Raw genomic sequence first — 56,047 nt, 5'->3', positions numbered from 1 at the left:
GTGAACTTCCCGCCGAGCAGGCCCTGACGCTCCTCGACGGGGCGCTGGCGCTCTGGCGGGGTCCCGCCTACGCGGAGTTCGCCGGCCGGGACTGGGCGCGTGGCGAGATCACCCGGCTCGGCGAGCTGAGGCTCCTCGCCGTGGAACGGCGGGCGGAGGCGGCGCTGGCGCTCGGTTTGGCCGCCGATGTGGTCGCCGACCTGGAAGCCCAGGTCACCGCGCATCCGCACCGTGAGGATGCCTGGCGGCTGCTGGCTCTGGCGCTGTACCGCTCCGGCCGTCAAGGCGACGCCCTCGGCGTGCTCCGGCGGGCCAGGACGAGCCTGGTCGAGGAGCTGGGCGTGGATCCGGGTTCCGAGCTGCGCAGGCTGGAGGCCGACATCCTCGCCCAGGCTCCGCATCTCGCCCTGCCCGCACGGGAGCGGCACCTCCCGCGTCGCCCCTTCTTCGGCCGTGCGGAAGAACTCACCGCCCTCCAGCAGTCCGCCACCACCCTTGGGCTGATCTTGGGCGACGCGGGTGCCGGTAAGACCGCCCTCGCCGGGGAACTGGGGCGACGGCTCCGGGCGGAGGGCTGGACCAGTGCCTGGGGAGCCAGCCCCGAAGACGGCGGCGTGCCGACGGCCTGGCCGTGGAGCCGGATCCTCGCCGCCCTCGGCGCGTTCGCCGAGTTCCCCGGCGACAGGTTCGCGCTGCGCCGTCACATCGTGGCGGCCGTGGCGAGGGCGGCCGAGCGGGCGCCGCTGCTGCTGATCCTGGACGACCTGCAATGGGCCGGCGAGGAGACCTTGGATGTGCTGGTCTCCCTCGCCGTCGAACCCCCACCGGGACGCATCCTGATCGTCGGGACTTATCGCTCCACCGAGGTCGGTCCTTCGCTGACCGCGGCGCTGGCCAGGATCGCCCGGGTCGAGCCCACCCGGGTCCGTCTCGGCGGCCTGCCGGAGGAGGCGGTGGCCGAGCTCGTCGCCGTCGTGTCCCGGCGGGAACCCGAACCGGCCCCTGTCAAGATCATCTATGACCGCAGTGGCGGAAACCCCTTCTACGTACGTGAGCTGGCCAGGCTCTACGACGCCGAGGGCGTGGCCGGCCTCTCCGTGGTGCCTGAGGGGATCCGCGATGTCGTTCGCCACCGGCTGGCCGGGCTTCCCGACCGTAGCCGCGAGGTTCTGCGCCAGGCCGCGGTGATCGGCCAGGAGGTGGATCTGGCCGTACTGACCGAGTTGACGGGCGACGAGGAGACCGTGCTGCGGGCGGTCGAGGACGCGACGCGGGCCGGGTTCGTGGTCGAACCGGAAGCCGGACGGGTGGACTTCGCGCACGCCCTGGTCCGCGACACGCTCTACGGCGACATGACCCGTAGCCGCCGGGCCCGTTACCACGCCCGGACAGCGGAGATCGTCGAGCGGCTCAGGCCGGACGACATCGAGACCGTCGCGCACCACTACGTGCGTGCGCGGAGCCGCGATACGGCGGCGCGCGCCGCCCATTACGCGCGGGCCGCGGCCGAGCGTGCCGAGCGGCGCTTCGCGCCGCACCTCGCGGCGCGGCTGTGGCGGGACGCGCTCAGCGCTCACGACCTCCGGGAGGATCCGCCCGTACGGGCGCGGCTGGAGCTGGTGATGGGCCTGGTACGGGCGCTGGCGCTCGCCGGGGACCTGGACGCCGCCAGAACCTCCCGTGGCCAGGTCCTCACCGCGATAGGCGAGCTGGCCGACCCGGATCTGTCCGCGCAGGTGCTCGGGGCCTTCGACGTCCCCGCCGTCTGGACGACCAGCGACGACGAACCCCTCGCCCGCCGGGTCGTCGCCGCCGCCGAGCGCGCCCTCGCCGCCCTTCCGGCGGAACGGGTCGCCGAGCGGACCAGGCTGCAGAGCACCATCGCCCTCGAATCCCGGGGCCACGGCAGTGCGCGAGCGCACGACGCGGCGGCGGACGCCGAGGCGCTCGCCCGCCGCGCGGGCGATCCGGTGCTGCTGGCCTTCGCGCTCAACGGCCGCTACATGCAGTCGTTCCACCGCACCGGGCTGGCTCCCGAGCGGATCGAGATCGGGACGGAACTGCTGACGCTTGCCGGCCAGCATGACCTGCCCGGGTTCGAGGTCACCGGCCACCTGATCCTGCTCCAGGCCCACTCCGCCCTGGCCGACTTCGACGCCGCCGACCGGCACGCCGCCGCGGCCGACGCCTTCGCCGAGTGGCACGAGATCTCCCTGGTCGGCGTCTTCACCCAGTGGTACGCGGCGCTGCGCCTCGCGGTCGAAGGCCGTACGGCGGAAGCCGAGGCCGCCTACCGCTCCGCGGCGATCCGCCTGAACGCCACGGGCATGGGAGGCATGGCACGTGGTCTGCTGCCGCTCGCGCTGCTCTCCCTCGACCGGGGGACGGTGGACTGGGACGCCGGCTGGGGGACCTGCCACGATTGGGCACACGCGCTGCGGCTCCTGATCTCGGGCAGATCCGAGGAGGCGGCCACGGCCCTGCGCACGCTCCCGGCCTCCCCGCGCGACCTGCTTTACGAGGTACGGCTGGCCCTCGAAGCCGAGGTCGCGATCGGCGTCCGGGACCACGCCGCGATGAGACGGATCCGGCAGGAGCTGCTACCCGCCGCGGACGAGCTGGCCGGCGGCGGAACGGGTCTGCTCAGTTTCGGCCCTGTCCGCCGCTATCTGGACGCTCTCACAGACCCCTCGGCTTGGGCATGACACCACGGCGCGCAGGTCCACGCTCAGCTCTTCATCGGTGTCATGTGATCATCTCTTGACGGTCATCCGGGTAGCACCACGAACGAAACTCACTTTCGCAGCCGAGGTCTCGTTCCAGGAGCGCGTGTTGACCCGTCCACCCCGCCTGCTGCCCGCCAGCGGGTTGCTGATCCCGCTCGCCGTCCTGGGCGGGCCGCCCACTCCCGGCCCCGTGGTGGACGGCAACGCCCGGTTCACCGTCCTGTCCCCCACCCTGATCCGCGTCGAGTACGCCGGCGACGGTGCCTTCGAGGACCGGCCCACCTTCAACGCGGTCACCCGCGCGACGGAGCCGCCCCCGTTCACCACCACGGTCGAGAACGGCACCCGGGTCATCCGCACCGACCGGCTGACCCTGCGCTACCGGCGGGATTCGGGGCCGTTCACGCCGGCCAACCTGTCCGTCAAACTGAAGGCGGGGGCACGGCGGGTCACCGCGCGCCCGTCGTTCGGCGCCTCCGCCGCCGTCAATCTAGGCGGCTGGCGGCGCTCGCTGGACAAGGTGAGCGCGCCGGTGGCGCTCAACGACGGCCTGCTCACCAGGGACGGCTGGTACCTGCTCGACGACACTTCGACGGCCGTCCTCAACCCCGACGGCACGATCACCCAGCGGCCGGGGCACGGCGGCCGGCCGTATCAGGACGGTTACCTCTTCGGCTACGGGCACGACTACCGGCGGGGGCTGAAGGACCTGCGCGATCTCACCGGACCGGCGGCGATGCTGCCCCGGTGGGCCTTCGGCATCTGGTTCTCCCGCTACTACCCTTACCGGGAGTCCGATTACCGCGACGACCTGCTGCCCGGGTTCCGGGCCAACCGGGTGCCGCTGGACATGCTGGTCGTGGACACCGACTGGAAGTCGCCCAACACCTGGAACGGCTGGAACTGGAACCCGGCGCTCTTTCCCGACCCGCCGGGCTTCCTCGACTGGGCCAGGGGACAGGGGTTGCGGGTGGCGCTGAACATCCACCCCAGCATCTCCCTCGCCGACCCGAAATACGCCCAGGTCAAGGCCATCGTCGGCGAAGATCTACCGGCGGGCGACTGCCCCAGGCTACCGGGGTCCAGGGTCTTCGACTGGAGCGACCCGAAGCAACTCAAGGCCTATTTCGACCTGCACAAACCCCTGGAGGACCTGGGGGTCCGGCTGTTGTGGCTCGACTGGTGCTGTGACCCGAGCAAGGTGACCGCGCCGGGCGTGACCCCGGACACCTGGATCAACTCCCGGTACGCCCTGCGGGACCGGGAACGCGGCCTGCGCGGGTTCGCGTTCTCCCGGGCCGGGGGCGGCTACGGCGGTTTCCGGGTCTACCCCGCCGGCCCGTGGGCCGAGCACCGCTACACCGTGCACTTCACCGGCGACACGTCCCCCAACTGGGACGTCCTTGCCTTCGAGGCGGCTTACACCCACCTGGAGGGCAACATCGGCATGCCGTACGTCTCGCATGACATCGGCGGCTTCTACGCCAGGCCCAAGCACCTGCCCGACGGCCTCTACGCCCGCTGGGTGCAGCTCGGTACGTTCCAGCCGATCCTGCGCCTGCACTCCAACCACGGCGACCGGCTGCCCTGGGAGTACTCAGGCGCGGCCCAGCGGTCCGCGCAGAGATTCCTGCGCCTGCGCGAGGCGCTGGTCCCCTACACCTACACGCTGGCCCGCCAGGCGGTCGACACGGGACTGCCGATCACCCGCGGCATGTACCTCAACTATCCCGAACACGAGGAGGCCTACCGCTACCGGACCCAGTACCTCTACGGCGACGATGTCCTGGTCGCCCCGGTGACGACCCCTGGCCTCGGCAAGGTGACCACGAAAGTGTGGTTCCCGCCGGGCACCTGGACCGACTACTTCACCGGCGCGACCCACACCGGACCGGCCACGGCCAAGGTGACCACGGATCTGTCGACCATGCCGGTCTTCCTCCGCGCGGGCGCCATCCTGCCGACCAGAACCGACTACGTCGACTCGGCCGAGCGGAAGCCGCTCGACCAGGTCACGCTCGCCGTGGCCACCGGCGGCGACGGAAAACTGTCGCTTTACGAGGACGCGGGCGAGGGCCCCGGCCACCTCTCGGGACAGTCGGCGACCACCGCGATGACCTTCGACACGGCGAAGCGCCTGCTGCGGATCGCCGCCCGGCGGGGCACCTTCCCGGGCGCGGTGACCACCCGCTCCTGGACCGCCCGCTTCCGCGACGCCGACCGGCCCGCCCAGGTCAAGGTCAACGGAACCGCGATCCCGGCGCGCACGAGGGCTCCCGGGTGGACCTATCACACCCCCACCAGGACCCTGACCGTCCGCACGACGGCGCTCCCGGTCACCGCCGGCACCACCCTCCAGTTCACCGATGAACGCCGGGGTTCTTGACGGCACCATGGTTCAACGCCAGTGCGCCGACCCGGTGAAGCGGCGCGCGGTCCCGTTCTGGACGACGGTCCGTCGTTCGGGCCCCGCCCACAGGACCGACGGGTCCTCGAACGGATCGCCGTCGAGGATCAGGAGGTCGGCGGTGGCGCCGACCTCGACGCGGCCGAGATCGGGACGGCCGATGATCTCCGCGTTGACGGAAGTCGCGGAGCGCAGCGCGGCCAGCGGCCCCTCGACTTCGACCTGCAGCCGAAGCCCGGTGAGCTGCTCGTCCTCGAGCTCGCCCATCAGGTCGCTGCCGAAGCCGATCCGGACGCCTGCCGCCCGGGCGAGCTCGATCGCCCGCCGGCCGGCGTCCAGCACCTCGCGGTTCTTCGCCTGCGAGACGGGAGCGAGTCCCAGCTCCGCGCCGCGCCTGTCCATGGCGTCGTACGCCGCCAGCGTCGGCACGAGGAACGCGTCGTGCCCGGCCATCAGCCTGGCCGCGGGCGCGTCCAGCAGGTTGCCGTGCTCGATGGTGCGGACCCCGTTCTCGACGGCGTGGGCGATCGCCTCGGGCGAGTACGCGTGCGCGGCGACGTAGCTGCCGCGGCGGGCCGCCTCGTCGGTGACCGCGCGGATCTCCTCCGGCGAGTACTGCGGGACGCGGATCGGATCGGTGAGCGAGACCACCCCGCCGGAGGCCATGATCTTTATGGCGTGCGCGCCGCGCCGGAAGCGGTCCCGTACGGCGCGGCGGAGCGCGTCCACGCCGTCCACGATCTCCGCCATGTGGCTTGAGCACGAGCACAGGTCCTGGTCGCCGGGGCGGGGATCGCCGTGCCCGCCGGTCTGCGACAGCGCGGGGCCCGTGTACAGGTAGCGCGGCGCGGCGATCAGGCCCCGGGTGATGGCCTTCGCCAGGCCGGGGTCTCCCCCGGCGACGTCGCGCACCGTGGTGAAGCCGCGGCCCAGGGCGGCCGCCAGCCGACCGGCCGCGGCCAGCGCGACGTAGCTGAGCGGGCTGGATTCGAGGGTGAGCAGATCCAGTTCGGTGCCGTAGGCGTGGAAGTGGGCGTCGATGAGGCCGGGGACGACCGTGCCGCCCCGGGCGTCGATCACCTCGCCGGCGGCTCGCGGGGCGCCGCCGATCTCCACGATGGTTCCGCCCGAGACGTGGATCGGGCCCTCCGTCAGCTCGGCCGAGACGCCGTCGAAGACGGCGGCGTTGACGATGGTCAGGCTGCCCGCGGTCATGCCGCCGGCTCCGCGCCGCGCAGTCGCCGGGTGGCGGCGGCATCGACGTCGTGGCTGTCCGGGTCGACCGCGACCCCGTAGTCGCGGGCGGCGGCGGCCGCCGACACGAATCCGTTGCGCACGTCGCGCGCGACCCGCTCCGGCTCGCGCTCGAACGGGTGGCCGAAGCCCCCGCCGCCGCCGGTGTTGTTGACGAGCACCTCGCCGGCCTCCAGGTGGTTGTAGCCGCCCCCCTGCACGACCTCGCGGTCCGTGCCGGGATTGAGCACGATGTGGTTGTTCTCGCCGGGGCGCCCCTCGCCGATGGCCCAGGGCTTGGTCCTGGTCTTGTAGACCAGGCAGATGCCGGTGGACGGCGCGGTGAACCGGTAGGTACGCCCCACCCCGACGCCGCCCCGGAACCGCCCGGGTCCGCCGGTGTCCGGGCGGTAGCCGTACGACTCGATGAACATCGGCGACTTGGTCTCGAGGACCTCGACGGGGTTGTTGCGGCAGCCGGGCTCGGACAGGTGCATGATCCCGTCCTCGCCGTCGCCCGTCGCGTGCGCGCCGAAACCGACGGCCTCGTTGGTGGCCTCCAGCCACGTCTCGCCGTTGCGCGGGTTGATCCCGAGGCCCATCATCGAGCTGACGTCGCCGCCGGAGCACGCGGGCACGCGGTCGGGCATGCCCTGCGCGAGCGCCTTCAGCACGACCTCGCCGCCGAGCAGCCCGGTCCACAGCGTGAAGGTGGGCATCGGCGGGACCGCGTGCATCACCGAGCCCGGCTCGGTGATCACTCGCATCGGCCGGAAGTTGCCGGCCACCACGGGCGTGTCGGGGGTGGTCAGCGCCTTGAAGATCAGGCTGCAGAACGCCTCGGTCTGGCCGACGGGCAGGTTGATCGGCCCCTTCACGTCGCGATCGCTGCCGGTCCAGTCGATGAGCATCTCTTCGTCGGTGATCGTGACCGTGACCTGCATCTTGATCAGGCGGTCCAGGTCGACGCCGTCGCTGTCGACGAAGTCGTGCGCCGTCCACGTGCCCTTGGGCAGCTTGGCCAGCGCGAGGCGGGCGAGCCGCTCACCGTGGTCGTTGATCGCGTCCATGGCGCGCAGCAGTGTCTCGGCGCCGTACTTGGCCGCGATCTCCTGGGTCCGGCGGACGCCGGTGACGCAGGCGGACACCTGGGCCTGGATGTCGCCGATCGTGCGCTGGGGCATCCGGCTGTTGAACCGGATGACGTTGAAGACGTCGTCGTTCTGGACCCCGGCCCGGTAGAGCTTGCTGGCCGGGAAGAACAGTCCTTCCTGGTACATGTCCGTGGAGTCCAGGACGTACCCCGGGTCCTTCTGCTTGAGGTCGAGCACATGGATCCGGCAGGAGGCGAACCCGATGAGCTCCTCGCCGTGGTGCACCGGGGCGAAGACCAGCGGGTCCAGCGTGTGCGCCGACGACCAGTACGGGTAGTTGAGGATGAGGACGTCGCCGGGCCGCATCGCGTCGCGGCCGAGGAACTCCACGGCCTTCTTGATCCCGTGGTCGTTCCCGCGGGTGAAGACCGCGATGCCGGGGGCGTCCGCGACCACGTCCCCTGCGGCGTCGTGAATGCCGATGCCGTAGTCGTGGATCTCGTACACGACCGTGTTGTACGCGGTCCTGCACAGGTTCCTGGCCATCTCCTCCGCGGCGGCGAGCAGGCCGTGCCGGATGATCTCGGTGGTAATCGCGTCACTCATCGGTTGATCTCCCCGGTCTCGTGGTGCACGGAAATGACCAGCTCGCCGTACGGCCCGACCCGCAGGGTGTCGCCGGCGTGCAGGACCGTCGTCGCCGTGTGCTCCGCGATCACCGCGGGACCTTCGATGACGTCGCCGGCCAGCAGGGACTCACGGGTGTGGAGGTCGTAGCGGACCTCCGGACGGTCGTCGGACAGGTACACCGCCCTGGTGCCCTCCGGGCCGAGGGCGCCGGCCGTTCGCTCGGCGATCAGCGGGAGCGCCGGCTTGTCCACCGAGCCCGCCGCGCGCAGCCGCAGCGTGGTGACCTCGATCGGGTCGTCCATGGTGTGGCCGTACTGCCGCTCGTGCAGCCGGGCGAAGCTCGCCTCGACGGCCTCGGCCATGTCGGCGGCCTCGACGGGGAAGGACACGGTGACGGAGTGCTCCTGGCCGGCGTAGCGGACGTCGAGGCTGCGGACCAGCGTGCGGCGCTCCGCGCCGAATCCCTCCGCGGCCAGGAGCTCCTCCGCCTCCCGCTCCATCTCGCGGTACGAGGCGTCCACCGCCCCGGGGTCGAGCCCGGCCAGCGGTGACACGGAGGTGCGGGCGAAGTCGTACTGCACGTCGGCCATGAGCATCCCGAAGGCCGAGAAGGCGCCCTGGCCCGGCGGCACGATGACGGTGGGGATGCCCAGCTCGCGGGCCACGTCGACGGCGACGAGGCCGCCGCCCCCGCCGAAGGACAGCAGGGCGAAGTCCTGGGGATCGCGGCCCAGCTCGACGGTGATGGCGCGGACGGCACCGGTGATCTTCGTGTTGGAGATGCGGACGATGCCGCGGGCGAGGGTCTTGACGGTCATGCCGAGCGCCGTGGCGACCGGCTGCAGCGCCTTCTCCGCCAGCTCGGCGTCCAGGGTCAGCCTGCCGCCCAAGGGGGTCTCACCGCCCAGGTAGCCGAGGGCCAGCGCCGCGTCGGTGAAGGTGGGCGCGGTGCCGCCCCTGCCGTAGGACGCGGGTCCCGGCGCGGCTCCGGCGCTCTGCGGCCCGACCTGCAGGCCGCCGGCCTCGTCCAGCCAGGCGATCGAGCCGCCGCCCGCCCCGATCGTGTGGATGTACAGGGACGGCGTGTTGATGGGCAGCTGCTCGAATTCTGCGCCCTGGTACAGGACCGGCTCGCCGTCGAGGATCAGGGACGCGTCGAGGCTGGTGCCGCCCATGTCGATGGTGATGAGGTTGGGCCGGCCCAGGATCCGCGACAGCGCGGCCGCGCCGATGACCCCGCCGGCGGGCCCGGACAGGATCAGGCTGACCGGCTGCTCCCGGGCCGCGGCGGCGGTCATCGCGCCCCCGCCGGAACGCGTCATGAGGAAGCGCCCGTCGAATCCGCCCGCGGCGAGCTCGCCCTCCAGCGTGTGCAGGTACTTGCGGACGATGGGCTTCACGTAGGCGTCCAGGACCGCCGTGCTCGTGCGCTCGTACTCGCGGTACTCCCGCGACAGCTCGTGCGACAGCGTGACCGCCACATGGGGCGCCACCTCGGCGAGCACCGCACGCATCCGCAGCTCGTGCTCGGGGTTGGCGTACGAGTGCAGGAAGGCCACCGCCACCGACCGGTACCCGCGCTCCGCGATGAGGGCCGCCACCCGGCGGGCGTCCTCCAGGTCGAGCGGGGTGTGCACCGTGCCGTCGAACCGGCTTCGCTCGACGACCTCGTAGGTGTCGTAGCGTTCGAGCAGCGCGGCCGGTTTGCGGTAGGTGATGTCGTAGTTGGTGCGCCGGTCGGTACGGCCGAGCAGGTAGACGTCGCGGAACCCCTTCGTGCCGATGACGGCCGTACGCGCTCCGGTGCGGGTGAGGAGCGCGTTCAGCCCGAGGGTCGTGCCGTGGGTGAACATCCCGATGTCCGCCATGGGCGCCCGTGCCACCGCGAAGGCGTTCATGACGCCCCGGGTCGGCGCGTCCGGCGTGGTGGGAACCTTGTCGAAACGCAGCTCGCCGGTGCCGGGGATCAGCTCGACCACGTCCGTGAACGTTCCTCCGACGTCGATCGCGAGCCTGCTCGTCTTGCTCATCGTGGTGTCAGCCTTCCTATCTGAGAAATGGTCACAGCCCGTGCGCGGCGAGCACCGACCCGAGCACGCCCGCCGGCAGCCCGCGCTCGTCATCGGCACGCGGCCAGTGCACGGTGACCTCGTCGAATCCCAGCGCCGACAGGCGGCCGAGGAAGTCCGCGTACCTGGCGGCGCTCTCGAACGGCCACCTCACGTCCAGCGCGAGCTGGACGATGCGGCGCACGGACGTCGCCGCTCTGCCGGTGGCCTCGAGTTCCCGGGTCAGCGCCGCGCTCTGGTCGCCGATGGCCCGGAACCAGGATTCCGGGTCGACCTGGCCCCCGTAGGGGCCGTAGGTGACCCACGCCTGGCCGAAGCGCGCGGCCGAGCGCAACGCCCGCGGACCGGCGGCGGCCACGGTCAGCGGCACGCGCGGCCGCTGGACGCAGCCGGGGATCTGGTGGGCGTCGACGGCGCTGAAACGCTCCCCCCTCAGAGTGGTCACCGGCTGGGTGAGCAGCTGGTCGAGCAGGCGGAGCCACTCGGCGAACCGCTCGGCTCGTTCGCGGCGGTCACGTGGCGGGTCGCCGAGGACGAGCGCGTCCGGACCCTCGCTGCCCGCGCCGACGCCGATGTCGAGCCGGCCGCCGCTGATCCGGTCGAGCGTCATGATCTCCTTGGCGAAGGTGACCGGATGCCGGAAGTTCGGAGTCGCCACCTGGGTGCCCAGCCGCACCCGGCTGGTGGCGACCGCGGTCGCGGCCAGCAGCGGCACGCTGGCGTACCAGGGCCGTTCCCGCAGCGCCGGCCAGGTCAGGTGGTCGTAGGTCCATACCGTACGCAGACCCGCGGCCTCGGCCTGCTGGACGTCGGCGATGAAGGCGGCGGGTGGATCACGGTCGGGAAGGACGAGAGCCGACAGGGCGAGCAACGGGCTTTCTCCATTCAATGGTGGCGAAGATTCGGGGGCGCGCCGACATGACGGCCCGTCGTCTCTGTTCGACCGGTCGCCGGAGAGGTGGCTAGGAGGAGCGCGGCTACGGGCGCCGGGGACGTTCTTCCCGGCCCGCCCAGCTGCCGCGCACGTGACCGATGTGGGCTTCGATCAACCGTTCGAGGCCATCGCGGTCGTCGGCCGCGATGAGGTCGAGCATCTGGATGTGTTCCAGCGCCGAGGCGTTCAGCTCGCCGGTCTCGGCGAGCCGGGTGAGCCCGAACAGCCGGGTCCTGGCCCGCAGCTCGCCGACCAGCGAGACCAGCTCCGCGTTGCCCGCCAGCGCGAGCAGTTCCAGGTGGAACCGCCGGTCGTCCTCGATGTAGGCGATCAGATCCTTTTTCTGCGCGACGTCGACGATCCGCTGCGCCATCGGCCGCAGCCGGGCCAGGTCGCCGGCGGTCGCGACGCCGATCGCCTTCACGGTCGTGGGCACTTCGAGCAGCTGCCGTATCTCGGTGATGTCGTCGAGCTCCTGGTCGGACAGCTCGGTGGCCCGGAAGCCCCGGTTGCGCACCGTCTCGACGAGGCCCTCCTTGACCAGGTCGAGCATCGCCTCCCGGACCGGCGTGGCCGACACACCTAACTGCGCGGCGAGGGCGGGCGCGGAGTAGACCTCGCCGGGCCGCATCTGACCGGCCACGAGTGCCGCGCGCAGGGCGTGCGCGACCTGGTCGCGCACGCTGCGCCGCACCGCCAGGGTCGGCAGCTCCAACGACTCCGCCATGACGCACCTTTCCCAAGCCGCACGGGATCTCCCCGGACCATGCTGACACGAGTTACCGGCACCCGGCGGCGACCGCCCGCTCCGTGGCTTCCCGCACGGCGTGCTCCTGCTCGCCGGTCAGCGGCACGCGCGGCGGCCGGCACGGCCCGCCATAACGCCCCACGATGTCCATCGACAGCTTGATCGCCTGCACGAACTCGACCTTCGAGTCCCAGCGCAGGAGCGGGTGCAGCAACCGGTACAGCGGAAGGGCCGTGGCCAGGTCGCCCGCGGCGGCCGCGTTGAACAGCTCCACGCAGGAGCGCGGCAGCGCGTTCGGGTATCCCGAGATCCAGCCCGGCGCCCCGGCGAGGACCAGTTCCAGGGTGACGTCGTCGGAACCGGCGAGAACGTCCAGGTCCGGGGCGAGCTCGGCGATCTGGTAGATCCGCCGGACGTCGCCGGAGAACTCCTTGACACCCACGATGAGGCCCTCGGCGTGCAGCCGGGCGAGCAGCGCCGGGGAGAGATCGACCTTGGTGTCGATGGGATTGTTGTAGGCGACCACCGGCACGCCGGTCTTCGCGACCTCCCGGTAGTGGTCGACGACGGCGCGCTCGTCGGCCCGGTAGGCGTTCGGCGGCAGGAGCATCACGGCCGGGCAGCCGGCCTCGGCCGCGTCCTCGGCCCACCGGCGCGCTTCCAGGGCGCCGTACGCGGCGATGCCGGGCATCACGGTGAAACCGTCAGAGGCGGCGTCGAGGGCCACCCGCACGACCGAGCGGCGCTCGTCGTCGGTGAGGGTCTGGTACTCCCCCAGTGACCCGTTCGGGGTCACGCCGTCGCAGCCCTCGGCGGCGAGCCACCGGATGTGCTCGGCGTAACGCTCGAGATCGACATCAAGCCGGTCGTCCATCGGCAGCGCCGCGGCCACCAGCACGCCGTGCCAGGGCTTCAGTCGCGCTTGCATGGTTGCTCCCATCATTGATTGCGGAATGCTCGACCCGGGCGCCGTACCCGTGGTCATCTGCCTCTCCTCGTCGCGCTCAGCGCGACGGCGGCGAGGATGACGACGCCGGTCGTCAGATCCTTGAAGAACGGGTTGGCGTTGAGGATGTCGAACCCGTTGTCGATGAGGGCCAGCAGGTACACGCCGCACACGGATCGCCAGATCGCGCCGATGCCGCCGTAGATGCTGGTGCCGCCGAGGATGACGGCGGCGATGGCCAGCAGTTGCAGGCCGTTTCCGGCCTGGGGCTGGCCGCTGCCGATGCGGGACACGCCGATGGCCGCGGCGATCCCGGCCGCCAGACCGCTGTAGAGAAAGGTGTACAGCTTGACCCGGTCCACCCGGATTCCGGAGAGTTCGGCCGCCTCGGGGTTGCCGCCGACCGACAGTACGTACCGGCCGAAGGCGGTGTAGTTAAGCAGAAACCCGGACACCAGCGCGAAGGCGCCCAGGATGAGCACGGCGTAGTAGACAGGACCGACGCCACCTCGGCCCAGCGCCGTGAACGAGCCGTCGCCGACACTGATCAGGAAGCCGCCGGTGATGAGCACGGCCAGGCCGCCGTAGACCAGGCTCGAGGCCAGCGTCGCCAGGAACGAGTGAATCCTGAGGCGGGTGATCGCGAGCCCGTTGATCAGGCCGAGGATCCCGCCGACGACGGGCGCCGAGAGCAGGCCCAGCACGGGGCTGCCCAGGCGGACCGCGACCCACGCCGCGACGACGCCGGCGACGCTGAAGATGGCGCCGGTCGACAGGTCGAAGCCGCCGCAGATGACGACCAGGGTGCCCGCGACGGCGATGATCGCCAGCGGCGCGTTCTGGTTGAGGATGTTGATCAGGTTGGTCAGGGTCAGAAACGACGAGGTCGACACGCTCAGCGTCACGAACAACGCGACGAGCAGGATCAGGACCGCGTACTGGCGGACGAAGGGCAGCACCTGGGCGGCCTCCGGCGTTGCGGGCGTGCTCTTCATTGGTCCTCCCCGTTGCCGGAAGGTGTGCTGGTCGTGGGGGTGTCGCCGACGCCGAACAGCCGCTGCAGCAGGACCTCCACCGAGGTCTCCGCGGCCGCCACCTCGCCGATGAGCGAGCCCTGCCGCACCAGGTAGACGCGGTGGCTCAGCCCGACCACCTCCTCGAGTTCGGAGGAGATGAGCAGGACTCCGGTGCCCGCCGTGGCGATGTCGACGATGAGCTGGTAGATGCGGGCCTTGGCGCCGACGTCGACGCCGCGCGTGGGCTCGTCGAGGATCAGGAACTCCGGCCGGCCCAGCAACCACTTGGCGAAGAGGACCTTCTGCTGGTTGCCGCCCGAGTAGACGGAGATGTCGCCGTCGACCTGGCGCGGGCGCACCCCGAGCCGCTCGATGAGCTCCCCGACCGCCGCCCGCTCGGCGCGGCGCGCGAGCACCCCCATCCGGGAGAATCCGCCGAGGTGGGGCAGTGTCACGTTCTCGAACAAGGGCCGCGTCAGGACCAGGCCCTGCGCTCGCCGGTCTTCGGGGATCATCGCCATGCCCCGCGCGATGGAGGCCCTCGCCGAGGCGGCGCGGACCTCCTCGCCGCGGAAGACGATCCGGCCCGAGTCGGCCGACTCGCAGCCGAACAGCACTCTGGCGATCTCGGTACGGCCGCTGCCGACCAGACCGGCCAGGCCGACGATCTCGCCCGGCCTGACCGTCAGCGACACACCGCGTACCCGCTTGCCGCTGTGGACGTCGCGCATCTCGACCAGCGGCGCGGTCCGCGCGGCCGGCACCGGCGGCCGTTCGGGGAGCAGCATGTCGGCGGGCTCGCCGAGCATGGCCTCGACGAGACTCGCTTTCGTCTCCCGCGCGGTGGCCGCGGTGCGGATGAGCCTGCCGTCGCGCATCACGGTCACCCGGTCGCAGTGCGCCAGCACGTCTTCCAGGAAGTGGGTGACATAGATGATCGTGGTGCCGCGCGACTTGAGCCAGCCGATGATGTCGTGCAGCCGGGCCGTCTCGTCGGCGGTGAGCGAGGACGTCGGCTCGTCCATCACGATGACGCGCGCGTCGCGGGCGAGCGCCCGCATGATCTCGACCTTCTGCTGGTCGGCGATCGACAGCCGGTCGACGGGCACGTCCGGCGGCAGTCCGAAGCGGCATATCCGCTCGAGCTCCCGGTAGCGCCGTTCCAGGCCGGAGTGCAGCACGCCGAACGTGCGCCTCTCGCGGCCGAGGAAGACGTTCTGCGCGACGGTGAGGGCGGGCACCAGGCACAGCTCCTGGGCGATGAGGACGACGCCCGCGTCCTGGGCGCGCTTGATGTCCCAGCGCCGGACCCGCTTGCCGAACACGTCCAGGTCACCCGTGTCCGGGTGGTACAGGCCGCCGATCATCTTGCCCAGGGTCGACTTGCCTGCGCCGTTCTCGCCGACCAGGCCGTGCACCTCGCCCCGGGCGAACGACAGCGTGACCGCGCTCAGCGCCTGAGTGGATCCGAATCGTTTGGATAGGTTCCGTACGGATACGGCTGGTTCCGCCTGCGCGGTCACGCCATCACCTCCTTTGGTCACGTCGTCGATCGGGTCAGTCGGACCATTCGCCGGCGAAATCGGGATACTGGCCGAGAATCTCCTTGGTGACGATGAGCGGCACGGGTCCCAGCTTGTCGGCGTCGACGACCGCGGTCACCGGCTTGCCCAGCACCGCGTTCACCGCCTGGTCCAGCGCGGCGCCGCCCATGCTGACCGGGAAGTTCACGAGGTCGGCGGCCCACTTGCCCGCCCGCACCTGCTTGATCGCCTCGGTGTTGCCGCCGCCGCCGGTGACGTACATCTTTGAGAGATCCAGCCCCGCGCTCTCCAGCGCGATCTGCGCGCCGGTGGTCTGCTGGTCGGCGTTCGAGAGCACGGCGTCGAGCTTCGGATTCGCCTGGATGATGTTCTGCATCGCCTTCAGCGACGTGTCGCGGTCGTAGTTGCCCTGACCGGTCGCGACGACCTTGATGTTGCTGTGCTGGTCGAGGACCGACTGGTAGGCCTTGTAACGCAGGTTGTCGAACGGGAACTGCAGCTGGCCGATCAGGATCGCGACATTGCAGGGGTCCTTCCCCTCGCAGTACGTCACCACGCCTTCGGCCTGCGCCTTGGCGTCCGTCTCGGCGTTCGAGGCGACGGTGGAGACGACGCCGGGCACCTGAGGGGTCATCTCGGTCAGGTTGGGCCCGATGGGGAACAGGACCGTCACGACCGGAACCTTCGCCTGGGCCGCGGCCGGAACCGCCGCCGCGATGCCGACGTTGTCGTTGGGCACGATGACGATGCCGTCGAACTTGCCCTGGCCGGCCACGTTCTGCAGCTGGTTGAACTGCGTCTGGCTGTCGAACTTGCCGTCGAAGATGGTCACCTCGACGTCGCCCAGCTTCTTCGCCTGCGCGAGCGCGCCGTCGTAGACGGCCTTGTTGAAGCCGTTCTGGCTGGACGCCGCCAGCAGCGCTATCCGTACCGGGCCGGTGTGCTTGGCCTGCTCCGCGGCGCCCGAGCTCGCCGTCTGGGAGCCGGTGACATCAGAGTTGCAGGCGGCCAGCGAGAAGCTGAGCGCGGCAGCCGCGAGTACCGCGAGACCACTGCGGCGAAGTGGACGTCCTGACACGGGCACCTCACAAGGTTGTGGCATGTCGACGACCTCGACGGATCTTTCCTCGGTGCCCTCGACGGGGAGGTCAGTACAATGTCACACTGCAACTGCCCCGTCAACGACTCCGGCACGTCGCCTCCCAGCAGGAGCGGTACATGACCGATTCACCCCCCACCACCCGCGGCACCGGCCACCTCGCCAGGTCCGATCCCCCGACGCCCTCCCGTCCGCCAGACAGCCCTTGGCTATTTGATCTCCTTCTCCCGACGGGAAGAACGATCAGCCAAGGGCTGTCCCATAGATGGTTAGAACAAGTCAGCGGACGATGCCCTGGCTGTCCTTGCCGTCGCCGTCCCAGTCGCCGATGACGGGCAGATCGCCGGCGTCGCCGTAGGCCACCGAGTGGGTGGTCTCGGTGCCGGTGGTCACCGGGCTGGTACGCAGGTAGAACCCGTTGCCCATACGAACGCCCACGTTGTCCTTGCCGTCGCCGTCCCAGTCGCCGACGAACGGCACAGCATTGGAATCGCCGTACAAGAAGGTGTACTGAGCCTGGCCGCTAGCCGGATTGCTGCTGATGAAGAAACGACCCGCGGTGGGATCGTAGGTACTGACGGTGTCCTTGCCGTCGCCGTCCCAGTCACCCGTGATGGGCACCATCGGGCTGTTGCCGTACGAGAAGACCGGCCGGGTGGCGGCGGAGGAGCTCTGGTTGTCGGACAGATAGAAGTCCAGCACCCCCAGATCGGCAGAGCCGTTCCATAGGGCGTTGACGAGTAACTGGGCGTCGTGGACCTCGCGGCCGTAGGCGTCCGGGACCGCTGAGACCTGGACCTTCTGGCAGATGGCGCCGATGTCCCCGCTCATCCACGAGTGGGACACATGTGAGTCACATCCGGACCGAGTGCGCCGCTTTAGCGGCACGAGCCGTCTTGCGTGCGCGGTCAGCACGAGCTGAGCGGCCTTTCGGGCGGGCGTGAACCTCGCCCTGGCGCCGACGCCGAGTTGCCGTTCGAGGATGGTGATCTGGTGACGCAGGGTGAGAATCTCGCGTTCTCCTCGCTGAGGTAGGTCCCACCGGCCGTGTTCACGACCTCCAGGGCCATCGTGGGCAGGTCAGCGTTCGGGTCCAGCGCCTGCGCCGCAACCGACTTGATCACCCACCGGCCGTAGGTGGTGTCATGACCCGGCCCGATCTGGGCGGGGGTCTGCGCGATGTTGTAGACGCGGACCTCGTCGATCAGGCCGCTGAAGTATTCGCCCCAGATGCTGTTGGCGCCGATGTGCAGGTCACCGCCGTCCACCAGGCCGCCACCGGCCGCCGTTTGGCTGACTTGGGTGCCGTCGATGAACAGGAGTGCCGTGCTGCCGTTGTAGGTGACGGCCACATGACGCCACTCACCGGTGGGTAGTGGCGCTGTGCCGTCGAGTGTCACCATTTCCGTGGTGTCGGTTGCGAACCATGCGGAGGGCACGGTGCCGTTGGAGGTGCCGTTGAAGGACAACGCCTTGCCGTACCGGCCGCCGGTAACCCAGCTGGTGTCCAGCGCCACGCCGGTGTTGTGCTGCCCGGACGCATCACCCACCGTGCTGCCCGCGCCCTCCTCCATGCCATAGGCCGCGACCAGTCCGAGATTGTTGGTCGTGAACGACCAGCTGTCCGGGGTCATGACGTTGCCCGCGCCGTCCTTGGCGCCGCTAATGGTCACCGTGTAGGTCGCACCGGCGGTGAGTGACTGCGCGGGGGTGAAGGTCAGCACCGTGTTCGCCACGTCCATCACGGCGTTGCCGGCGACGGCGGCATTCGCAGGGTCCCGCACGGAGATATGGGCCTCTTGCACGGCTTCGCTGAACATGGCCTGCACCACGGTGGAGATCGCGACCCCGGAGGCGTGCTCTCCGGCAACCGCGCCGCGCCGCCGAGCCGCCCGACCACGACTTCCCCGCTCGCGGCGGCATACAGCCGGACGGCGGGCCGTAACAGCCCGATCATGCTCGGCGCTCTGCACCGGCAGATTTCCGCGCGCGAACTCAGCGAAATCACTCCTCCAGTCCGGCACGCCCCCGTCCTGCCTCCCGGCCACGACACGACCGCCGTACCGCAGGCATCGCCAGCCCAGACGTGGCAGCGATCCACCGCGGAGCCAGAGGAACTCGAACGCACTGGTCTGCCGATGTGCGTTAGTTGCTGTTGGGTGACCAGTCTTGGAATGCTTCGCAGATGTCCTCCCTCGCGGCGATGTTCGCCGAAGACGTCATCGATAAGCCAGCCAAGGCCCAGTTCGAGGTGTTTCTCGATGAGCACCGCAGTGCCCTCAATCGCTGCTTGGACGGGCTGACCGAGGAGGAAGCGCGCCGGTCGTTGGTGCCCTCCCGAACCACGCTGCTGGGTCTGGTGAAGCACGCGACCTTCGTTGAGAAGGTCTGGTTCGACGAAGCCGTCACGCGCCGGTCGCGCGCCGAGATCGGCATCCCCGCGACACCAGACGAGTCGTTCATTCTCGATGACGGCGACACTATCGCCACCATCCAGCGGGCACACCGTGAAGCATGCGAAGCGTCACGCCGCGCGACGTCATCCCTCGGGCTGGACGACGTCGTCCACGGCAACCGGCGCGGCCCGCTCCCGCTCCGCTGGGTGTACCTCCACATGCTGCGCGAGCTCGCTCAGCACTGCGGGCACGCGGACATCCTGCGCGAGCAGCTTCTAAGCGAATGACGCGCCGGCGTCCGCACATGCCGCGAGTTGCGCCACCAGACGAACCGCCGCTCCGACCGGCGGACACCGGAAGTGTCAGGCCACAGTGGTAAGACGATGCCATGTTTCTCGCTCATCTGTCGCATACCGGCCCACAGTGGGATGTTGCCCGGCCGATGGAAGGACAGACCGAATGGCCCGCGCATGCGTCGTATATGGACATGCTGGTCGACGAAGGGATCATCGTGTTGGGCGGTCCGCTCGACGACATGCGCGTCGTGCTCGCCATGGAGGTGGAGTCCGAGGAGGACGTCAGGGTGATTCTTAGCCGCGATCCGTGGAGTGGCACCCACCTGCGGATCGACACGATCGAACCGTGGACGATCCGCCTCGACGGACGCCATACAGAGGCCGATCGGTAGAACATCTGCTCATGCCGCGGATGGAGCGGCCTGGCCACGCGCCGCCGCCAGGGCGACTGGCGGGTAGCCCGGGCCGGGGCAGCCTGCCTAGAGTTGATCCGGTGACCTACTTGCGCGATACCGGGGAAGTAAGTGCCGAGTTCCGTGTCCACGATGACGTGGAGAGCCTCACCTTTCGTACGTCGGGCACGCATGTGCGGTTCGTGGCGCCGGGCGCGGCGACCAAGGGGCAGTTCGGTCTGTTCGAGTGGAACATGCAGCCACGCACGGCTGGTGCGGACGCACACTTCCACAAGACGTTCTCCGAGTCGTTCTTTGTCACGTCCGGCACGGTCGAGTTCTACGACGGCAACCGCTGGGTGCCGGCTCAAGCGGGTGACTTCCTGTACGTACCGATGGGTGGCGTCCACGGATTCCGCGCCCTCAGCGACGAACCCTCCTCGATGCTGATCTTGTTTGCTCCGGGTGCGCCACGAGAGGAGTACTTTCGTGAGCTGGCGGCAATCCGGGACAACGGCCGAACGCTGACCGAGGACCAGTGGACGGAGTTCTTCGCCCAACACGACCAGTACCGCGCCGAGTAATCGCCGATCCATCGCATTGCCCGCCACGCCGACCCGCGCACCACGATGCGCTACGACCGCGCCCGCAACAACCTCAACCGGCACCCGAACTTGATCCTCGCCGCCTAGATGGCCTCCGGCACCTGACTCGTGACCCCAGGAGGGACTCGAACGCACTGGTCTGCCGATGCGCGTGCGTGTCAGGTCGATATGGTCCCGGTATGCTCCGCCCATGGGGGCAGACGAGATCACGCCGCAGTTGTTTCCCAACCGTTTTGCGATGCGGTCGGACCCAGTGCGGGCGGGCCTGCCCGCGATCATTGCCGGTGCGTCGGCCACTCGGTCGCGACCCGGTCTGCGACCGTCTCCTTCCACAGGGACCGGCAGGATACCGAGGCGGCGGGCTGGCAACATCTGCTTGCGCTGATCGACGAGGCGGTTGCGGATGGACGGACGGTATTCAAGCCGTTCGTGGATCTGAGCGCTCCCGAGCGGCGACAGATTGTCACGCTACCGCCGGCGATCGCGAAGCTGACCGCCGTCAAACATCTGGTGCTCTACGGCACAAATCTGGTTCGCATCCCGCCCGAGATCGGGGCCATGACGAGCCTTGAGGTCTTCGAGCCCTACACCTCCCACAGACTGCATTGGTATCCGTATGAGCTGACCAGATGCGCCAAGTTGGCCGACAGCACGGTGAGCACGCGCGTCCTCTACGGCAATTTCAAGTTCCGGCCGCCGTTTCCGAAGCTGCGGCCGGTGACCGGCGTAGGAGAGGCAGACTTCGAAGCGCTCGACCCGGGCGTGTGGGGCGCCAACCGGTGCGGACCTGCAGCATCTGCGATGGGTCGGTCCAAGGTGAGCTTCACCAGGTCTGGATCTCTCGCCTGGTCGGCACCGACGTGCTGCCGTTCCTGGTGAATGCATGTTCCGCGGCGTGTGTGGCGGCGCTGCCGGAGCCGCACCCCGGGTACTTTCCAGCGCCGCACACCGGCGGTCCGGACATCGTACAGCCGGCCGCCAGACGATGAGGTAGCGACGACGATCCCGTCGCGAACTGTCACCACGGGCCACCGGCCGCTTTGGGCTTGGCACGCTTTGGCGGACAGCAGGCGATTGCGGCTCAACTACGCACCGTCGAGGCAGGCGATCCATCCCAGGCACTACGGCCACGATGAGGCGATCCGACACGCTGATCGGCCGTCCCGCTCCCAGAAGCATCCTCTCCTGCCGCTGGTCGAATCCTCGCTCGGGTCCGGCTCATTCACTGACGGCCAGCGCGGGTGGATCGACGGGCGAACCAGACCTCCTCGGCCGGCCAGCGCCGCACCCACTCGTCAGGGAATTCGCGAAAGTCGTTGTTGGTAGCACCTCGCGGCACTTGGACCTCGATCAGGTCCTCCACGATCAGGCCGCACCCGGCCATGAGCCGGATCCAGTCCCCATGCGGCAGCGTGAACAATTGGTACTCCACGCCGGACGTGCCACGCCGCGCCGATGGCGGGCCTGGTGCAGCACGTGGCGTGGGCGGCCGGTCAGGTGGTGATGGGATAGCCGGCTTGGAAGGCGAGTCGATGGTCGGCGTCTTCGGCAAGGCGGGTCAGGACCGTGTCGAGGTCCATGAACGCTTGCCAGGGCTGCTGCCCGGCCGCGAGGACGAGGTGGTCGACGACTAATTGTTCGAGATCGGGAACGCGTTTGGCCTTCCAGATCTTGTCGGCCAGGCTTACCAGCAGATCCTCGACTGCGATGTCGGGCCGGGTCCAGTCGGCGTGGGTGCGGGCGAAGCGGGCCATCGGCTCGGTGACCCCGTGGTCGAGCAGGAGCCGATAGCCCGCTTGCTCATGCGCGGATCCAGGACCGGATAGTTCGCCGGTGTGGATGGTCTTGCCAACGTCGTGGGTGGCCGCGCCGAACAGGACCGCCTCGCGGTCGATGGCAAGGCTCGGGTACTCGCGGGCGATCCAGTCGAGGAGCTGGTGGGCGACGTCGTGAACGGCCCTTAAATGCGCCGCGAGTCTGGGCGGCGCGACCAGGTCTCGGAGCAGACGAGCAACCTGATCGGGCAGCGGCCGCAATACCGGCCCCCCAAGGTCGCTCAACGCACGCTCCAGCGCGGCCGAAGTCACATCGAAACGGTATCCGACACCTGCCCACACTCTTCTGCCGCTGAGCGCTGTGGTTGGTGATCACGGTGAATCCCGCCCGGTCGCCCGCCGGTGCGGTACAAAACCGCTCATCCGCGCGCCGGGCTTGGCGGCGATCTCGGTCAGATTCCGCGTGATCTGCTCAAACCACCGGCGAAGGGCCGGCAGCCGACCGAGTCCACCCCGAATCCTTCAATACCCCAGCGTGGGATTCTCCTTCGCCACGCAGGGCGATCAGCCACCACAGTGCGAACAACCGGTCTTCACGAAGGAACGCCAGGAACTCCGCCAGTTCCACCCCGGGATCACTGGACACTGTGGACGAGCGTGTCCATGTCCAGGGTCATGTACGCCGTCGAGCTGGCGGTATCCACCACAGTCGTGATCGCGATGGCCAGGCCGGTCGCCGCGGTCCAGACGAACCGGTGGCGGTGGCCCACCTTCGGCCCGCGTTCTCCTGGCTACGTACCTCCTGACCGGTCCTGCTCTTGGACTCGCGCAGGTAGAGCGCCAGTCGTTCTGGGTTGTTTGTCATAGATTTAACGTTATTACGTACTCTTGACCGTACCGACCGAGCAGCCGAGCAGTCTCGCGGTCTGCGCCTCCGACATTTCTTCCCAGTAGCGGAGGACGACGACGGCCCGCTGGCGGGGCGGGAGCGCGCAGCCCGCTCATCAGGACCTGCCGCAGCTCGACATCGTCCCTCGTGGTGGGTGTCTCAGGCGGGGAATGCGTGGGGATGATGCGGAGCAGCGCGTGGCGCCTGGCCCAGCTGATGGCGAGGTTCACGATGATCCGGCGTACGTAGGGCTCGGGGTCGGTGGGTGCCAGCTCCGGCAGGCCCGCTCCAGCGCACTCTGCAGCACGTCCTCCGCCTCCTGGGCGGAACCGCAGGTGAGGTGCGCCGTAGGCAACAGGCTGGTGCCCCGAGCCGCGACGAACTCGGCGAACCCCACCGGGGCGCTCACACGCTCCCATCCAGTCTCATGACCCTATGTACGCCTGGCCGCCGGGGATGGTTGCCCGTGGATCCTCATTGTGCGAATTATCCTCGTTGACTAATGCCCGAATCGCATTGATCAACGAGGGTCTGTACTTTGCGCACGTCATGACGACCTGGGCGTGGAAAAGGTGCCCGAAGAGCGGATCGGTGAACGTTTCGAAGACCTGCGGCTCGCCGACTACGGTGCACGCGCCGTAGAAGCCTTCCGCCTGCGCCGAAATCCGCGCGTCGTCGAACGCACCTTGGATGGCGTTCTCCGCGGTCAGCCCGCGCGCGCCGCCGACGAACAGCGGGCTCGCCAGCGCCGGCGAGGCGGCGGCCATGACCAGTGCGGCGGCGGATGCCGTCATGGCGAAGCCGGCACGGCGTGCGGTAGCTGGGGCCCTTGGTCAAAGGAGCCTCCTCGATCAAGGGATCCGAGTAGATCAGCGACAGTCTGTGTGGGTACTTGCCAGTTGGATAGATCAGCCCGACTAACCAAGCCCGCACGTCGGCTGATCAAACGACCGGACATCGGCGACGTGCGGTCTGCGCCCGCCGAAACCTCATCCATGCAGTTCAAATCGCCGACTTCCAGGGCCTGCGACGGGTTTCGCCTGTCCTGCCTTCCGGGCGGCGCGCGCGCCGTAGCTTCCCAGCAGGGTTTCGAGGAGCGGCAGAACACGGGTTACCTGCCGCGTCCGGATGGCCAGGTCCCACAGCGGCTCGAACTTCTTCCATCCGCCGGCGTAGGTGAGGTGGCGCAGGCGGTCGCGCGGGAGCGGCTTGGTGGCGGCGCCGCGCCAGATCGCGCTCCATCGGTAGAAATCGCGGTAGGCCCGCCAGTATCCGTCCTCGAGTTGCCGGGCGCTCATTCCCATCGGCCGGTACACGACGTGTCGTGTGTCGTACCGGTCCCAGTCCTGGTGGAGGATCCGGCCCTCGGCCGCCATGCGGCGGTAGAGGCCGGTTCCCGGATACGGGGTCATGATGTGGAACGTGGCGGTCTCGATGCCCTGCTCCACCGCCCAGTCGACGGTCCGGTCGAACACGTCGGGCCCATCCTCGTCCATGCCGAACACAAAACTGGCGTTCACCATCACTCCCTGGTCGTGCAGCCGCCGGACCACGGCGGCGTAGTCGCGCCCGATGTTCTGCCGCTTGCGCTGCCCGGCCAGATTGCCGCCGTTGATGGTCTCGAAGCCGACGAACAGGCTGCGCAGCCCCGCCGCGACCGCCTGCTCCAACAGCCCTGGGGCGAGCACCGAGTCGACCGTGCCGGCGGCCTGCCACAGCCGCCCCATCCCCGCCATGCCGGCGAAGAGTGCCTCGGCGAAGCGCCGGTTGCCCAGCAGGTGGTCGTCGAGGAAGTACAGATGCCGTCCGGGCAGCCGATCGATCTCGGCCAGCGCCGCGTCCACCGTCTGGGTGTAGAAGGACCGGCCACCGGCGAAGAACGCGTCCTTGTAACAGAAGTCGCAGTGGTGCGGGCACCCGCGGGAGACCACGATCGAGTTGGGCACCAGATAGCGGCGCCGATCGATCAGATCCCGCCGCACCGGCGGCAGGTCGGTCAGCGTCCGCTGGGTGGAGTGGTAGCGGACCCGAGGCCGGCCGCGGCGGAAATCGGCCAGGAACTCGGGCCAGGTGTCCTCCCCCGGTCCGGTGACGATGGTGTCCGCGTGCGCGGCGGCCTCGTCAGGCAGGGAGGTGACGTGCAACCCACCCATCACCACGTACACACCTCGGGACCGGTAGCCGTCGGCCAACTCGTAGGCCCGCCGCGCCGAGGTGATGTAAGGCTGGATCACCGCCAGGTCGGGACGGTCGTCCTCAAGACGCAGCCGCTGGACGTGCTCATCCCAGATCCGCACCTCGTCGTCGTCGCCCAGGTAGCCGGCCAGGGTCGCCAGCCCCAACGGCGGGAACAGCGCATACTTGACCGGCCGAAACAGCGGGCTGGTCGCCTCGGTCAACGCCGGGAGCACCATCGTGACACGCATGCCCTGGATGCTAGAGACCGGATGTGGAACCACCGCCGAGGTCGTGTGCCTGTTCTGTGCAGACATTCCGGACCTGACCCACCCACGATCTGCCGAACACCCGGACTGTGAACGCTTTTCATCCTGAGTAGCGGCCTGTCTCGATGGCTGCACGTTCACTCCGTGCCGGGTGATGCTTCCCGAGTAGTACGGCTTCTGGCTGGCGAGCCGGTCCGATCGGGATGAGGGTGCCGGGCAGCGGGACGCGGTCAGCCGCGTAGTCGCACGCGATAAACCTGGCGATGTCGGTGGTCATCCCCGCGATAATGGCCGACGTGGAGGAGGTCGAGGTCGTCGTTGCCCATCACGAGCGCGCGACCCTGCGCGTCGGTGACGTGTTCCTGAAGATCGACGCTGATCAGATGCGCACCGACGTCGAGGTCGAGGCGATGGCCATGGCGCCGATCCCGACTCCGGAGGTCCTGTGGCGGAAGCCGCCCGTGCTCGCGCTCGCCGCCCTCCCAGGGACGGCACTCGGCCGCCTCGGCGAGCCGTCGATCGCGTCGTCGGCGGCGTGGGCCGCGGCGGGTGCCGCCGCACGGATGCTGCACGACGCGCCGCTGCCGCCGTGGCCCGGTCGGAGCCTCGACGAGTTGGCCTCGCACCTCGACGGCGAATGCGAGTGGCTCGTCACGAGTGGCGTCCTTCCCACCGACGTGGTCACGCGCAACCGCCGGGTTGCCGAGGCCGCGCTCCGGCCGTGGACACCGGTGTTCACGCACGGCGATCTACAGCTCACCCACGTGTTCGTCGACGTTGACGAGATCACCGGCGTGATCGACTGGTCCGAGGCGTGCCAGGGCGATGCCCTGTTCGATCTCGCCACCTTGACGCTCGGACACGAGGAGCACCTTGGCCACGTCGTCGCCGGCTACGGCACCGACGTCGACCTCGACGTGATCCGCGCGTGGTGGTCGTTGCGAAGCCTGCTGGCGATCCGCTGGCTGGTCGAGCACGGCTTCGACCCGTCCTCGCCAGGCTGCGAGGTCGACGTGCTGAGATCCCGGCTGTGAGGCTGCACGAGCCCGACGGCTACGAGTGCCGTGCCTCATCGAGCGGGCCATCTCCTGCGTACTCCCGCAGAGCGTGCCGCAGGTGGCGTTCGTTCCATGGCAGGCAACGGTCGGGAAGTTCGTGGCGGCAGGACTGCACGCCCCGCAGCCGGGAGAGCAGGGCAACCCGCACGTGACCGAGGGCGAGATCACGACGGTGCGATCGCCGCCACTAGAAGAAGGACACGAACAGACTCGCCGCGGACAACAGGGCCGCTCCAGCGAGACTGGCGACCAGGAGCACGCAGACCACCTTCACCCAGGGTTTCACCTGGCCATGGTGGGGGGTGCCCGCGAGCAAAGCAAGTCGGCCTGGCAGTGCCGGACACTACTTTCAGTAACCAGTCCCGAGTCAGGCACCCCGCGTAGGCTCACTGGGGACAGCGTCTGAGGCGCGTCGCCAGGCGGCGCTGTGTAGCAGGCGGAGGCCGTTGAGGGCGACGATGACGGTGGAGCCCTCGTGTCCGGCCACGCCCAGCGGCAGCGGCAGATCGCCGAACAGGTCCCAGGCCACCAGCACGGTGATGAAGGTGGCGGCGATGACGAGGTTGGCCACGACCAGGCGGCGGGCCCGCCGGGCCAGGGCGATCACCGCCGGGATGGTGGCCAGGTCGTCGCGGGTGATGACCGCGTCGGCGGTGTCCAGGGTCAGATCTGATCCGGCGCGGCCCATGGCGATGCCGACGTGCGCGCCGGCCAGCGCGGGGGCGTCGTTGACGCCGTCGCCGACCAACGCCACCCGCACGCCGCGGGCTCGCAGCTCGTGCACCGCCGCCACCTTGCCCTCCGGCAGCAGCTCCGCGCGCACCTCGCCGATACCCGCCTGTACGGCCAGCCGGGCCGCGGCTCGCTCGTTGTCGCCGGTCAGCAGCACCGGCGCGGCCCCGGTCAGGGCCGTCAGGTGGGCTACCGCTTCGGCGGCGCCGGGCCGAATCCGGTCGGCCAGGGCGAGCAGCCCGGCCAGAACGCCGTCCAGGCGGACCAGGACGACGGTGTGTCCGCTGTCCTGGAGCTCGGCGACCAGCTCCTGGACGGCACCCTGGCCATCGTCCAGGAGATGAGCCGGGCTGGCGACCTCGACGAGGTGGCACTCCACGCGTGCGCGCACGCCCCGGCCAGGCTCGGAGACGAACTCCTGCGCCGCTGTCACCGGTAGGCCCGCCGCGTGGGCGGCTTGGACCACGGCGCGGCCCAGCGGATGCTCGGAGAACTGCTCGGCGGCGGCGGCCAGCGCGAGCAGCCGCTGCTCGGCGAGGTCGGCGCCGGGCAGGACGTGTACGCCGGTCACGTGCGGGCGGCCCTCGGTCAGGGTGCCGGTCTTGTCGAAGGCGACCGCCGTGACGGTGCCGAGTTGTTCCATCACCACGGCGGACTTGACCAGCACGCCGTGCCGTCCGGCGGTGGCGACGGCGGCCAGCAGCGGCGGCATGGTGGCCAGCACGACCGCGCACGGAGAGGCGACGATCATGAAGGTCATCGCGCGCAGCAGGCTGTCTTGCACCGGCACGCCCCACAGCAGCGGCAGCGCGAACAGCGCGAGGGTGGCGGCGACCATGACGACGGAGTAGCGCCGCTCGACCTTCTCGATGAACAGCTGGGTGCGCGCCTTGGTGGCGCCGGCTTGGGCGACCATGGCCACGATTCGGGCGATCACCGTCTCGCCGGCCGGTCGCATCACCCGCACGCGCAAGACGCCAGTGCCGTTCAACGTGCCGGCGAACACCTGGTCGCCGGCCTGCTTGTCCACCGGCATGCTCTCGCCGGTGACGCCGGCCTGATCGACGGCGCTGGCACCGGACACCACCTGGCCATCGGCGCCGATCCGTTCCCCGGGCCGTACCAGGATTTCCTCGCCGACCTGGAGAGCGGCGGTCTCGACCCGCTCCTCACCGTCGTCGGCGCTCAGGCGGGTCGCCTGCTCGGGTGCCAGATCCAGCAGGCCGCGCACCGAATCCTCGGTGCGCTTGGTGGCGAGCGATTCCAGCGCGCCGGAGGTGGCGAAGATGACGATCAGCAGCGCGCCGTCGAAGACCTGGCCGATCGCGGCGGCGCCGATCGCCGCGGCGACCATCAGCAGGTCCACATCCAGCGTCCGCTCGCGCAGCGCCCGCAAACCCGCCAGGCCGGGCTCCCAGCCTCCAGCCGCGTAACAGGCCAGGTACAAACCCCACCACAGCCACGGCGGCGCCCCGGCCAGCCAGCAGATGCCACCGGCGGCGAACAGCGCTGTCGCGGCCGCCGCCCAGCGCACCTCCGGCAACGACCGCATTCCGGACCGCCACGATGAGGCGGCCCGGCCTGGCACGGCGTCACGGGCGGGGAAGGTTCTCAGTTCTGCTACCACCGCACCATCGTATATGCGCATTCACGCAGATGTGCAAGTAGACAGATTGCGGGGTACGCTGGAGGCATGCACACGTCGCTGCCGGACTTCGACATGCCGAACGAGGAACAGGTGCACCTGGCCGCCGAGTCGTTCCGGCTGCTGTCCGACCCCACCCGCATCAAAATCCTCTGGGCGCTGCTGCAGGGCGAATCCAACGTCGCCTGCCTGGCCGAACTCGCCGACGCCGCCCCCACGACGGTCAGCCAGCACCTGGCCAAACTCCGCCTGGCCGGACTGGTCAAAGGACGCCGCGAAGGCACGTTCGTCTACTACCGCGCCGCCGATGAGCACGTGCGCCGCCTGCTGACCCAGGGCCTGTTCCACGCCGACCACATCGACGCCGACGACCCGCTCACTCGCATCAGCGACTCCTCCCACTGATGAGCGGGTGACGTTTCGGCGTCGTCCAGCGTCTCGCGCAGGTAGCGGCCGTACATGTGCCGAGGCAGGAAGTCGGCTCCGGCCGCCTGTCGCGGTCGATCAGCACCACGTGCAGAGGGACGCCGTGCACCCGCGCGCGGTGCAGCAAGTGGACGGCGGCCGGCGTGCCGCTGGCACCGCCGCCCACGACCACGATGACATGGCTGCGGGACACCACCTGTGCGGCCCAGATATCGTATTTCGATGAAGCACCGGCAAACGTTTTGGCGCCGTCAGGATCTATAACCGACCTGCTGGCCGCGGGTCCACAGCAGGTCGTCGGAGCAGATGCGGATCTCGGTGACGCCGCTGATCTGCCTGCCGCCGCACCGGTCGCCGGGCACCGCCAGGTGCGGCCCCCGCTCCCCCAGGACCGAGCCGTCCATCGTGGTGCCGAGCACGGCCTCCACCCCCGAGAACTCCGGATCGATCTCACCCCACGACAACACGGCGTGGTGCCCGTCCCGGCCCAGGACCGAGACCAGGAACCGCAGCCGGTCCTTACGCTCCCCCGGATCGAAATCGGGCTCGGCCGCCTGGAGCACCTCCACCAGCAACGGCCCCGTGAACCGATGCCGGCGCATCCCCGAGGTACGGCACATGAACGCGACTTCCACGTCATGCTGCGGCAGCGACCAGAGATCCGCGACGTTGATCGAACCACGCATCCGCACGTCCCCGTCCAGAAGCACTGTCCCAGCCAGCATGGGGCCTCCTCATCGACCGCAAAGGAGGATGCCCGCCCGGCCTGCCTTTTACGCGCAATAGCCAATGAAAGAGCAAAATTAGCTGGCAAATACCAGCGCCGAAGAGCTTTTGCCTTCGCATTCCACAAAGGGCGCGGCCCCTCCCGCGAAGCCGCGCCCACGAGCCCGCCGGTCAGCTGTGGAGCTGCGTGCAGATCGCCTTGACCTCGGTGTACGCCTCCAGCACCTCGTGACCCAGGGTGGCGAAGGTCTTGCCCGAGGCGGCGTGCACCCAGCGCCCGCCGATGAACAACTGGCGTGGGGTGGCGATGAAGTCCTCGACGCTCTTTTCCAGGGTGACCGTCATCAGCGTCGGTTCCCTTCCGGTAGACAGCTCCAGTAGTCACAATCTGACTACTGGAGGTGTGAGAAAGCAAGGGCGGTCAGCGGCTGACGGACTCCATCAGGCGCAGCGCCGCGACGGCTGTCTCGTAGCGCCAGGAGGCGACGGCCCGCTCCAGGCCGTGCGCGGTGTCGCAGCGTTGTCGCAGCGCGGCGACGATGGGCCGGATCCGGTCCGCCTGCGCGTCTACCAGCGGCTGTGGGTCGCCGCCGGTGCGGTCGATCAGCGCGAGCTTGATGAGGAACTCGGTGCGGACGTCGCGGATGTGGTCGACCGGGCGGACGAGCCAGTCGGCGGCGGCGCGCCGGCCGGCGGCCGTCACGCTGAGCATGCGGCGTTGCGGCCCGGCGTGTCCCGGCTCGGTGCCGGCCGGTTCGGCGAGGCCGAGGTCCGTGAGCCGGTCGAGGGCCCGGTAGACCCGTGGCCGCGGCACCTGCCAGATCGTCCCGATGGGACCGGAGGCGGCGGTGAGCCGGGCGAGGGCGAAGCCGTGGGCGGGGCCTTCGGCGAGGAGCGCGAGCACGACCCACTCGGTGAGTGAGAGGGCGGGTGAGTCCACGCCCCAAGACTAGGGCGCTGCGGAGCTACCAGTAGTCTCATCATGACTAGTGATTCCGGATCATGGTCCCTGGGAGGCATCCATCCTGATGACGCCTCGTCCGAACGCGATCTGCATCGGCGGGCCCTGCCATGGCCTGCTCGTCCGCATCGACCAAGAGGTCGGCGTTCTCCGTATCGACCATGAGACGCTGCCGGACGCCCGATACCGGGTGACCGCCGACCGTGTTCACCACCCGTCCTCGTCGCGGCCGTTCATCGTCTTGTCCTGGGCCGATGATCCCGCCGACGACGTCATCGATCAGCATGATCCCCGTTGACAACGCAAGCGTCGGGTTGGGTCGGTTCCACGAGGACGTCGTACTCACCGCTCGTGTCGCCCCGAGCAGATCACCGCTTCTTGGCCGCGGCGACGACGTAGTTGTCCCCGGTTGATGTGACGAGGAATGTCCATATTTCCGGACCGGCGGTAAGCGTGCATTTCACGGCCGGGTACGTCCGGGGCACGCCGGGCGCGCAGTTCGCCGTGGCGGCGCCCAGGGCGGGCAGGCTGTTCGGTGATTGCCGGAGGTATTCCCAGACGTCGTACGCGTAGGTGGTGGAATCGGGGGCGGGAGCCAGCCCGCCGAGGAACGCCGAACCTTTGGTTAGATCGTCGTCAAGCGCCGCGTCCAGCAGCATTTCGACCGCGCGCGCTGCCTCTGCCGCGTTGTGCTGACTCTGCGCGGAATCGGGGGCCGACGCGCTGGGAAGCGTCATTTCGGGGACGTGGTCGGCCGCGCAGTCGGCTCCCGCGAAGGACGGGAGGGCGTCGGCGACTCCGCCGGTGTAGGCGATCAGCCGGAATGTCTGGCTGTAGGTGTCGAAGGAGTAGACGAAGGACGCGGTTCGGTAGCCGTACGCGCCTTCGGGGTGGTTGAGCGTCGTGAGCAGCAGCCGGCGGCCACCGTTGGAGACGCAGCCGGTGGTGTGCAGCGGATCGTCGCGCGGGATGACGAAGTCCCTGCCGGTGTTGTGCCCGTTTCCGTAGCGCGCGGCGCGTACGTTTCCGTCCTGGGTGGGCCCGATCAGCACGGCCCAGTCCGCGGTGCTGACGAAGATCTGCTCAGTCGCCGGGCCGCCCAGCTGCCAGGGCACCACGGTGGAGGGGAAGGCCAATCGTGCGGCGGATCGATCCCAGACCCGGATGTGGCCGTCGGCGAGGTACGCGGTGGCGCCGAGCGCGTTGCCTGTGCTCCACAGCACCAGGCGATCCCGTTTGCCGTCGGTGTCGAGGTTCGCGTCCACCGGCCACAGGCAGCCGACCCGCGCCGGCGCTCCCACGGGCGCGAGGTTCGCCCGAGGGGGAGCACACGCTCCGCCGGGCAGGGCGGCCGCGGTCGTGCGGTCCATGCGCGCGGGCCAGGCGACGTATCCCGGATGGTCGTCGACGCGGAGGAGCTGGACGAGGCTCAGCACGATCTGGATGGACTTGATGCCGACATTGACCGCTTCGGCGATCTTGGCGAGATTGCCCAGCACCGGCAGCGCGCTCAGATATCCCATCACCTTCGCGATCCGCGCCGACAGCTCGATGCCGCTCTCCACGATCGACGGCACGAACACGAGAATCAGCCGGGCCAGCAGTTCCGGATCCGTCAGGACGATGCCCGCGAGACGTACCACGAAGTCGAGATCGCTGGTGTCCTGCTCGCCCTTGGGGAAGGAGAGGTGCCGGCTCAGCTCGTCCAGCAACTCCTGGTTCTTCTCGCTGTTGGCCGTCGACAGGTCCATGATCAGGGTTCGGTTGAGGAACAGGCCGAGCACCGGGAGGACGGCGTGGTTCACGAGCGTCAGGGCACGGCTGTAGATCCTCGGCTTGCTGATGTCCAGGGCTTGGGGGTCGTCGGCCACCTGGCCCCAGGCGACGGAGTAGTACCCCGCCTTGGTCTCGATTCTCGCCTGCCCGGGACGCGCGAACTCGGCCAGCTTCGCGATCTGGCTGGGCGGCAGGTCGTCGCGGTGCTCGCACGGCTCGAAGGAGACGCCGAAGAAGCTCAGGATGCCGCAGCCGGCGACCTGCACGCCGTACAGGACGTAGCCGGCGATGTCGGAGAGCACGGCCAGGACGATCGTGTCCAGGCTGGGCACGATCACGACCTGGCCGGGGACGGCGCCGAGCACGTGATCGGCGTTCTTCCCTGCCTCGTAGAGGAACGCGACCGAGGGGCTGTTGTTGACGGCGGTGGTGGTCACGCCGTCCGAGCAGAGGACGACGGGGGAAGCCGCGGTGCCGGGTGCGGGCGGGACTCGCCAGGTGGGCGCGGCGCAGGTGTCGTCCGCCGACTTCCGGGCTCGTACGGCCCGACGCCCGCCACCCACATGGGCGGTGGTGGTTTCGGTGCCGGATGGGGGAGCTGAGCAGGACCCCGGGTCCTTGCCGGCGTCGATCTCTTTCGAGATCTTCTGGATCTGTTCGACCAGGGAGCAGGTGAGCCGCCCATGGGCGCGGAGCTCCGCCTGACCGGGAGGCGGCGTGGAACCGTCGGCGAGCGGTTCCCGGGCGATCCGCCCGCACAGTTCGCCCGCGTGCTCGGTCAGCTCCTGGGCACCGGACGGCCTCCTGATCAGGGCGTCCAGCAGGCTGACGGTGATCGCGTTCGGCTGCGCCGTCCACGGCATCAGCAACGTCTCGCCCACGCTGGCCGCTTTGCAGTCCGCGACGAGGTCGTGCGGCGTCACTCCGGGCGCGGACACGACGGGGACGACCGTCAGCGGTTTGTCGGCTTTGTTAAGAATTACGGCTATTCCGCCGGAGTTCTCGTTCACCTCGACGGTGGCCGACGGTTTCCCGTCGGGTGAATCGCTCGCCAGATCGTAGACGACACCGGCGACCACGATTTTGGACGCCTGGGCGGTGGCGGCCCCCAGATCGATGGTGATCTTCTGAGATACGGTCGCTCCGCGTTTCCAGGGCACCGGCTGTGAACCATAGGTGGTTTTCGCTATGACCGTAATTCCGGCCAGCAGAGCGACAATCGCGCCCACCGCGACAATCCGAAGGCGTCGCTTGACGCGTACGCCCGCCTGCTGGGCGGGAATGGGAACGAGCTGGCCGGGATCGGCTCGGAGAGCGGGCAACCGTGACCCGACATCGTCCAGATCTATGGGATCGAAACGCAGCTGAGTTTCGGCCTCTTTCGGAGGCTGTTGCGGTTTCCGCTTCCGCCACATGTGCCGCTCTTCCGTTGGCGGGATGATCGGCCCATATCATCCGATAAAGCAGAGGTGAATGTCACTAATTGATGAAATCGAGATGAATTGTGTTTAGCCTTCGCGCCCGGTCGCCAAGAGACAGCATTGGGCGCCGTCCCTCTCTAGCGTGTGTAGAACTGGGCCACGATGCGGTCCATCAGTTCCTCGCCCGGCCGCTGGTCGCTGACCAGCCGCCATTGCTGCACGATCGCCACGGGCAGCAGAGACAACAGCTCTATGTCCGTGGACGCCGGTAGTTCGCCGCGGTCGACGGCGCGGGTGACGATCGTGCGCAGGCTGTTCACGAGTGTTCCGGTCATGCCGCCGCGGAACGCTTCACGTAGCTGGGGGTTGTTGGCGATCTCACCGCTGACGGCGGCCAGCGCCTGCGAGCCGCGGTGCTCTCCGCGGAGCAGCGCGCGCAGGAAGCGCCGCATGTCTTCGGCGAGGCTACCGGTGTCGGGTATGTCGGGGACGACGTCGGCGCGGCGCTGCATCGCTTCGGCCGCGAGCGCCGCCTTGTTGGGCCAGCGCAGATAGAGGCTGGCCTTGCTCACCCCGGCCCGCGCGGCGACCTGTTCCATCGCCAAGCCCGCGTAGCCGACCTCGGCCAGCAACTCCAGCGCCGCGGCCAGCACCGCGGCATCCACACCGGGATCGCGTGGGCGACCCCGTCGAGGCCGGTCCGCCATCTTTCTCGTCTCTTCCCGTCGGCGACTCTTTACTAAACGCCAGCGTCTGGATATTGTCGGCCGCCGACGGCATTACCAGACGCGGCCGTTTAGATAATACACCCCAGGCATCCGGTGAGGACGTGATCATGTTCGAGGCTTTGGCACGGTTCGTTGTCCGGTTCCGCTGGCTGATCGTAGTGGCGTGGGCAGCCGGGGTCGCCGGTGCGGTGTTCGCGCTGCCGAGCCTGTCCAGCGTCACCCAGTCGAACAACGCCCAGTTCCTGTCAGCCGACGCGCCGAGCCGGCACGCGGCCGGCCTGGCCGCCCCGTTTCAGGGGGCCGCCCCCGGTGCTACCGCGATCATCGTCGCGGCCAGGGCGAACGGGCCGCTCACCCCGGCCGACGACGCCGCGATCGAGCGGGTGCTGCAAGCCGCCGCGACCGTCAAGGAGGTGACCTCGGTACGCGATCAGGGCGGGTCGGCCGACGGACAGGCGCGCCGGGCGCTGCTGATGACCGTGCCCGACGGCCCCGGCACCACATCCAACGCCGATCTGGTCACCGCCGTCCGCGCCACGTTCGCCTCCGCGCCAGCGCCGGCGGGGCTGACCTTCCACCTGACCGGCCCGCTGGCGCAGACCACCGACGCGGATACCGCTTCAACGAAGGCGGGCAGCAACATTCACCGGTTCACCCTGCTGTTCGTGATCGTGCTGCTGTTCGTCGTGTACCGCTCGCTGCTGGCCCCCGTCGTCACCTTGATCCCCGCAGTGCCGGCGCTGCTGCTGGCCGGGCCGGTGATCGGCCAGGCCGGGCAGGCCGGGCTGCCGGTGTCACCGGCCATCCAGCAGTTGCTCGTGGTGCTGCTGCTCGGCGCCGGCACCGACTACGGCCTGTTCCTGGTCTTCCGGATGCGTGAAGAGATCCGCCGCGGCCGGCGGCCCCGCGAAGCCCTGATCGCCGCCATGGCCCGGGTCGGGGAATCGATCACCTTCTCGGCCGTCACCGTGATCGCGGCGCTGGCCTGCCTCGGTCTCGCCTCCTTCGGCCTGTACCGCGGCCTCGGCCCAGCGTTGGCCATCGCCCTGGGCGTGATGCTGCTGGCCGCGCTGACGCTACTGCCGGCTCTCCTGGCGATCGCCGGGCGGGCGCTGTTCTGGCCCACCCACCCCGCCGGCGGGCAGCGATCCGTCGGCGTGTGGGGTCGCGTCTCCACCCGCGCGGTACGACGGCCCATACCCGTCCTCGCCGCAGGAATGCTCCTCTTCGGTGGTCTCGCGGCAGGCTTGAACGGGTTCACCACTGGCGGTTTCACCTCCGGCGGCCCCGCCACGAACGGCGATTCCGCCGCCGGCACCGCCGTGCTGGCCGCGCACTTCCCCGCCCCCACGAACAACGGCGAAACGTTGCTGCTGCGGTTCGCCGACCCTGTCTGGCACAACCCGGACGCCCTGCAAACGGCCCAGCGGCAACTGACCGCGGCGGCGGGCATCAGCGCGCTGACCCGGTCCGCTCAACCCCAACGGCGCCACCGTCACCGCCGCCGAGCTGGCCGGCCTCCATTCGAGCCTCGGCTCGGCCGCGACACCGCCGGCCGGGGTCTCGCCGAGCCTGTACCGGACATACCGAGCCAGTACCCAGTTCATCAGCCCTGACGGGCGTACCGTACGCTTCGACGCCGTGCCCGCCGCCGGACCGGCCGGCAGCCGAGCCGCCATCGACGCCATCCCCGCACTGCGGACCGCCGTGACCGAAGTGGCGACCGGAGTCGCCGCGACCGGCAGCGGCGTCGCCGGGCTCGACGCGACCGCGTACGACATCTACACGGCCTCCACCAGCGATCTGGCCCGCCTGGTCCCCATCGTGCTGCTGGTCATCGCGTTACTGCTCGCCGTGCTGCTGCGCAGCCTCATCGCGCCGCTGTATCTGATCGTCACCGTGGGCCTGTCCTACCTGGCCGCCCTCGGCTTCGCCACCATCGTGTTCGTCCACTACGGCGATGGCGAGGGACTGAACTTCATCATCCCGATCCTGCTGTTCATCTTCGCCATGGCCCTGGGCGAGGACTACAACATCCTGCTCATGGCCCGCGTCCGCGAAGAAGCCCACACCCATCCGCTGCGCGAGGCCCTCACCCGGGCGATCGGGCGCACCGGCGGCACCATCACCGCGGCCGGGCTCATCCTGGCCGGCACCTTCGCCGTCCTGGCCATCGCCGGCAACAACACCCAGGCCCGCCAGCTCAGCTTCACCATCGCCTTCGCCGTCATCCTGGACACCTTCTTCGTCCGCACCCTCCTGGTCCCCGCCGACGCCGTCCTGCTCGGCCGATACAACTGGTGGCCCTCCGCCCTGTCCCGCATCCCCGCCGGCCACAGGCCCACCGCCACACCCGATCCCACCCCCCGGCCACGACAACAGGTAAGCCATGACCCATCTTCGACTACGCCTGCGACGCGGTTCCAGCCAGCACCCGTGGCGTGAGTTTCCCGGTCCGTACGGCCACGCAGACCATCCACGCGCTCCAGGCCAGGTAGCCGAGGAAGTTGGCCAGGTCGGTGCCGGGCACATCGAGGGGGATGAGCAGGCCGGAGAGGATGGCGGCGGCGGAGAGGGCGCCGAGGGCGGTGAACCAGCGCGGGGCCGGCAGGGCGCGCAGGACCAGGATGGTCCAGGCGCCGGTGAGCAGGTAGCCGAGGGTTTCGCCGAGGCCGGTGCCCAGGTAGCCGTGGAGCACAGCGAAGATCGTTTCGGCGGTGGCCCGGTCGGCGGCGTGCGCCAGCGCGGGCATCGCGAACGGCCAGCGGAGCAGGCCGATCACCTGGACCAGCCCGGCCAGCACGCCGACGGGCGCCGAGAGCGCGGCGGCCGGGCCGTCCGGGAGGCGGCGGCCGAGCAGGACCGCGACCGGGATGAGCGATCCGGCGCCCAGCGCGAGCAGCAGGAACAGGGCGGTGACGGTCACCTGGCCGGCGGCGAACCTGGCCAGGATCTCGGCCGGCGGCTCGGCGAGCACGTCCGGGTATCCGAAGGTGATGCCCAGGCCGATGAAGGCCAGGTTGGCCGCGACGACACCCGCGACGATGATCGATCTCATGACAGACTCCAACTCTGAACGATGTTTAAATTAAACATCGTTCAGAGCTATTTGGGAAGCGGCTAGGGTCGTCCTGTGACACGAGGACCACGGCGCTCCGTCCACCCGGACACCGTCCTGGACGCGGCGCTGGAGCTGATCGACGAGGGCGCGCTGACCATGCGCTCCCTGGCCACCCGGGTCGGCCTGACCCCCGGCGCGCTCTACACCTACTTCCCCGACCGCTCCGCCATCGTGGCCGCCCTGGCCGACCGCCTCCTCGCCGAAGCTGACCTGTCCCTGCTCGACGACCCGTCCCTGCCTCCCCACCAGCGCGTCGAGAACTACTCCCTGGCCCTGCGCGAGGTCCTGCTGGCCCACCCCGCCGCCGTCCCCGCCATCCTCGGCGCCGCCTTCAACGGCCCGATGGCCCTGCGCGTCGGCGAATCCCTCCTGGGCGTGCTCCCCGACGCCCGCGCCACCTACACGGTGATGGTCTACGTGCTCGGCGCCATCGCCCTGGAGGCCGCCGACCTCGAAGCCTTCGGCACTCCCCCACCCCCGGAACCGGACAGAATCGCCGCCCGCCGCGCCGTCCTCCGCATCGACCCGGACCAGTTTCCCCGTACGCACGGAGAGATCGACGCCATCGCCGCCTACAACTCCACCGGCCAGTTCCGGTGGGGGTTGCACCGCGTACTGGCTGGTTTGAGCGGTTCGTAATGATCATGGCGGTCGTCGTAGACCAAGAGCCGGTCGGCATATTCCCCGCCGAACGGCGCCGCCCCAACGCTCGTCGAGCGTTGGGCCGAGCGCATCGACCATCCGCGGTGCCGCTGGTGGCCAAGTCCGTCGAAGCCGATCGTCGTGCGCGGGCAAGGCACGCCCGGGCTCACGCCGAGGTGATCTGGCCAGCCCTTCAGTCTTGTCGCCCCAGTCCTTGGTCTATGTGGTACGCGAAGCGCCACCCTCCGCGGCCGATTCCGTGGCGGAACGTTCGAAGGAGGGCCGTGACGGGGCCAGCTCAGGCGTGGCGGAGTCCGTCACGGCCGGTTGCACTTCGGACTGCCGCTCCGAGGGACTGGCCGCCTGCTCAGCGGCCTCCCCGGCCGGGGCGTTCCTCGCGGAGCGCTCGAAGAAGCGCAGCAGTTCCACAGGCAGCGGCATGACCAGCGTGGAGGTCTTCTCGGCCGCGACCTCCACCACGGTCTGCAGCAGGCGCAGCTGAAGCGCGCCGGGGCTCTCGGTCATGATGGCCGAGGCGTCGGCGAGCTTCCGTGCGGCCTGGAACTCTCCGTCCGCGGTGATCACACGGGCCCTGCGCTCCCGCTCAGCCTCGGCCTGGCGGGCGATGGATCGCTGCATGGGATTGGGAAGATGGACATCCTTGATCTCCACGCGGTCGATGTGGACGCCCCAGCCCAGCGCGGGGCTGTCGATCATCAGCGCCAGGCCCTTGTTCAGCTCCTCGCGGTTGGACAGCAGGTCATCCAGATCGCTCTTGCCGATGATCGAGCGCAGTGAAGTCTGCGCCACCTGCTCGATCGCGAACAAGTAGTTCTGCACCGCGATAGCCGCCCGCAGCGGCTCCTCGACCCGGAAGTAGGCGACGGCGTCGACCTGGACGGAGACGTTGTCACGGGTGATGCCCTCCTGCGTGGGCACCGGCATCGTGACGATCTGTACGTTCACCTTCCTCATCCGGTCCACGACCGGAATGAGGAAGGTGAGCCCTGGCTGGCGGACCTCCCGCTGGGCCCTGCCGAAGCGGAAGACCACGCCGCGCTCGACCTGGTTGACGACCCTGATGCCGCTGACCGCCAGCAACACCGTGATCATGACGATCAGCCCGAGCACGATATTGGTGCTCATTGCTATCCCCCCAGTTCAAGGCTAGATCCAGGTGCCCACCTACGTAGGTAAGAAAGTCGTCAAGTCCTGGAGTGGGCGGGCGTAGAAGGTAGAAACAGTTCATGGTTGCCGCTGTAGTGCTATGAGCCCACGGGCCTGAGAAAGCTGTGGAGAACGACGAGGCCCTTTCCGTACTTTTCGTCGACCTCGTATTGGAGTTCCGGCGTGGCCAGCCAGACCCCGATCTCGACCTGGCCCGTCAGTTCGTCGACCGAGCCCGAGAAGACCCCTTTGATCTCCTTGAACGCCCTTTGCTGGAGGGTCTGGAGTTCCTTCTTGGTGTGCTGGGCTTGGCTAAGGCACAGCGGGCCGCCCCAGAGTTTGCGGATCGCCGGCTCGCGGATGGTCGCGTCGCCAGTGAAACGCAGATTCAGCACAAGCCGCTCGGGGTCGTTGGCGTATCGCTCCACGAATCGATAGTCATTGGAGTCGTAGCCTTCGATCTCATCCAGGTAGCTCTGGTCCAGCCAGGAGCCCGCGTACCCGGGAAGCTTCTTGGCCCGGGTGATCGCGGCTTCCATCGCCTTATCGGTCGCCTTGGCGGGGGCGACCGGGCGCCAGCCTCCTGAGGGTTCTGGACAGGGAGAGGCGAACCTGGATCGACTGCGTGGGGAATCGGGGCGCTCAGCTGGGCGGGGTGGCTCGGTGAGGGTCAGCTTCTCGCCATCCCAGGTGCCGACCACGCGGTAATCGCCCCAGCGCACGCCGCCCCGGTCGGAGTGCTCGACCGCGTTCCAATCCCACCCGGCGATATCGGGGCCACCGCACTTAGGCGGGAGAGAGAAGTCGATAGCCGCGCAGAGCTGGGGCCCGTGCTCCTGGTTGGCCAGTACGAACATGTCGGTCTCGTACCGCGTTTCGGGAGCGGTCGCGGCTGAGGCCATCCCACAGGCGGCGAGTGTCGCGAGCACGGCTACCAGCCGGATACCTCTCATGCACATGGAGACGGTCAGAAACGATAGGGGGTTCACGCCACATAAGGATGGAAATCGGGAGATGAAAGGGCGCAATCCCAATAAGACCCAGATACGTTCTCAAGCGACCAATGCCACGATACGCTCGGGCGTGCCCGAAAACGTCACCACGCTTTCGTCGTTACCGGCGCTTACCCGGGCCTTGGTCGGCCCCCCTGGACGGGTGTTGATTCCCCTCATCGCCCTGGCGGGGCTGATCATCCTGAACGACTGGAGCATGCCAGGCGGCGGTCCGTTCGCGCTGGCGATGTTGGGTTCCGCGCTGGCGTTCGGTACGGTCATCGTCTGGATTCCCCGGTTCGTCGTGGCCCTCCTGCGTTCGGACGGCCGTCCCGGGCTCCGCAGACACTGGATCCGCTGGGCTTCCGCGCCGCTCATGGGGGCGGCCGTGATCGGACTGGTCTACTTCGATCTGGCCTTCACCACTCGGTTCGCGCTCTCGGAGGCGAACCTCGAGCGCTTCGCCCAGACCGTCGCGTCCGGGCCGGAATCCGCCGAGCACGCCGACCAGTGGGTGGGGCTCTATCCGCTGACGTCGATCGAGCGGATCGAGGGTGGGGCGAGATTCCTGGTGAGCGGCACCGGATTCCTGAACGAGTACGGCTTCGCGTGGAGCCCGAAGGGCCTGCCACCGGACGAGAGTCACACGGGATACACGCACCTCCAAGGCCCTTGGTACATCTGGGAGAGCAGATGGTGAGAGTTCCTGGAGCGCCAGGCTTCTGGGTCTCCGTGGCGGCCGCGCAAGTGATCCCAGCCTTCTACCTGCCGGGAAACACCATCTGGCCCACAGTGCCCATCATCGCGCTGGCCGCCATGACCGCCGCCGTGACGAGGGCGTATCAGGACGTGGCACAACTCCGTACCGGGGAGGAGACCTCGGATATGGAGTCCTCGGGCGGCGTCAGCGGCGGAGTGCCGCGGGCAGCAGGGCCGGGCTGACCCAGCCGTTCTCCGCGGGGTTGATGGTCAGTCCTGGTGGCACGATCTCGTCGATGCGGTCCAGCACGTCGTCCGGCAGTTCGATGTCGGCGGCGGGCAGCTGGGATTCGAGATGTTCCATGGTCCTGGGGCCGATGATCGCTGAGGTGACCGCGGGATGGCGCAGGACGAACGCGATGGCCATCTCGATCAGTGTCATCCCGGCCTGCTCGGCCAGCTCCGCGAGCCGTTCCGCGGCCTGGAGCTTGCGCTGGTTGTCCGGCAGCGACAGGTCGAAGCGGTTGGCCAGCCGCCGGCGGGCCGCGGAGAACGGCCCTTCCGACTCCGTGCCCTTGCGGTAGCGGCCGGTGAGCCAGCCGCCGGCCAGCGGGCTGTAGGAGATGACGCCCATCCCGTGCCGTGCGCAGGTGGGCAGCGCGTCCGCCTCGATCGCGCGCACGAGCATGTTGTACGGCGGCTGCTCGCACACGAACCGCTCGCGGCCGCGCTCGCGGGCGGTCCACTGGGCCTCCACGATCGCCGAGACCGGCCAGGTCGAGTGGCCGAGGTAGCGGACCTTGCCGGCGCGGACGAGGTCGGTGAGGGCGCCGAGCGTCTCGTCGATGTCGGTGTCGGGGTCGTAGCGGTGGATCTGGTAGAGGTCGATCCAGTCGGTGCCCAGCCGGCGCAGCGAGTTCTCGACCTCGCGGACGATCCAGCGGCGGGAGTTCCCGCGCTGGTTGAGATCCTCGCCCATCGGCATGTGCGCCTTGCTGGCCAGGACGACGTCGTCGCGCCTGCCCCCGGCCAGAGCCTTGCCGACGATGACCTCGGACTCACCGCCGGAGTAGACGTCGGCGGTGTCGATGAAGTTGATCCCGGCGTCCAGCGCGCGGTGAATGACGCGGATGCTCTCGTCGTGGTCCTTGGTGCCCCAGTCGCCGAACATCATGGCTCCGAGGCACAGCTCGCTGACCGAGACGCCGGTACGGCCCAGACGGCGATACTCCATGGGTTGCTCCTGATCAGGTACAGGTGATGGGTCAGCGCGGCACGAGTTCGATCGTCGGCGAAGGTAACAGGTCGGCGGGAGTCACTGCCGTTCCAGGTATCGGCAGTACCTGTCTGGCCGCCGAGCAGCTCACATACCGTGGACGTATGGACGATCGAGCCGAGATCCAGGCCTTCCTCAGCTCCCGGCGGGCCCGTCTCACGCCCGAGCAGGCGGGTCTTCCGGCCTTCGGCGGCAACCGCCGAGTCAAAGGGCTGCGCCGCGAGGAGGTCGCCCTGCTGGCCGGCGTCTCGGTCGACTACTACGTGCGCCTTGAGCGCGGCAACCTCGCCGGCGCCTCCGACAGCGTCCTGGACGGCCTCGCGCGGGCCCTGCATCTCGACGAGGCCGAACGCGACCACCTGTTCGGCCTGGCCCGCCGCTCCGGCCTCCGCACCGCCGCACCCCGCAGGACCGCCGCGCGGCGCGTGCGCCCGGTCCTCCAGCAGGTCCTCGACGCGATCACCGACGCCCCCGCCTGGATCCGCAACGACCGCCACGACCTGCTGGCCGCCAACCGCATGGCCCGCGCCCTGTACTCCCCGATGCTCGCCGACCCCCGCCGCCCCGCCAACACCGCCCGCTTCCTCTACCTCGACCCCGCCTCCCGCCGGTTCTTCACCGACTGGGACAAGGCCGCCGACGACATCGCCGCCATCCTGCGCTCCGAAGCAGGCCGCAACCCCCACGACAAGGCGCTCACCGAGCTCATCGGCGAGCTGTCCACCCGCAGCGAGACCTTCCGCCGGCGCTGGGCCGACCACAACGTCCGCTTCCACCGCACCGGCGTCAAACGACTCCACCACCCCGCCGTCGGCGACCTCGAACTGAACTTCGAAGCCATGGCCCTCCCCTCCGACCCCGGCCTCACCCTCATCGTCTACACCGCCGCCCCCGGCACCCCCAGCGCCGACTCCCTGCGCCTCCTGTCCACCTGGGCCGCCACCCAAGACCACGCACCAGACCACGACCGCTCCACGAGCATCTGACCAGCGAGGATCAGGGGGTGAGGGTGGCGCGCTGGGATTCGTGGCGGTCGTGGAGGTGGCGGCGCATGAGGAGGGCGGCCATCTCGGCGTCGGCGTCCAGGACGGCGCGGATCACGCGGGCGTGTTCCGACCACGAGTCCTCGGGGGAGGTGACGAGGCCGCCGACGAGGTGGTGCGCCTGGTTGCGCACGGAGCGGAGCAGGGCGACGAGCACCCGCGAGCCGGTGCCGCCGGCCAGCAGTTCGTGGAAGTCGCCGTTGAGCCGCTTGAGCGCGGACTGGTCTCCCGCCTCGGCCGCCTGGGAGCCGGCGAGGAGCACGCGCTCCAGCTCGTTCATGGTCTCGGAGTCGCGCCGCTCGGCGGTCTTGCGCACCGCGATGAGCTCCAGCGCGAGCCGGATCTCCTGGATGGTGGCCAGCTCTTCCTGGTCGAACACCGCCACCCGCACGCCACGCCGCGGGGCCGTCTGAACCAGGCCCTCGGCCTCCAGCCGGCGGAACGCCTCGCGCACCGGCAGCCGGGACACGCCCATCCGCTCGGAGATCGCCCCCTCGCCCAGGCGGCTGCCCGGCTCGAGGGTGCCGTCGAGTATCCAGCTGCGGAGCTGGTCGGCGACCTCGTCACGGAGTGCCCGATGCGACTCGCCGATCGACACGACGCCCCCTCCTCTTGACAATCCTGCATACAGTATCGCAGACAACCGGGAAAGACGATCGTCCCGCCCTCACTGCCCGGACCACGCGTTTATGCGAATTATCACACGATCGAGCCGCCGGAGGTGCTGCCTTCGACCATTGTCAACCCACCCATTCTGGATACAATATCCGCCATGTCATCATCCTCGGGGGTGGGAGCCTCTCCGGTGCGCCCCGACGCCGTCGCCAAGCTGACCGGCGAGTTCGGGTACGCGACCGAGTTGCACGCCCCCGGCGAGCTGCACGGCGCGACCGTACGCAGCCCTGTCGCCGCCGCCGACCTGCTCGGCGTCGAGACGGCGGAGGCGATGCGCGTGCGCGGCGCGTACCGGGTGCTGACCATCGCCGACGTGCCCGGCGCGCGGCGCGTCGGGGTGAAGACCCCCGACCAGCCCGTGCTCGCCGACGGCCGCGTGCGCCACCACGGCGAGCCGATCGCCTTCGCGCTCGCCGAGACCGCCGAGGCGGCCCGCCGCATGGCACTGCTGGTGCGCCCGATCCTGCGCCCGCGCCCCGCCCTGCTCGACCCCGAGCGCGCGCTCGACGCCGACGCCCCCCGCGTCGGGCCGGACGGCGGCAACCTGGTCCATCGGCTGCGCCTCGCGCACGGGACCGCCCGCCGGGGCGCGACCGGCGTCCGCCGCCGGTGGCGGACCGGGCGGCAGGACGCGGCGTTCCTGGCCCCCGAGGCCGGTCTCGCGTTCCCCGACGGCGCGGGCGGGGTCGTGCTGCGCGTGGCGACCCAGGACCTGCACCACGACCGGGCGCAGATCGCGGCGGCGCTCGGCCTGCCCGAGGAGCGCGTGCGGGTGGAGCTGGCCGGCGTCGGCGGCGCGTTCGGCGGGCGCGAGGACATCACCGTGCACGTGCACCTCTGCCTCGCCGCCCTGCTCAGCGGCCGCCCCGTACGCGCGCTCTACTCGCGGGCCGAGTCCTTCGGCGCCCACCCGAGCAGGCACCCGGCGATCATGACGTACGAGCTGACCGCCGACCCCGACGGCACGTTCGTCTCGCTCGCCGCCGATCTGCTGTTCGACGGCGGCGCGTACGCCAGCACGTCCAAGGCCGTCGTCGGCATCGCGCACTACTTCGCCGCCGGGCCCTACCGGATCCCGCGCGTCGAGATCACCACCCGCGCCGTCTACACCAACAACCCGGTGGCCGGGGCGCTGCGCGGGTTCGGCGCGACGCAGGTGTGCTTCGCCATGGAGTCCACCGTCGACGCGCTCGCCGCCGAACTGGGCCTAGGCCCCGCCGACGTACGCCGCCGCAACCTGCTCGAACCGGGCGAGCCGCTGGCCACCAGCGGGCAGCGGCTGGCGGGCGTCGCCGCGCCCGCGAGCCTGCTCGACGCGCTCGACGCCGTGCCGCTACCGGCGCCCGCGCCCAGCCTCCGGCGCGGAGTGGGCGTGGCCGTCGGGATCAAGAGCGCCGGGCTCGGCGACGGGCGGCCTGAGGGCGCGGGCATCGTGCTGCGCGCCGACCGCCACGGCGTCGAGATCGTCACCGCCGCCCCCGAGGTGGGCCAGGGCGTGCGCGCGGTGCTGGCGCAGATCGTCACCGAATGCCTCGGCCCGGTGCCGATCACGTTCGCGGACGCCACCTCGGCGCTGCCGGCCAGCGGCGGCAGCAAGGCGAGCAGGCAAACCATGGCCTCAGGTGGCGCCGCGCTCCGCGCCGCGACCCGTCTCAGGCAGCGACTGGGCGGCGCCTTCCCCGTGGATCTCGCGGCGCTGGGCGACGGGACCTCGATCGTGGTCGAGGAGCGGTACGACGCGCCGCCCACCGCCGCGCCCGATCCGCGCACCGGGCGCGGCGACCCGCACATCGCCTTCCAGCTCACCGCGCACCGCGCCGTCGTGGACGTGGACCCCGCCCTAGGCATGGCCAGGGTGGCACAGCTCGTCGCGGCCCAGGACGTGGGCCGGGCGCTGAACCCGGCGCTGGTACGCGGCCAGCTCGCCGGCGGCACCGTCCAGGGCGCGGGGTTCGCGCTGCTGGAGGAGATCCCGGTGGACGCGGACGGGCGGGGCGGCGCGGCCGGGTTCGGCACGTACCTGCTGCCCGCGGCGGTGGACGTGCCCGAGGTGATCCCGCTGATCGTCGAGTCCGGCGACCCGCGGCTGCCGTTCGGCGCCAAGGGCGTCGGCGAGGGCCCGCTGATCTCCTCCCCCGCCGCCGTGGCCGCCGCCCTCCGCGCCGCCACGGGCCGCCCGGTCGCCCGTATCCCCGCCCACCCCGAAGACCTCGCCACCACCCACGACCCCGCTGCCGCCTCCCCCGCCGCAGCGGCGGTGGACGGCTGATGGCGTACCTGCGGCCGACCACGATCGCGTCCGCGCTGGCGGCGCGGGCCGAGCTGCCGCGAGCCCTCGTGTGCGGCGGCGGCACCGCCGTCCAGCCCGCGATGAACGCCGGGCTGCTGCGGCCCGCCGACGTGCTCGACCTGGGCGGGCTCCGCGACGGCGCGGCGATCGACGCCTGCGGGGACCGGGTCAGGCTCGGCCCCGTCGTCCGCGTCGCCGCGGCCGCCCGCGCCCACGCCCTCGGCGCCGGAGTGCTGGACGGGCTGCTGCGCGGGTTCGCCACGCCCGCCGTGCGCGAACGCGCCACGCTGACCGGCAACCTGTTCCAGGCCCCCGCCGACCTCGCGGTGGTGCTGACCGCGCTGGACGGCTCGCTGATCGCCGCCGGCGCGCGCTCCCGGGGCGAGCGGAGGCTGCCGGTGACCATGGCGTCCGCGCTGCGGCCTGACGAGCTGGCCATCGGGCTCGATCTCACGGTGCCGGCGGCCTTCGCGTACGAGCGGCTCGCGGTCCGCGAGGTCGCGGCCCCCACGCTCGCGGCCGTGGCGGCGGCCCTGCTCCCCGGCGGCCCGCGCGCCGCCGTGACCGGATACCGGGCCGGAACCGCCGTCCCCTGCCCCGGCGCGGTCCCGTTCCTGGCCGACCCGGCCGGGGCGGACGGCTTCGCGGCGGCGGTCGTGGCCGCCGCCGCTCCCCCGACCCCGTACGCCCGCCGCTCCGTCGCCGCCCTGGCCCACCGCTGCCACCGCCGCATCCACCGGGGAGACGCCAATGCCTGATGACCTGGTGGAGGTGCGCGGGACGCTGGACGGCGAGCCGTACCACGCCGAGGTGCCGGTGTGGGCCTCGCTGCTCGACGCCCTGGAGGCGGCGGGACGCCCGCTCCCGGCCGGGTGCCGGGGCGGCCAGTGCGGAAGCTGCACGGTGTCGCTCGACGGGGTGCCCGCGCCGGCGTGCGTCGTGCCCGCGGGCGCGGCGGCCGGCGCGGTGGTGGAGACCGCTCGGCGAGCCGCCCTGCCCGTGCTGGTGGAGGAGATGGCGGCGGCCGGCGCCACCCAGTGCGGCTACTGCGCCCCCGGCCTGGTGGTCGCCCTCTCGCACCTGCTGAGGACGAGCCCCGCCCCCGACGCCCCCGCCGTACGCGAGGCGCTCACCGGTCACCTGTGCCGCTGCACCGGCTACGAGGCCATCGTGACCGCCACGCTCGCCGCCGCGGCCCGCCTTACCTCCTAGATCTCAAGCGTCTGAGATTTTGTATCCCATAATTGCGGCCGGGCTCATGACGCGACGCCGCGGATACATGACCACACATCCGCAGGTCCACACGCATCCGCCCGGCCCCGCACGGCCGTCCAGGTAACGTGGCATTAACCAGATTATTGGCTAGCCGCAACAAAATCGGGATACAAAATCCTGCATGACAAGCGTTTCGCAAGCCGCGCGGCCACTGGTCAGCGTGCGCGGGCTCGACCACATCGTCCTGCACGTCGCCGATCCGCTGCGCTCCCTCGACTGGTACACCGCCAAGCTGGGCATGCGCCCGCTGCGCGTCGCGGAGTTCCGCGCGGGCAAGGCGCCGTTCCCCTCGGTCGAGGTGACCCCCGGCGTGATCATCGATCTGGACCCGAGGGGCAAGCGCACCGGCGAGAACCTCGCGCACTTCTGCATCGAGGTGGACACGATCGACCTCAAGGAACTGGCGGGGTCCGGGGCCTTCGGCAAGGTGGCCGGGCCGTTCCGGCGCTGGGGCGCGCGCGGCGAGGCCGACCTCGTCTACATCACCGACCCCGACGGGAACGTGATCGAGCTGCGCCACTACGGCCCCAGCCAGGTCAACGACTACGGCCCGAACCGGGCGGTACGGCCGGAATGACCGCCACCGCCGTCCTGGCCGCCAACGCGGTGGCGCACGGCTCCCTCGGCGTCGTCGGCGCGGGCGCGCGCACGGCGGCGGTGATCGGCGCCGCCGCCCTGCTCGACGGCGGCAACGCCTTCGACGCCGTGATCGCGGCCGGGCTGGCGGAGACCGTGCTGCTGCCGCCCAAGTGCGGTCTCGCCGGTGACGTGGTCGCCCTGGTCCTGCCGGCGGGCCGGCCCGCGCCGCGCGCGTTGCTGTCGATCGGGGCCGCCGCCCGGCGGCTCCCCGGGGCGCTGGCCACCCGCCCGCTCCCCCGCGACGGCGGTCTTTCCGTCGGCGTGCCGGGGGCGCCCGGCGGGTACGCGGCGCTGGCCGCGCTCGGCCGGCTGGGCCTGGATCGGCTCGCCCGGCCCGCCATCGAGCTGGCGCGGCGCGGGATCGTCTGGCCGGAGCTGTGCGCGGCGCTCGCGCGGGAGGCCGACGGCCTGCTCGCCCGCCATCAGCCCACCGGCTGCCGGTACCGCCCGGCGGCGGGCCCGCTCAAGGCCGGGACCCTGCTCCGCCTTCCCGGGCTCGCGCTGCTGCTGGGCGAGTTCGCCGAGCGCGGGGCCGGTCTGTTCCACGGCCCGGCCGGCGCCGTACTCGCCGAGCGGGTCGCGGCGGCGGGCGGCGTGGTCGGCCGCGACGACCTGGCCGTCCCGACGGCCGAGTGGGCGGAGCCGGTCAGACAGGACGGGATCTGGGCGACGCCCGCGCCGACGCGCGGACCGGCGCTGCTCGCCGCGCTCGCAGGCGAACGAGCGCTGGCAGGCGGGCCGATCGGCGAAGGGACTTCGGTGGTCGCGGCGGCGGATAACGAGGGAAACGCGGTGGTGATGGTGCACTCGAACTCGCATCCGCAGTTCGGCAGCGGCCTCGTGGCCGAGCCTTACGACCTGGTGCTGTCCAACCGGGCCGGGCGCGGCTTCCACCCCGATCCCGGCCACCCGGACGGGCCCGCGCCGGGCCGCAGGCCGCCGACCACGCTGCACGCCTGGGCGCTGGACACCCGCGGCACCGGCAGGCCCGACGTGTTCGGCGCCACTCCGGGCGGCGAGCAGCAGGTGCCGTGGAACGCGCAGGTGCTCGGCGACCTCATGACCACGGGTCCTGACGATCTCGGCGCCATCCTGACCGGTCCGCGCTGGTCCCTCCAGGACGGCGCGCGGGTGCCGGTGGAGGAGTCCGCGTCGGCCGTACGCCCGGCGCACGTCCTCCTGCGCCTCACCGGCGCCGGCCTGACCGCCGCCGCCGATCCCCGTATCGGCGCCATCGCGCTGGGCGTGTGAGATGCGGGTATCGCTGCTCGGCACCGGCGGGATCGGCGGCACGCTGCGCGACCTGCTCGCGGCGGGGCGCGTGGCCGGATGCGTGACCGGCGCCGCCGTCGGCTCGCGCTTCCCCGCCGGGGCGGTGGTGGCCGAGCTGACCGGGATCGCGGTCACCCTCGGGCTGGCCACCACCGGCATCGACCGGGTGCGCGTGGTGGTGACCGCGGACCCCGCGGCCCGGCGCACCCGGCATGAGATCACGGCGCGGACGGCGGTCGGCGAGTACCGGTTCGCGCTGGTCAACGACACGCTCGCCGCCTCAAGGGGGCGGACGTCGGCGATCACGGTGTGGTCGGTCGTCCGCGCGCTCGAGGAACTCGCCGCACGGGGGCGAACTCCCATTCCGCTCAAGAAAGGAGCGCCGTCATGACCGAGGGCGCGACGACCGTCGCCGTACGGCCCACGGAGGGTGCCGCCCGCAGCCTGCTGGCCTTCCGCGGGGTGGAGATGGTCTTCCCCAACGGGGTGCACGCGGTCGACACGGTCGACATGGACATCGCCCCCGGCGAGTTCGTCTCCCTGGTGGGCCCGTCCGGCTGCGGCAAGAGCACGCTGCTGCGGATCGCGTCGGGCCTGGCGCGGCCGACGGCGGGCGAGGTGGTGCTGAACACCGGCCACATCGCCTACGTGTTCCAGGATCCGACGCTGCTCCCGTGGCGTACGGTGCGGCAGAACGTCGAGCTGTGCAACCAGCTCAAGAAGCTGCCCAAGGCCGAGCGGGCGGAGAAGGCGCGGCAGGCGATCGAGATGGTGGGCCTGGCCGGGTTCGAGAACCGCCATCCCAACCAGCTCTCCGGCGGCATGCGGATGCGGGCCAGCCTGGCCCGGGCGCTGACGCTGGAACCCGAGGTGTTCCTGTTCGACGAGCCGTTCGGCGCGATCGACGAGATCACCAGGGAGCGCCTCAACAGCGAGCTGCTGCGCATCTTCAGGACCCGCGCGTTCGCCGGGGTGTTCGTCACGCACTCGATCGCGGAGGCGGTGTTCCTGTCCACCCGGGTGGCGGTGATGTCCGCCCGGCCAGGCCGGATCATCGGCGAGTTCGAGGTGCCCTTCCCCTACCCGCGCGAGCCCGAACTGCGCTCGACGCCGGAGTTCGCCGCGCTCACCGGCGAGATCGGCCGCTGCCTGAGGAGTGGTGCTCAGTGATAACGACCATGGCGCCCGCCGTCCCGACCGCGTCCGCCGCCGAGCCGACCACGTCCGCGGGACAGGGCCGGATGCGCGGATACGTCACCATGGGCGGGCCGCCGCTGATCGTCTTCGCCCTGTTCGTGGCGGTCTGGTACCTGATCTCGTACGGCCTGCTCAGCGAACGCCGCCGTTTCCTCCTGCCTCCCCCGCACGACGTGGTGTCCATCGGCTTCCTGGACTGGCACAACTTCGCGGAGATCCTGGCCGGTCTCGGCTCGACCGCCGCGATCTCCCTCGCCGGATTCGCGATCGCCGGGACGATCGGCTTCACGCTGGCCGTGGTCATGTCGCAGTCGGTCGCGATGGAGCGATCCTTCTACCCGTACGCGGTGGCGCTGCAGACGCTGCCCGTGCTGGCCATGACGCCGCTGGTCGGGCTCTGGTTCGGGTTCGACACCTTCAGCCGGATCCTGATCTGCTCGATCCTGGCGCTGTTCCCGATCATCACCAACACGCTGTTCGGCCTGAAGTCGGTCGAGCCGTCGCAGCGCGACCTGTTCGACCTGATGAAGGCCGGCCGGTGGACGCGGCTGTGGCGGCTGGAGATCCCGGCGGCGCTGCCCAACATCCTCACCGGGCTGCGCATCTCCGGCGGCCTTTCGGTCATCGGCGCGATCGTGGCCGACTTCTTCTTCCGGCAGGGCGATCCGGGCATCGGGCGCCTGCTGGACATCTACCGGGCGTCCCTGGAGACCGAGCGGCTCTACGCCGCGATCATCTGCTCCTCGCTGCTCGGCCTGGCCCTCTTCCTGACCAACACCCTGATCAGCCGGCACGTGCTGCGGAACTGGCATGCCTCGGCGCACTCGAAGTCAAGCTGAAATGCGAGCCACGATATGAAACCCTCCATTCGCACGCTGGCCGCGGCCGGCCTCCTCACGCTGACCGCCGCCTGCGGCGGGGACACCACCGAGGCGGCGGCCCCGCCGGCCGCGCCGACGGTGACCACCGGCGTCTCGCTCAAGGGCGTCTGCCCGGACACGATCTCCATCCAGCTGAGCTGGTTCCCCGAAGCCGAGTACGGCGGGATGTACCAGCTCATCGGCCCCGGCGGCACCCTCGACGCCAAGACCGGCGTGTACCGGGGCCCGCTGGCCGACACCGGCGTGAACGTGGAGGTGCGGGCGGGCGGCCCGCTCACCGGCAACGACCAGGTGACCGCGCAGCTGTACAAGGACGACTCGCTGTTCATGGGCATGCTGGCCACCGACGAGGCGATCCAGAACTCCAAGGAGCAGCCGACCGTCGCGGTCATGAGCTACTTCGACAAGGATCCGCAGATCCTGATGTACAACCCGGAGAAGTTCGACTTCAAGTCGATCGCGGACATCGGCAAGACGGACACGCCGGTGCTGTACTTCGAGGGCTCGACCTACATGGAGTATCTCGTCGGCTCAGGCCAGCTCAAGAAGAGCCAGGTGGACGGGTCCTACCAGGGCAGCGCCGACCGGTGGGTGGCCTCCGACGGCGGGGTGGTGCAGTCGGGGCTGGCCAGCGCCGAGCCGTACAAGTACGGCAGCGAGACCCGCGGCTGGAACAAGCCCGTCAGCACGCTGCTCGTGTACGACGCCGGCTACGTGAACTACGCCAGCTCGCTGTCGATGCGACCGGAACTGGTGACACAGTACGACGCCTGCCTCAAGGAGTTCGTGCCGATGATGCAGCGGGCGTGGGTGGACTTCCTGAAGAACCCGGGCCCCATCTCCGCCAAGATCACCGAGATGAACCAGGAGATCGGCGAGTTCTGGCAGACCAGCGAGGGCCTGAACGCCGCCGCGGTCAAGACGATCCTGGACCGGCAGCTCGCGGCCAACGACTCCACCGGCACCATCGGCCGCTTCGACGAGACCCGCGTGCAGAAGATGATCGACATCCTGTCGCCGATCTTCGCCGCGCAGAACAAGGCGCTCAAGGACGGGCTCAAGCCTTCCGACATCTTCACCAACAAGTACGTCAAGGACGGCATCGGCCTCTAAGGCCCATCCCCAGGAAGGAGAAGCACGTGGACACCGTGCTTGACGACAAGATCCGCGCCCGCGCCGCGGAGATCCTCCTCGACGTGGAGCGGTGCACCGACCCGGTGCAGTCCGCGCAGCTCCTGCCCCGCCAGGTCTACACCAGCCAGGACTTCTTCGAGTTCGAGAAGCAGGCCATCTTCGGCCGCGAATGGCTGTGCGTCGCGCACGTCAACGAGATCCCCAACCCCGGGGACCAGCTCCCGATGACGATCTTCGACGAGCCGATCGTGGTGCTCCGCGACCTCAGCGGCGAGATCCGGACGCTGTCCACGATCTGCCAGCACCGCGGGCACCCGATCTTCGACGGGCTGAACGCCCGGGAGGCCGAGGCGCCCTGCCTGAACGGCACCAAGCTGGTCTGCCCGTACCACAACTGGGCGTTCGGTCTGGACGGCAAGCTGGTCGCGGCCCCGCAGATGACCGAGACCGTGCCGCTGAAGGACCTGCGCCGGTTCGTCCGGCTGCCGGCCGTGCGCACCGAGATCTTCCACGGCCTGGTGTTCGTGAACTTCGACCCGGACGCCCGCCCGCTCGCCCCCACCCTGGCCAAGCTGGACGCCGAGCTGGCCACGTTCGGTCTTGACGAGCTGGTGCCGATGCCCGCTTCGATGCGCCGCGACCTGCCGTGGAACTGGAAGATCCACCACGACAACGCGCTGGAGCCGTACCACACCGCGTTCGTGCACAAGGGCGTGCACGAGAGCGCGCCGTCGCGGCTGGCGGAGTTCGGCGCGTTCGACCCGGGCGACGGGCAGATCATGCACCCGACGTACCTGGTCAGCGAGGAGGCCAGCCTCGGCGACGCGGCCGACGGCAGGCGGCGCACGCCGGGCATCCCCGGCCTGACCGAGGAGCAGCGCAGGCGGGTGATGTTCGCGTCGGTGCCGCCGCTGATCTTCGGCATCTTCCAGCCGACGTTCGTCAGCCTGTCGTTCGTGCTGCCCACCTCGGCACGCACGATCGACCTGCGCCGGGTCAACCTGTACCCGAAGTCGGCGGTCGAGGTGCCCGGCTTCGAGGAGATCTACGCCGAGCAGCTCAAGCGCAAGGCGGTGGCGATCGAGCAGGACGCCGTCACCACCGAGGCGCTCCAGCGCGGGTACGAGTCCAGGTTCGCGCCGCGCGGGCCGCTGGCCAAGCTGGAGACCACGATCCCGCAGATGAACGCCTGGCTGCTCACCCGCTACCAGGCCGCGCTGGGGGCCACCGGTGGGTGAGCCGAGCGAGGCGCTGCTGGCGCGGCTGGATCTGCTGGAGTCACGGCACGAGATCGAGCAGCTCATGGTGGCGTACATGGCCGCGGCCGACCGCAAGGAGGACAAAGGTCACCATGTGAGCGTGCTGTTCACCCAGGACGGCCGCTGGGAGAGCGTGGGCCCGCACGGCAACCCCGGCTGGGCGGCCGCCGGCCGGCCGGCGCTGGTGCGGAAGTTCGACCGCAACGTCGACCGGATGCCGTTCGCGGCGCACTTCCTGACCAACGGCGCCGTCGAGGTGGACGGCGACGCCGCGCGCGGCCGGTGGATGTACTTCCAGGCGTGCACCTACCGCGGCGACCAGCCGCTGTGGATCGCGGGCAGCTACGACAACGAGTTCCGCCGCGAGGACGGCCGGTGGCTCATCTCGCATCTGCGCGTGCACAACTTCTTCACCACGCCCTTCGACAAGGGCTGGGTGGCCGTTCCCCACATGGAGACCCCCTGATGAGCTATCGGCACCAGATCCTGCGCAACCTCAGATACGGCACGTTGCCCGCGTTCATGAAACTGCAGCGGGAGAAGAACGAGTTGTACGCGGCCGAGGGCCTCACGCCGTACCGGGTGTGGGCGCCGGCGTTCGGCGGGCTGCACCACCTGGTGCTGGAGGCGGAATTCCCGACGATGACGGAGTTCGAGCGGCAGCACGTCACCGCCAAGAGCGTCGCCAGGGTGGCGGAGATCAACGCGGCTCAGCTCGAGTACGTCATCGAGGGCACCGCCGAGGATCGCCTGCAACGCCTCGGCCTGGACGCGTGAGAGTCAACTTTCACGGACGCTGTACCAGATGTTGTTGCCTTTGGCCAGGTCGGCGATGGCCTTGAATAGGCTCGCCGAGGCGAGGACTTCCCAAGGGATCAGTAATAGCCATGCCCGGAGTGACGAGTGTGCGCGAACCAGCGGATCGGACGCCGTGCACAGCAGCCTGGTGAGCTCGGCAAGAAGGAGTACGGACAGGAGCACCATCGCGCTCAGGGCGAAAGGGGAAAGGACTATAAGGATCGGGATAAGGAGCCTGGTCGCAATACTCACCAGTGCCATCAAGGCAAGTCTGCGCGTTCGCCCGCTCAGCCTGTTTCTATTGGATATCAACCTTTGGAGCTCGCCCCGGGACCAGCGGCTGCGCTGCATGATCGCCAGCCGCACATTCGTGCCAGGCGACTCCTGCGAAGCCGTGCGGACGAAGCCCAGCTTGAATCCTTGCTCGATAAATCTGAGACCCCATTCGTATGACTCCTCCGCGCCCGTATCCAGGAACGGGCGCGCACTGTTCCAGGTGATACACCGACCGTAGACTGAGCTCCCTTCGATGACATGCACGCCGAGCCACCGATTCAGACCGCGCTGGGACGAGCACCACGTGCTGTCCTCCAGTGCCCGAATCTGTGAGAACAGCCCGGCACCCCCAGCGCTGACCTCTGCTGCCTGGACCAGGTCGTATCCCTCGACCTCAAGTGCGAATACGGCCTCACGAAGCTGATCCGGCCCCGGCACGACGTCGGCATCAAGGATCCCGATCACTTCTGCCTCGGACAGATCGAATACCTGATTAAGGGCATGACCTTTGGGTGATACACATGGCAGGACTTTGAGATGCCAGTTCAACCGCCCGTCCCGGTTGTATCTTCGCATCATCGATTCTGCGTGCTCGACATCCTGTGCTTGTTCACTGGAGACCACCCAGACGAGTTCCAGGAGATCGCATGGATAGGACAGTCGTTGTTGCCCCTGAGCGGAACGCTCAAAGGCCT

General features: G+C 69.9%; 57 protein-coding genes (2 of these 57 only partly in view). 27 read left to right on the top strand and 30 right to left on the bottom strand.

Annotated elements, in window-relative coordinates; all coding sequences use genetic code 11:
* Positions 1 to 2,705, top strand: the 3' portion of a protein-coding gene (locus ABGB08_RS24145) for a BTAD domain-containing putative transcriptional regulator (RefSeq protein ID WP_347593917.1). The gene continues 346 nt to the left of window position 1, outside the view; the window shows 2,705 of its 3,051 coding nt (coding positions 347–3,051); its start codon lies beyond the left edge, outside the window; the stop codon is at positions 2,703 to 2,705.
* 127 nt (positions 2,706 to 2,832) lie between these two features.
* Complete coding sequence (locus tag ABGB08_RS24140; RefSeq protein ID WP_347593915.1) at positions 2,833 to 5,112, top strand: TIM-barrel domain-containing protein; 2,280 nt, start codon at positions 2,833 to 2,835, stop codon at positions 5,110 to 5,112.
* Between the two features lie 12 nt (positions 5,113 to 5,124).
* On the opposite strand, the gene ABGB08_RS24135 is transcribed toward ABGB08_RS24140, so the two are convergent.
* The 11 genes from ABGB08_RS24135 to ABGB08_RS24085 all read right to left on the bottom strand — a co-directional run bounded on the left by ABGB08_RS24135 (position 5,125) and on the right by ABGB08_RS24085 (position 18,470).
* Positions 5,125 to 6,348: an amidohydrolase family protein gene (locus ABGB08_RS24135; protein WP_347593913.1), complete on the bottom strand. Its 1,224-nt coding sequence runs from the start codon at positions 6,346 to 6,348 to the stop codon at positions 5,125 to 5,127.
* Positions 6,345 to 8,066, bottom strand: a complete 1,722-nt coding sequence (locus ABGB08_RS24130; protein ID WP_347593911.1) for a hydantoinase B/oxoprolinase family protein — start codon at positions 8,064 to 8,066, stop codon at positions 6,345 to 6,347. The genes ABGB08_RS24135 and ABGB08_RS24130 overlap by 4 nt, the downstream gene beginning before the upstream one ends.
* Entirely contained in the window at positions 8,063 to 10,120 is a 2,058-nt protein-coding gene (locus ABGB08_RS24125; protein WP_347593909.1) for a hydantoinase/oxoprolinase family protein, read from the bottom strand. Before ABGB08_RS24125 ends, ABGB08_RS24130 begins: the two co-directional genes overlap by 4 nt.
* A 31-nt stretch (positions 10,121 to 10,151) precedes the next feature.
* Positions 10,152 to 11,030 (bottom strand): LLM class flavin-dependent oxidoreductase, encoded by an 879-nt coding sequence (locus ABGB08_RS24120; protein WP_347593907.1) that lies wholly within the window; start codon positions 11,028 to 11,030, stop codon positions 10,152 to 10,154.
* Between the two features lie 106 nt (positions 11,031 to 11,136).
* Entirely contained in the window at positions 11,137 to 11,820 is a 684-nt protein-coding gene (locus ABGB08_RS24115) for a GntR family transcriptional regulator (protein WP_347593905.1), read from the bottom strand.
* A gap of 52 nt (positions 11,821 to 11,872) precedes the next feature.
* Entirely contained in the window at positions 11,873 to 12,769 is an 897-nt protein-coding gene (locus ABGB08_RS24110; protein ID WP_347593903.1) for a dihydrodipicolinate synthase family protein, read from the bottom strand.
* A 53-nt stretch (positions 12,770 to 12,822) separates the two neighbouring features.
* The gene (locus tag ABGB08_RS24105) at positions 12,823 to 13,782 is read right to left on the bottom strand and encodes an ABC transporter permease (RefSeq protein ID WP_347593901.1); all 960 of its coding nucleotides are present in this window, start codon (positions 13,780 to 13,782) and stop codon (positions 12,823 to 12,825) included.
* The gene (locus ABGB08_RS24100) at positions 13,779 to 15,326 is read right to left on the bottom strand and encodes a sugar ABC transporter ATP-binding protein (protein ID WP_347593899.1); all 1,548 of its coding nucleotides are present in this window, start codon (positions 15,324 to 15,326) and stop codon (positions 13,779 to 13,781) included. The genes ABGB08_RS24105 and ABGB08_RS24100 overlap by 4 nt, the downstream gene beginning before the upstream one ends.
* Positions 15,327 to 15,360: 34 nt before the next feature.
* A complete protein-coding gene (locus tag ABGB08_RS24095) occupies positions 15,361 to 16,425 on the bottom strand; it encodes a sugar ABC transporter substrate-binding protein (protein ID WP_347593897.1) in 1,065 nt (354 codons plus the stop codon).
* Between the two features lie 300 nt (positions 16,426 to 16,725).
* Positions 16,726 to 17,277, bottom strand: a complete 552-nt coding sequence (locus tag ABGB08_RS24090) for a hypothetical protein (protein WP_347593895.1) — start codon at positions 17,275 to 17,277, stop codon at positions 16,726 to 16,728.
* A gap of 77 nt (positions 17,278 to 17,354) precedes the next feature.
* Positions 17,355 to 18,470: a LamG-like jellyroll fold domain-containing protein gene (locus tag ABGB08_RS24085; protein WP_347593893.1), complete on the bottom strand. Its 1,116-nt coding sequence runs from the start codon at positions 18,468 to 18,470 to the stop codon at positions 17,355 to 17,357.
* A gap of 161 nt (positions 18,471 to 18,631) precedes the next feature.
* On the opposite strand from ABGB08_RS24085, the gene ABGB08_RS24080 reads away from it, so the two are divergent.
* The 4 genes from ABGB08_RS24080 (at position 18,632) to ABGB08_RS24065 (ending at position 21,014) form a co-directional block, all read left to right on the top strand.
* Complete coding sequence (locus ABGB08_RS24080) at positions 18,632 to 19,129, top strand: DinB family protein (RefSeq protein WP_347593891.1); 498 nt, start codon at positions 18,632 to 18,634, stop codon at positions 19,127 to 19,129.
* A 101-nt stretch (positions 19,130 to 19,230) separates the two neighbouring features.
* Positions 19,231 to 19,530 carry a hypothetical protein gene (locus ABGB08_RS24075; protein WP_347593889.1) on the top strand — a complete coding sequence of 100 codons (300 nt, stop codon included), beginning with the start codon at positions 19,231 to 19,233 and terminating at the stop codon, positions 19,528 to 19,530.
* A gap of 101 nt (positions 19,531 to 19,631) precedes the next feature.
* The gene (locus tag ABGB08_RS24070) at positions 19,632 to 20,114 is read left to right on the top strand and encodes a cupin domain-containing protein (RefSeq protein ID WP_347593887.1); all 483 of its coding nucleotides are present in this window, start codon (positions 19,632 to 19,634) and stop codon (positions 20,112 to 20,114) included.
* 189 nt (positions 20,115 to 20,303) lie between these two features.
* Positions 20,304 to 21,014, top strand: coding sequence for a hypothetical protein (locus ABGB08_RS24065; protein WP_347593885.1), 711 nt, complete (start codon positions 20,304 to 20,306; stop codon positions 21,012 to 21,014).
* Between the two features lie 343 nt (positions 21,015 to 21,357).
* Here ABGB08_RS24065 and ABGB08_RS24060 read toward each other — a convergent pair whose 3' ends face one another.
* From ABGB08_RS24060 to ABGB08_RS24030, 7 genes are all read right to left on the bottom strand, one after another.
* Positions 21,358 to 21,567: a hypothetical protein gene (locus tag ABGB08_RS24060; RefSeq protein ID WP_347593883.1), complete on the bottom strand. Its 210-nt coding sequence runs from the start codon at positions 21,565 to 21,567 to the stop codon at positions 21,358 to 21,360.
* A 61-nt stretch (positions 21,568 to 21,628) separates the two neighbouring features.
* Positions 21,629 to 22,222 (bottom strand): HD domain-containing protein, encoded by a 594-nt coding sequence (locus ABGB08_RS24055; RefSeq protein WP_347593881.1) that lies wholly within the window; start codon positions 22,220 to 22,222, stop codon positions 21,629 to 21,631.
* Between the two features lie 323 nt (positions 22,223 to 22,545).
* The gene (locus ABGB08_RS24050; protein WP_347593879.1) at positions 22,546 to 22,680 is read right to left on the bottom strand and encodes a hypothetical protein; all 135 of its coding nucleotides are present in this window, start codon (positions 22,678 to 22,680) and stop codon (positions 22,546 to 22,548) included.
* A 108-nt stretch (positions 22,681 to 22,788) separates the two neighbouring features.
* Positions 22,789 to 22,851, bottom strand: coding sequence for a hypothetical protein (locus ABGB08_RS24045; RefSeq protein ID WP_347593976.1), 63 nt, complete (start codon positions 22,849 to 22,851; stop codon positions 22,789 to 22,791).
* A gap of 174 nt (positions 22,852 to 23,025) precedes the next feature.
* Positions 23,026 to 23,208 carry a hypothetical protein gene (locus ABGB08_RS24040; protein WP_347593877.1) on the bottom strand — a complete coding sequence of 61 codons (183 nt, stop codon included), beginning with the start codon at positions 23,206 to 23,208 and terminating at the stop codon, positions 23,026 to 23,028.
* Between the two features lie 16 nt (positions 23,209 to 23,224).
* Entirely contained in the window at positions 23,225 to 23,593 is a 369-nt protein-coding gene (locus tag ABGB08_RS24035; RefSeq protein ID WP_347593876.1) for a hypothetical protein, read from the bottom strand.
* Between the two features lie 195 nt (positions 23,594 to 23,788).
* Positions 23,789 to 25,225, bottom strand: a complete 1,437-nt coding sequence (locus ABGB08_RS24030) for a radical SAM protein (protein ID WP_347593874.1) — start codon at positions 25,223 to 25,225, stop codon at positions 23,789 to 23,791.
* Between the two features lie 314 nt (positions 25,226 to 25,539).
* Between ABGB08_RS24030 and ABGB08_RS24025 the strand changes: the two genes are divergently transcribed.
* Positions 25,540 to 26,277, top strand: coding sequence for a phosphotransferase (locus ABGB08_RS24025; RefSeq protein ID WP_347593872.1), 738 nt, complete (start codon positions 25,540 to 25,542; stop codon positions 26,275 to 26,277).
* Between the two features lie 391 nt (positions 26,278 to 26,668).
* Here the strand turns inward: ABGB08_RS24025 and ABGB08_RS24020 are convergent, their stop codons facing one another.
* The gene (locus tag ABGB08_RS24020) at positions 26,669 to 28,660 is read right to left on the bottom strand and encodes a heavy metal translocating P-type ATPase (RefSeq protein WP_347593870.1); all 1,992 of its coding nucleotides are present in this window, start codon (positions 28,658 to 28,660) and stop codon (positions 26,669 to 26,671) included.
* A gap of 66 nt (positions 28,661 to 28,726) precedes the next feature.
* Between ABGB08_RS24020 and ABGB08_RS24015 the strand changes: the two genes are divergently transcribed.
* Positions 28,727 to 29,083, top strand: a complete 357-nt coding sequence (locus ABGB08_RS24015) for a metalloregulator ArsR/SmtB family transcription factor (protein ID WP_347593868.1) — start codon at positions 28,727 to 28,729, stop codon at positions 29,081 to 29,083.
* Between the two features lie 272 nt (positions 29,084 to 29,355).
* On the opposite strand, the gene ABGB08_RS24010 is transcribed toward ABGB08_RS24015, so the two are convergent.
* The 3 genes from ABGB08_RS24010 to ABGB08_RS24000 all read right to left on the bottom strand — a co-directional run bounded on the left by ABGB08_RS24010 (position 29,356) and on the right by ABGB08_RS24000 (position 30,770).
* On the bottom strand, positions 29,356 to 29,829 hold the full coding sequence (locus tag ABGB08_RS24010) for a hypothetical protein (RefSeq protein ID WP_347593866.1): 474 nt from the start codon (positions 29,827 to 29,829) through the stop codon (positions 29,356 to 29,358).
* A gap of 172 nt (positions 29,830 to 30,001) precedes the next feature.
* On the bottom strand, positions 30,002 to 30,175 hold the full coding sequence (locus ABGB08_RS24005; protein ID WP_347593864.1) for a hypothetical protein: 174 nt from the start codon (positions 30,173 to 30,175) through the stop codon (positions 30,002 to 30,004).
* Between the two features lie 76 nt (positions 30,176 to 30,251).
* Positions 30,252 to 30,770 (bottom strand): PadR family transcriptional regulator, encoded by a 519-nt coding sequence (locus ABGB08_RS24000; RefSeq protein WP_347593863.1) that lies wholly within the window; start codon positions 30,768 to 30,770, stop codon positions 30,252 to 30,254.
* A gap of 88 nt (positions 30,771 to 30,858) precedes the next feature.
* On the opposite strand from ABGB08_RS24000, the gene ABGB08_RS23995 reads away from it, so the two are divergent.
* Positions 30,859 to 31,089 (top strand): hypothetical protein, encoded by a 231-nt coding sequence (locus tag ABGB08_RS23995; protein ID WP_347593861.1) that lies wholly within the window; start codon positions 30,859 to 30,861, stop codon positions 31,087 to 31,089.
* A gap of 70 nt (positions 31,090 to 31,159) precedes the next feature.
* On the opposite strand, the gene ABGB08_RS23990 is transcribed toward ABGB08_RS23995, so the two are convergent.
* Positions 31,160 to 33,727, bottom strand: coding sequence for a hypothetical protein (locus ABGB08_RS23990; RefSeq protein WP_347593859.1), 2,568 nt, complete (start codon positions 33,725 to 33,727; stop codon positions 31,160 to 31,162).
* 398 nt (positions 33,728 to 34,125) lie between these two features.
* Positions 34,126 to 34,653: a TetR/AcrR family transcriptional regulator gene (locus ABGB08_RS23985; RefSeq protein WP_347593857.1), complete on the bottom strand. Its 528-nt coding sequence runs from the start codon at positions 34,651 to 34,653 to the stop codon at positions 34,126 to 34,128.
* 170 nt (positions 34,654 to 34,823) lie between these two features.
* Between ABGB08_RS23985 and ABGB08_RS23980 the strand changes: the two genes are divergently transcribed.
* Entirely contained in the window at positions 34,824 to 36,332 is a 1,509-nt protein-coding gene (locus ABGB08_RS23980) for an MMPL family transporter (protein ID WP_347593855.1), read from the top strand.
* Positions 36,226 to 37,161: an MMPL family transporter gene (locus ABGB08_RS23975; protein WP_347593974.1), complete on the top strand. Its 936-nt coding sequence runs from the start codon at positions 36,226 to 36,228 to the stop codon at positions 37,159 to 37,161. The genes ABGB08_RS23980 and ABGB08_RS23975 overlap by 107 nt, the downstream gene beginning before the upstream one ends.
* On the opposite strand, the gene ABGB08_RS23970 is transcribed toward ABGB08_RS23975, so the two are convergent.
* Entirely contained in the window at positions 37,121 to 37,774 is a 654-nt protein-coding gene (locus ABGB08_RS23970) for a DUF4386 family protein (RefSeq protein ID WP_347593853.1), read from the bottom strand. The two genes, ABGB08_RS23975 and ABGB08_RS23970, sit on opposite strands and share 41 nt — an antisense overlap.
* Before the next feature lie 75 nt (positions 37,775 to 37,849).
* Between ABGB08_RS23970 and ABGB08_RS23965 the strand changes: the two genes are divergently transcribed.
* Positions 37,850 to 38,476 (top strand): TetR/AcrR family transcriptional regulator, encoded by a 627-nt coding sequence (locus ABGB08_RS23965; protein ID WP_347593851.1) that lies wholly within the window; start codon positions 37,850 to 37,852, stop codon positions 38,474 to 38,476.
* Positions 38,477 to 38,698: 222 nt separating this feature from the next.
* On the opposite strand, the gene ABGB08_RS23960 is transcribed toward ABGB08_RS23965, so the two are convergent.
* Together ABGB08_RS23960 and ABGB08_RS23955 are read right to left on the bottom strand one after the other, a co-directional pair.
* Complete coding sequence (locus ABGB08_RS23960) at positions 38,699 to 39,625, bottom strand: SPFH domain-containing protein (protein ID WP_347593849.1); 927 nt, start codon at positions 39,623 to 39,625, stop codon at positions 38,699 to 38,701.
* A gap of 119 nt (positions 39,626 to 39,744) precedes the next feature.
* Positions 39,745 to 40,599 carry a hypothetical protein gene (locus ABGB08_RS23955; protein ID WP_347593847.1) on the bottom strand — a complete coding sequence of 285 codons (855 nt, stop codon included), beginning with the start codon at positions 40,597 to 40,599 and terminating at the stop codon, positions 39,745 to 39,747.
* A gap of 202 nt (positions 40,600 to 40,801) precedes the next feature.
* Here ABGB08_RS23955 and ABGB08_RS23950 point away from each other — a divergent pair, with 202 nt between their 5' ends.
* Complete coding sequence (locus ABGB08_RS23950; protein ID WP_347593845.1) at positions 40,802 to 41,338, top strand: hypothetical protein; 537 nt, start codon at positions 40,802 to 40,804, stop codon at positions 41,336 to 41,338.
* The gene (locus ABGB08_RS23945; protein WP_347593843.1) at positions 41,332 to 41,580 is read left to right on the top strand and encodes a hypothetical protein; all 249 of its coding nucleotides are present in this window, start codon (positions 41,332 to 41,334) and stop codon (positions 41,578 to 41,580) included. The genes ABGB08_RS23950 and ABGB08_RS23945 overlap by 7 nt, the downstream gene beginning before the upstream one ends.
* Here the strand turns inward: ABGB08_RS23945 and ABGB08_RS23940 are convergent.
* A complete protein-coding gene (locus ABGB08_RS23940) occupies positions 41,543 to 42,571 on the bottom strand; it encodes an aldo/keto reductase (protein ID WP_347593841.1) in 1,029 nt (342 codons plus the stop codon). The genes ABGB08_RS23945 and ABGB08_RS23940 overlap by 38 nt on opposite strands.
* A 146-nt stretch (positions 42,572 to 42,717) precedes the next feature.
* On the opposite strand from ABGB08_RS23940, the gene ABGB08_RS23935 reads away from it, so the two are divergent.
* Positions 42,718 to 43,599 (top strand): helix-turn-helix transcriptional regulator, encoded by an 882-nt coding sequence (locus ABGB08_RS23935; RefSeq protein ID WP_347593839.1) that lies wholly within the window; start codon positions 42,718 to 42,720, stop codon positions 43,597 to 43,599.
* 10 nt (positions 43,600 to 43,609) lie between these two features.
* On the opposite strand, the gene ABGB08_RS23930 is transcribed toward ABGB08_RS23935, so the two are convergent.
* A complete protein-coding gene (locus tag ABGB08_RS23930; protein ID WP_347593837.1) occupies positions 43,610 to 44,254 on the bottom strand; it encodes a GntR family transcriptional regulator in 645 nt (214 codons plus the stop codon).
* 174 nt (positions 44,255 to 44,428) lie between these two features.
* On the opposite strand from ABGB08_RS23930, the gene ABGB08_RS23925 reads away from it, so the two are divergent.
* From ABGB08_RS23925 to ABGB08_RS23870, 12 genes are all read left to right on the top strand, one after another.
* Complete coding sequence (locus tag ABGB08_RS23925) at positions 44,429 to 46,600, top strand: molybdopterin cofactor-binding domain-containing protein (RefSeq protein ID WP_347593835.1); 2,172 nt, start codon at positions 44,429 to 44,431, stop codon at positions 46,598 to 46,600.
* Positions 46,600 to 47,379, top strand: a complete 780-nt coding sequence (locus tag ABGB08_RS23920) for an FAD binding domain-containing protein (protein WP_347593833.1) — start codon at positions 46,600 to 46,602, stop codon at positions 47,377 to 47,379. Before ABGB08_RS23925 ends, ABGB08_RS23920 begins: the two co-directional genes overlap by 1 nt.
* A complete protein-coding gene (locus tag ABGB08_RS23915; RefSeq protein WP_347593831.1) occupies positions 47,372 to 47,833 on the top strand; it encodes a 2Fe-2S iron-sulfur cluster-binding protein in 462 nt (153 codons plus the stop codon). The genes ABGB08_RS23920 and ABGB08_RS23915 overlap by 8 nt, the downstream gene beginning before the upstream one ends.
* A 184-nt stretch (positions 47,834 to 48,017) precedes the next feature.
* Positions 48,018 to 48,473: a VOC family protein gene (locus ABGB08_RS23910; RefSeq protein ID WP_347593830.1), complete on the top strand. Its 456-nt coding sequence runs from the start codon at positions 48,018 to 48,020 to the stop codon at positions 48,471 to 48,473.
* A complete protein-coding gene (locus ABGB08_RS23905; RefSeq protein WP_347593828.1) occupies positions 48,470 to 49,786 on the top strand; it encodes a gamma-glutamyltransferase in 1,317 nt (438 codons plus the stop codon). Before ABGB08_RS23910 ends, ABGB08_RS23905 begins: the two co-directional genes overlap by 4 nt.
* A gap of 1 nt (position 49,787) precedes the next feature.
* Positions 49,788 to 50,198 (top strand): aspartate dehydrogenase domain-containing protein, encoded by a 411-nt coding sequence (locus tag ABGB08_RS23900; protein WP_347593826.1) that lies wholly within the window; start codon positions 49,788 to 49,790, stop codon positions 50,196 to 50,198.
* Complete coding sequence (locus tag ABGB08_RS23895) at positions 50,195 to 50,977, top strand: ABC transporter ATP-binding protein (RefSeq protein ID WP_347593824.1); 783 nt, start codon at positions 50,195 to 50,197, stop codon at positions 50,975 to 50,977. The genes ABGB08_RS23900 and ABGB08_RS23895 overlap by 4 nt, the downstream gene beginning before the upstream one ends.
* Positions 50,974 to 51,843, top strand: coding sequence for an ABC transporter permease (locus ABGB08_RS23890; protein WP_347593822.1), 870 nt, complete (start codon positions 50,974 to 50,976; stop codon positions 51,841 to 51,843). The genes ABGB08_RS23895 and ABGB08_RS23890 overlap by 4 nt, the downstream gene beginning before the upstream one ends.
* Positions 51,844 to 51,858: 15 nt before the next feature.
* Positions 51,859 to 52,998 (top strand): hypothetical protein, encoded by a 1,140-nt coding sequence (locus ABGB08_RS23885; RefSeq protein WP_347593820.1) that lies wholly within the window; start codon positions 51,859 to 51,861, stop codon positions 52,996 to 52,998.
* Between the two features lie 26 nt (positions 52,999 to 53,024).
* Positions 53,025 to 54,257: an aromatic ring-hydroxylating dioxygenase subunit alpha gene (locus ABGB08_RS23880; RefSeq protein ID WP_347593818.1), complete on the top strand. Its 1,233-nt coding sequence runs from the start codon at positions 53,025 to 53,027 to the stop codon at positions 54,255 to 54,257.
* Positions 54,250 to 54,744: a nuclear transport factor 2 family protein gene (locus tag ABGB08_RS23875; protein ID WP_347593817.1), complete on the top strand. Its 495-nt coding sequence runs from the start codon at positions 54,250 to 54,252 to the stop codon at positions 54,742 to 54,744. The genes ABGB08_RS23880 and ABGB08_RS23875 overlap by 8 nt, the downstream gene beginning before the upstream one ends.
* Positions 54,744 to 55,055 (top strand): hypothetical protein, encoded by a 312-nt coding sequence (locus ABGB08_RS23870; protein ID WP_347593816.1) that lies wholly within the window; start codon positions 54,744 to 54,746, stop codon positions 55,053 to 55,055. Before ABGB08_RS23875 ends, ABGB08_RS23870 begins: the two co-directional genes overlap by 1 nt.
* A 3-nt stretch (positions 55,056 to 55,058) precedes the next feature.
* On the opposite strand, the gene ABGB08_RS23865 is transcribed toward ABGB08_RS23870, so the two are convergent.
* Positions 55,059 to 56,047: the 3' portion of a glycosyltransferase family 2 protein gene (locus ABGB08_RS23865; RefSeq protein ID WP_347593815.1), read on the bottom strand. Its footprint extends 121 nt past the window's final position; the window shows 989 of its 1,110 coding nt (coding positions 122–1,110); the start codon falls outside the window, past its right edge — the gene reads right to left on this strand; the stop codon is at positions 55,059 to 55,061.

The sequence above is a fragment of the Acrocarpospora sp. B8E8 genome (assembly GCF_039871605.1).
Taxonomy (GTDB): Bacteria; Actinomycetota; Actinomycetes; order Streptosporangiales; family Streptosporangiaceae; genus Acrocarpospora; species Acrocarpospora macrocephala.
The sequence above is the reverse complement of the archived record's forward strand: the minus strand, read 5'-3'. Positions and strand labels throughout refer to the sequence as shown.

What these genes read in the sequence shown, in the direction of transcription:
- ABGB08_RS24135 (WP_347593913.1), bottom strand. Translation starts at nt 6,348, where the DNA reads ATGACCGCGGGCAGCCTGACCATCGTCAACGCCGCCGTCTTCGACGGC.
- ABGB08_RS24010 (WP_347593866.1), bottom strand. Translation starts at nt 29,829, where the DNA reads ATGCTGGCTGGGACAGTGCTTCTGGACGGGGACGTGCGGATGCGTGGT.
- ABGB08_RS24105 (WP_347593901.1), bottom strand. Translation starts at nt 13,782, where the DNA reads ATGAAGAGCACGCCCGCAACGCCGGAGGCCGCCCAGGTGCTGCCCTTC.
- ABGB08_RS23970 (WP_347593853.1), bottom strand. Translation starts at nt 37,774, where the DNA reads ATGAGATCGATCATCGTCGCGGGTGTCGTCGCGGCCAACCTGGCCTTC.
- ABGB08_RS23925 (WP_347593835.1), top strand. Translation starts at nt 44,429, where the DNA reads ATGTCATCATCCTCGGGGGTGGGAGCCTCTCCGGTGCGCCCCGACGCC.
- ABGB08_RS23900 (WP_347593826.1), top strand. Translation starts at nt 49,788, where the DNA reads ATGCGGGTATCGCTGCTCGGCACCGGCGGGATCGGCGGCACGCTGCGC.
- ABGB08_RS23935 (WP_347593839.1), top strand. Translation starts at nt 42,718, where the DNA reads ATGGACGATCGAGCCGAGATCCAGGCCTTCCTCAGCTCCCGGCGGGCC.
- ABGB08_RS23960 (WP_347593849.1), bottom strand. Translation starts at nt 39,625, where the DNA reads ATGAGCACCAATATCGTGCTCGGGCTGATCGTCATGATCACGGTGTTG.
- ABGB08_RS24075 (WP_347593889.1), top strand. Translation starts at nt 19,231, where the DNA reads ATGTTTCTCGCTCATCTGTCGCATACCGGCCCACAGTGGGATGTTGCC.
- ABGB08_RS23920 (WP_347593833.1), top strand. Translation starts at nt 46,600, where the DNA reads ATGGCGTACCTGCGGCCGACCACGATCGCGTCCGCGCTGGCGGCGCGG.
- ABGB08_RS24065 (WP_347593885.1), top strand. Translation starts at nt 20,304, where the DNA reads ATGGTCCCGGTATGCTCCGCCCATGGGGGCAGACGAGATCACGCCGCA.
- ABGB08_RS24130 (WP_347593911.1), bottom strand. Translation starts at nt 8,066, where the DNA reads ATGAGTGACGCGATTACCACCGAGATCATCCGGCACGGCCTGCTCGCC.
- ABGB08_RS23915 (WP_347593831.1), top strand. Translation starts at nt 47,372, where the DNA reads ATGCCTGATGACCTGGTGGAGGTGCGCGGGACGCTGGACGGCGAGCCG.
- ABGB08_RS23945 (WP_347593843.1), top strand. Translation starts at nt 41,332, where the DNA reads ATGGTGAGAGTTCCTGGAGCGCCAGGCTTCTGGGTCTCCGTGGCGGCC.
- ABGB08_RS24125 (WP_347593909.1), bottom strand. Translation starts at nt 10,120, where the DNA reads ATGAGCAAGACGAGCAGGCTCGCGATCGACGTCGGAGGAACGTTCACG.
- ABGB08_RS24035 (WP_347593876.1), bottom strand. Translation starts at nt 23,593, where the DNA reads ATGACGGCATCCGCCGCCGCACTGGTCATGGCCGCCGCCTCGCCGGCG.
- ABGB08_RS24015 (WP_347593868.1), top strand. Translation starts at nt 28,727, where the DNA reads ATGCACACGTCGCTGCCGGACTTCGACATGCCGAACGAGGAACAGGTG.
- ABGB08_RS23995 (WP_347593861.1), top strand. Translation starts at nt 30,859, where the DNA reads ATGACGCCTCGTCCGAACGCGATCTGCATCGGCGGGCCCTGCCATGGC.
- ABGB08_RS23870 (WP_347593816.1), top strand. Translation starts at nt 54,744, where the DNA reads ATGAGCTATCGGCACCAGATCCTGCGCAACCTCAGATACGGCACGTTG.
- ABGB08_RS23955 (WP_347593847.1), bottom strand. Translation starts at nt 40,599, where the DNA reads ATGAGAGGTATCCGGCTGGTAGCCGTGCTCGCGACACTCGCCGCCTGT.
- ABGB08_RS23895 (WP_347593824.1), top strand. Translation starts at nt 50,195, where the DNA reads ATGACCGAGGGCGCGACGACCGTCGCCGTACGGCCCACGGAGGGTGCC.
- ABGB08_RS24080 (WP_347593891.1), top strand. Translation starts at nt 18,632, where the DNA reads ATGTCCTCCCTCGCGGCGATGTTCGCCGAAGACGTCATCGATAAGCCA.
- ABGB08_RS23905 (WP_347593828.1), top strand. Translation starts at nt 48,470, where the DNA reads ATGACCGCCACCGCCGTCCTGGCCGCCAACGCGGTGGCGCACGGCTCC.
- ABGB08_RS24005 (WP_347593864.1), bottom strand. Translation starts at nt 30,175, where the DNA reads ATGACGGTCACCCTGGAAAAGAGCGTCGAGGACTTCATCGCCACCCCA.
- ABGB08_RS24090 (WP_347593895.1), bottom strand. Translation starts at nt 17,277, where the DNA reads ATGAGCGGGGACATCGGCGCCATCTGCCAGAAGGTCCAGGTCTCAGCG.
- ABGB08_RS24115 (WP_347593905.1), bottom strand. Translation starts at nt 11,820, where the DNA reads ATGGCGGAGTCGTTGGAGCTGCCGACCCTGGCGGTGCGGCGCAGCGTG.
- ABGB08_RS23885 (WP_347593820.1), top strand. Translation starts at nt 51,859, where the DNA reads ATGAAACCCTCCATTCGCACGCTGGCCGCGGCCGGCCTCCTCACGCTG.
- ABGB08_RS24110 (WP_347593903.1), bottom strand. Translation starts at nt 12,769, where the DNA reads ATGCAAGCGCGACTGAAGCCCTGGCACGGCGTGCTGGTGGCCGCGGCG.
- ABGB08_RS23940 (WP_347593841.1), bottom strand. Translation starts at nt 42,571, where the DNA reads ATGGAGTATCGCCGTCTGGGCCGTACCGGCGTCTCGGTCAGCGAGCTG.
- ABGB08_RS24030 (WP_347593874.1), bottom strand. Translation starts at nt 25,225, where the DNA reads ATGCGTGTCACGATGGTGCTCCCGGCGTTGACCGAGGCGACCAGCCCG.
- ABGB08_RS23910 (WP_347593830.1), top strand. Translation starts at nt 48,018, where the DNA reads ATGACAAGCGTTTCGCAAGCCGCGCGGCCACTGGTCAGCGTGCGCGGG.
- ABGB08_RS23980 (WP_347593855.1), top strand. Translation starts at nt 34,824, where the DNA reads ATGTTCGAGGCTTTGGCACGGTTCGTTGTCCGGTTCCGCTGGCTGATC.